This is a genomic window from Streptomyces macrolidinus (assembly GCF_023887685.1).
Taxonomy (GTDB): domain Bacteria; phylum Actinomycetota; class Actinomycetes; order Streptomycetales; family Streptomycetaceae; genus Streptomyces; species Streptomyces macrolidinus.
Map to the genome: position 1 here is coordinate 57494 of NZ_JAMWMR010000020.1, position 56441 is coordinate 113934.

Sequence of the window (56441 nt, forward strand, 5' to 3'; positions counted from 1 at the left end):
GCGGCTGTTGCCGCTGTCGGCGAGGAGCTTGTCGAGCGCGACGGCCTGCTCCCTGGCCGGGTCGGCGGACGGGGACGGGGACGCCTCCTCCGAGGGCTCCTCGACGGGGCCGGTCGCCGCGACGGTCTTGTTGTCGTCGGTGTTGCTGTCGCTGCCGCCCCCCGCGCCGAGCAGGGCGCCCGCGCCGATGCCGACGACGGCGATGCCCACGCCGACGGCCGCGATGAGCGGCACGCGCGACGGGGGACGGCCGCCACCGGCGCGCCGTCCGGCCGCCCGGCCCACGGGGGCGCTCGGCGGCGGGGCCGCGGCGTCGAGCTGCGGCATCTGCTGGGTGGAATCGGCGCCGCCCGCGTCGTTGCGGAAGAGGTTGTCGAACTCGGACGGCGGGTGCCGGTCGCCGCCGGGTGCGCCCGACGGCATGCCGTACGGGTCCGGGCCGGGGCCGCCGGGGACGGGCGGGATGTACTGCGTGGCCTGTTCGTCGGGATGCGCCGCGGGCCTCTCGGCGGGCAGCGCCCCCGGAGCCCCGGAGGTCACCGGCGGTATGTACTGGGTCGCCCCCTCGTCGGCGGCGACGGGCGGTATGTACTGCGTGGCGCCCTCGTCGTCGGCGGTGTGCGGCATCGCGTGTGCGCCCTGGGACGCGTGCTGCCCGTACGGGGACGGCGGTGCGGCCTCGGGCGGCAGCGGTCCGGCGCCGACGCCCGGCGGCGTCTGCGGCGGCAACGGCTGGGCGTGCGCGCCCTGCGCCTGCGCGGCCGGGGCCCCGCCCCAGCTCGCGTGCGGGTCGGAGGTCCCCCAGGACTGCTGCGCTTCCGGCGCGCCCCAGGTCTGCCCCGTGTCGAGGCCCCAGGTCTGGGTGGGCGGCGACTGCGCCGGTTGCTGCGGCCCCCACGCTCCGCCCCAGGCCTGGCCGCCCGCCTGGGCGGCATGACCGTCGGAGGGCAGCGCGATGCCTTCGCGCGCGGGCTGCGCCGAGGGCTCCTCGCCCTGTCCACTCTGCGTCACCGGGACTCCTACGAATGGGGGACTGGCGGAATCGTCGGCTCACGCTACCGGGTCCCCGGAGCCCCATGCCACGCCGGACGGGACGTACTCCTCCCTCGTTCCCAGGGCGTAACAATTCCGCCGCGCGGAACGCTGTTTATGCCCCCTCTCGTCCCTGAACAGCCGGGGCGCGCCCCGGAGCCGGGGCGAAGTCCATGACCGGGCCCCGGCCCCGGGGGTGCCCTCACGCCGCCGCCGTCAGCTCAAGCCGCGCCCCGAACTCCCGTACCACCGCCTCGTCCCGGTACGGCTCCAGCCGCTGCTGGAAGTCCTCCAGATACTCGGCGCCGCGGTTGGAGCGCAGGGAGCCGAGCAGGCCCACCGCCTTCAGGCCCGTGGCGCAGGCCTGTTCCACCTCGCGCTGCTGCACCTGCGCGGTGGCCAGCAGGACGAAGCCGATCGCCCGGCGCCGGGCCCGCGACTCGGGATGCCCGGCCAGGGCCTCCTCCGCGCACCGCGCCGCCGCCTCCGCCTGCCCCAGATCCCGGTGACAGTGCGCCAACTCGTCGGCCAGATAGGCGTGATCGAAGTGGGCGATCCACGCCGGGTCGTCCCCGGAGGCCGCGTCGGCCGCCTCCAGCGCCGTGACCGCGCGCCCGGACGCGAGCTGGGCCGAGCGCACATCGCCCAGCAGCGCGTGCCCGCGTGCCTCGGCGGCGTGGAACATCGCCTCCGCACGCGGAGTCACCCGCCCCCGCGCCCCCTCCTGCGCCGCACGCGCCAACTGCGCGATCTCACGCGGGTTTCCGAGCTGCGCCGCGAGATGGCTCATGGAGGCCGCGAGCACATAGCCGCCGTAGCCCCGGTCCCCCGCCGCCTGCGCGAGCCGCAGCGACTGGATGTAGTACCGCTGCGCGAGCCCGGGTTGCCCGGTGTCGACGGCCATGTACCCGGCGAGTTCCGTCAACCGCGCGACGACGGCGAAGAGTTCGCGTCCCACCGCCTCCCGGTACGAGCCCGCCAGCAGCCCCGAGACGACGCTGTTGAGGTAGTGCACGACGACCGGGCGCACATGCCCGCTGCCGAACTGGTGGTCCAGCTCGACCAGGGCCTGCGTCATCGCCCGCACCGCCGCCACGTCCGACGGCCCCACGCGTGGCCCGCCGGAGCGCGCGACCTGGGCGTCCGGCAGGGAGATCAGCCAGTCGCGGCTCGGCTCGACGAGCGCCGAGGCGGCCACCGACGAGCCGGACAGGAAGTCGCGGCGCCCGACGTCGCTGCGCCACAACTCGCAGACCTGCTCGATGGCGCCGAGCACCGTCGGCGAGAACTGCAGGCCCACGCCCGAGGCGAGGTTCTTGCCGTTGGCCATGCCGATCTCGTCGATCGTGACCGTGCGTCCCAGCTTGCGACCAAGCGCCTCCGCGATGATCGCCGGGGCCCGGCCCCGCGGTTGCTGCCCCCGCAGCCAACGGGCCACGGACGTCTTGTCGTAGCGCAGATCGAGACCGTGTTCCGCGCCGCACATGTTGACCCGGCGGGCGAGCCCCGCGTTGGAGCAGCCCGCTTCCTGGATGAGCGCCTGCAGCCGTTCGTTCGGCTGCCGCGCGACGAGAGGCCTTGCGGCCATGGCGTACCCCCATGTTCATGGCTCGGTTCGCCTCCGGGGCGCGCCCCTTCGGCTCACTCGCCGGATGGCTGCGGTGCCTGCCCGTGCACCGAGTTGATGTGTCGTCCTCGGCCGGAATCTCGGACTCGTCCTCATATGCACCGAAAGGTCCGGCCGTGCAGATCAATGCCCCGGGGACATACGAGTAATGCGAGACATACGGGGATTGCGAGGTAAAGGCTGATGCACTACCCCACTCGTGGCTACCCAGCCGCTGTCCCCGATCCTCTTGCGCGCCCCCGTGCGTGCATCCATGCGCCCCGGCCGAGGGCACGGTGCCCCTCCCCCGCGCATGTGAGATAAAAGGGACATGCCCACCATCCGTTTCCGGGGCGGGTGACGACGGCTGAGAGGGCGGGCGTAACCCCCGGTGACAGCAGGAGTTGAGTTCATCGTGGAAGAGACCATCGCGGGGCCTCAGGCTGCCCACATCCCGAAGCGGCGCGGCGATTCGATCGCGGAAGCCGCCGTACGGTACGTCGAAGAGCGTCACTGGGACGTGTTCCCCGGGACCTGGCTGGAGGCCCGTGACGGGACGCTGCGCTGCTCCTGCGGCGAGTCGGCCTGCCCCGCGCCCGGCGCGCATCCGGCGCGCGAGGACTGGGCGACGCAGGCGACCGGCAGCGCGACCGTCGCGCGCGGTCTGTGGTCCGAGCACCCCACCGCGTCGATCCTGCTGCCCGTCGGGCGCACGTTCGACGCGATCGACGTGCCGGAGACCGCGGGTCTGCTCGCCCTGGCCCGGATGGAGCGCATGGAGCTGCGGCTCGGGCCGGTGACCCACGCGCCGGACGGACGCATGCAGTTCTTCGTGCTGCCCGGCGCGGCGGCCAAAGTGCCCGATCTGCTGCGGGGATTGGGCTGGTCCCCGGCCACCCTCGACCTGGTCGCCCTGGGCGAGGGCACGTATGTGGCCGCGCCGCCCACGCGCTACGGGTTGCGGGGGCCCGTGCAGTGGGCGTGCCGCCCCACGTCCGAGAACCGATGGCTGCCGGACGCGGAGGAGTTGATCTCGACCCTGGCCTACGCCTGCGGGCGGGACCGGTAGGCATCGGTCCCGCCCGTCCGGCGGGATGCGGGAACTTCCCACCGGGCACGCGAGTTGTCCGTGACGGGGGTCGTTCCCGCCCGCGGCGGGCCCCTTGGAGCGTTACGACTCTGTGTCCGTTACGGGTACCCCTGCCCCGTAAGGTGATCGTATGAACGAGGTTGGGGCAGGTACGGCCGCCGTACGGGTGCAAGGGCTCTGGAAGCGGTTCGGTGAGCAGATCGCCGTCTCCGGGATCGATCTGGAGCTTCCCGCGGGGCGGTTCATCGGGCTCGTCGGACCGAACGGCGCGGGGAAGACGACCACCCTGTCCATGGTCACGGGGCTGCTCCGCCCCGACCAGGGAACCGTCGAGATCGCCGGTCACGACGTCTGGCGCGACCCGGTCGCGGTGAAGGCCCGTATCGGTGTCCTGCCCGAGGGGCTGCGGCTCTTCGAGCGCCTCTCCGGGCGCGAACTCCTCGCGTACACCGGCCGGTTGCGCGGGCTGCCCGGTGACGAGGTCGACAAGCGGGCCACGCAGTTGCTCGACGTCCTCGATCTGGCCGGGTCCCAGCACAAGCTGGTCGTCGACTACTCGACCGGTATGCGCAAGAAGATCGGGCTGGCCGCCGCCCTGCTCCACAACCCCGAAGTCCTCTTCCTCGACGAGCCGTTCGAGGGCGTCGACCCGGTCTCCGCGCAGACCATCCGCGGCGTCCTGGAGCGGTACACCGCCTCCGGTGCCACGGTCGTCTTCTCCTCGCACGTCATGGAGCTGGTCGAGTCGCTGTGCGACTGGGTGGCGGTGATGGTCGCGGGGCGGATCCGCGCGCACGGCCCGCTCGCCGAGGTCCGCGGTGACGCGCCGACCCTGCAGCAGGCGTTCCTGGAACTGGTGGGCGCGGGCAGCCGTACGGCCGGTGCCGACCTCGACTGGCTCGGCGGCGGCGCCCGATGAGCACCGCGCCGACCACCGGCCTCACCGCCACGTTCGTCCGGCTGAAGCTGTCGCTGCTGCGCAACGGGCTGCGGCAGTCCACCGGACGGCGGGCCGCCTACGTCACGTCCATCGTCTTCTCGCTGCTGTTCGCCGCGCTGCAGATGCTCGGTCTCGTCCTGCTGCGCGGCAACGACCACGCGGGCACGGTCGCGGTGCTCGGCACGGCGGTCGTGGCTCTCGGCTGGGCGGTGTTGCCGCTGTTCTTCCCGAGCGGCGACGAGACGCTCGACCCCACGCGCCTGGTGATGCTGCCGTTGCGCCCACAGCCCATGGTCCGCGCGCTGCTGACGGCGTCCCTGGTCGGCATCGGCCCGCTGTTCACGCTGTGTCTGCTGGTGGGTTCGGTGATCTCCGTGGCGCACGGCGCTGCGGCCTTCGGCACCGCTGTGGTCGCCACCGTCCTCGCGCTGCTGATCTGCATGGCGCTCGCGCGGGCCGTCGCCGCCGCCAACATCCGGCTGCTGTCCAGCCGCAAGGGCCGCGATCTGGCCGTCCTGAGCGGTCTGGTCATCGCGATCGGCGCGCAGGTGGTCAACTTCGGCGCACAGCGGCTCGGTTCGGGCGGACTTGCCCAACTGGAGCCGGTGTGGAACATCGTGCGCTGGGTGCCGCCCGCCTCCGCGATCGGCGCGGTGGAGTCGGTCAGCCAGGGGTCGTACGGCGTCGGTGTCGCCCAACTGCTCCTGAGCGCGGCGGCGTTGGCGGGCCTGCTGGCACAGTGGTCACGCAGCCTGACGAAGCTGATGACCTCGCCCGACGAGTCCACGCTCCAGGCCGCCGAACCGGGGCCCGCGGAGCGCTCCTCGGCGAACCTGTCCCGGCTGCTGCCCACGGGCCGCACCGGCACGGTCATGGAGCGCACCCTGCGCTACATGTGGCGTGACCCCAAGACCAAGACGGCCTGGGTGACCGCGCTCGCGATCGGGATGATCGTGCCGGTCTTCAACGCCCTCCAGGGCACCGGCTCGGTCTACTTCGCCTGCTTCGCAGCCGGGATGCTCGGCATCCAGATGTACAACCAGTTCGGGCAGGACACCTCCGCGTTCTGGATGGTCGCGATGACGATCTCCTCGCCCCGCGACGCGTACGCGGAGCTGCGTGGCCGGGCGCTGGCGCTGCTGCTGGTCACGCTGCCGTACACCGCCCTGGTCGGCGTCGTGACGGCCGCGCTCCTCGGCGCCTGGGCGAAGCTGCCCGAGACGCTCGGGCTCTCCTTCGCGCTGCTGGGCGCGATGCTGGCCACGGGCACGTGGAGCTCGGTCCGCTTCCCGTACTCGATACCGCAGGAGGGCTACAAGAACGTGGTCCCCGGGCAGGCCGGGATCGCCTGGGCCTCCATCGTCGGCGGCATGGTCTCGGCGGCCCTGCTCGCGGCGCCCGTGATCGCGGCGACGATCTGGCTGAACGCCAGCGCGGACGGCGCCGACTGGGCCTGGCTCCTGCTGCCCGTGGGCTGCGTCTACGGGGTGCTGATCCTGCGCCTCAGCCTCCGTCTCGCGGCCCCGCGCGCGGCGCGCCGCCTGCCGGAGATCCTGGCGGCGGTCAGCAAGGGCTAGTTCGGCCACTGCCCCCGGTCCCGGCCGGGACCGGGGGCAGTGGCCGGGGTCAGGGTGTGAGCAGCGAGTCCAGGAACGGTTCGATCGCCGCGCGCCAGGCCTCCGGCTGGTCGTAGTGGACGAGGTGGCCGGCGTCGGCCACCTCCGCGTACCGGCCGTGCGGCAGGACGCGCACCATCTCCTGCGCCTCCGCCCGGCCGAGCTGGCCGTCCAGACCGCGCAGGACGAGGGCCGGGCACCGCACCTGCGCCAGCTCCTCCCAGTGCGCGTCGTACACCCAGGTCTCGCGGGAGCGCAGCATCTGCTCCGGTTCGAAGACCGGCCGCCAGCCGTCCTCGGACTCGGCCATCACCTCGGCGTAGAACGCGCCGCGGGCCGGGTTCGGGCGCTCCACCCAGGGGTCGTCCTCGCCGAACCACTTGCGTACGTCGGCGAGCGTGGCGAAGGGGAGCGGCCAGGTGGTGAACCAGTTCTCCCACTCGCGCTGCGAGGCCGCGCCGAGCGCGGAGGCCCGCATGTCGCAGATGATCAGACCGCGCACCAGATCGGGGCGCTGGGCGGCGAGCTGCCAGGCGGTCAGGGCGCCCATGGCATGGCCGATGAGGACGGCCGGGGCGAGGCCGAGCTGGTCGAGGGCCGCCGCGACGTCGTCGGTGTAGGCCTCGCGGGTGTAGCGGCCCAGGGGCGGCTTGTCGCTCTGGCCGTGACCGCGCAGGTCGAGCGCGACCGCGCGGTGGCGACCGGAGAGCCAGCGGGCGGTGGACGCCCAGTGCGAGGCACGGCCCATCAGCCCGTGCAGTAACAGCACCCCCGGCGCGCGGTCGTCCTCCCCCGCCTTGGGGGGATCGGCGAACTCCCACGCGGCGAGGCGGACGCCTCCCGCTCCCCTCACGTCGATGCGCCGCACCATCGTCCTGGAACCCCCCTGGCTCCGCTCAGTACTTCTGCAGTCGCTCAGTACTTCTGCGCTTCTGTACTTCTGCGTGTTCCGCGCGTTCTGCGTTACTACGTCACGTTATCGAAAGGTCTTTCGAAATCACCGCTTCCGGCGGTAACACCCCACCTTCGAGTGACCTTTCCCGAGGATTGACCGCCGTCTCCGTGGGGAGATCTTCAGCGGGAGGCGGACCGCTCGGGGAAATCCGGTCCGAGGGGGATGACCCTGGGAGCTCGGGGCTCCGGGTCAGCACAGGGGAGGACAGGCCCCGGCGCCCCAGGGCGCCGGGGCCCTCCGCGTATCGGCGCCAGCTCCATCCGCCGCCCCCTTCCCGGCCAGGTGACATCACGGTCACCGTCCGGCCAAGAGCCCTCCGGTCATATGCCTCGCGCACCAGCCTCGCACGGGAACGGCCCGGCCGCTGCGGTCGGACCGGCTGAATCTTGGTTGCGGTAAGATCGCGAAATCATCACAACTCGCCCTGAAAGCACGGGTGTTGAAGACATCGCAGGTGCGGGGCGTCGGGGTGGTCGCTCAGCGCGTGGCCGTGCGGGCGCTTCAGCGCTCGGCCGCGCGGGCGCTCAGCGCTTGGCCACGAAGACATGGGAGGCGATGTCCGCCTCCAGCTCGGCCGCCTCGCCGCCGCTGCCCACCAGGACACCGCCCGCGCCCTGCGTCACGCTGACCACCGAACCGGGCTGCACGCCCGCCCGGCGCAGCATGTGCATGAGCTGCGCGTCCGTCTGGATGGGCTCGCCGATGCGCCGTACGACGACCGTCTTGCCGTCCGCGCCCGGGTCCAGCTCCGCGAGCGAGACCATGCCCTCGCCCAGGAACGGGGCCGCGTCGTCCCGCTCGCCCAGCTCCTCCAGGCCCGGGATCGGGTTGCCGTACGGCGACTCCGTGGGGTGGCGCAGCAGCTCCAGGACGCGGCGCTCGACGGCCTCGCTCATGACATGCTCCCAGCGGCACGCCTCGGCGTGCACCTGCTCCCACTCCAGGCCGATCACATCGACCAGCAGGCACTCGGCCAGACGGTGCTTGCGCATCACACGCGTGGCGAGGCGGCGGCCCTCGTCCGTCAGCTCCAGATGGCGGTCGGCGGCGACCGCGACCAGGCCGTCGCGTTCCATCCGCGCCACGGTCTGGCTGACCGTCGGGCCGCTCTGGTCGAGCCGCTCGGCGATCCGGGCGCGCATGGGGACCACGCCTTCCTCCTCGAGTTCGAGGATGGTGCGGAGATACATCTCCGTGGTGTCGATCAGTCCGGACATACGTGCCCCTCGATGAGATTGCCGGAGGCTCGACGGCTCACCGGCGCGTGCGCTGGCCCTGCCCCAATTCTGACGCATGGGACCGACAACCGGGGCGTGGGCAACGGAGTCGGGCGGTGCGGACAAGGGTTCCCCCACGGCGTCCGCACGGGAGCGGCGGCGGTACGGCACGGGCCCTGCGGCGGTATTGACAGCGCACTGGTCCGGACCGCACCGTGATCCGCGACCGGGGCCGCCCACGGCTCCGGTACGACCGATACATCGGGTACATCGAGTACATCAAGGGGGAGTGGCCGATGCGCGAGGAGCCGACGGACGCGAGCGAGCCGGCCGGGAGGTTCTTCGACGCGGCGATCGGGCTGCTGGCCCGCGTCCGCGACGAGGAGGCGAAGTCGATCGCGGCGGCCGGTGCCCTGGTCGCGGACACCGTCGCCGCCGGTGGCCGGTTGTTCGCGTTCGGTGCCGGGCACTCGTCGCTGGCCGCGCAGGACCTCGTCTACCGCGCGGGCGGCCTCGCCCTGATGAACCTGCTCGCGGTGCCCGGCGTCGTCGGCGTGGACGTCGTACCGGCGACCCTGGGCTCGGCGCTGGAGCGGGTCGAGGGCCTGGCCGGAGCGGTCCTCGACACCAGCCCGCTGCGCTCGGGCGACCTCCTCGTGGTCATCTCCCTGTCCGGCCGCAACGCGCTCCCCGTCGAGATGGCGATGACCGCCCGCGCGCGCGGCGTCAGGATCATCGGGGTGACCTCGGTGGCGTACGCCTCCGAGACGACCTCGCGGCACGCCTCCGGCACGTATCTCAAGGACCACTGCGACCTCGTGCTCGACTCGAAGATCGCGGTGGGCGACGCGGAACTCGCTCTCGACGGCGTCCCCGCCCCCTTCGCCCCCGCCTCCACCGTCGTCACCACGGCCCTGCTCCAGGCGGTCATGGCCACGGCCGCGGGCACCCTCGCCGAGCGCGGCATCGACCCGCCGCTGCTGAGGTCGGGGAACGTCGACGGCGGCCTGGAGTGGAACGACCGGATCATGCGGGAGTACGGCGACCGGATCTTCTACCGGCACGCGTAGCCCGTGCACTGCGGGGCCGCCTACGCTCCCGTCTCCTCCCACCGCTCGGCCAGGTCCAGCGCGGCGGCGATCCGTACCGCCACGTCCTCCGCGTAGACCGCGTCGGCCCGTTCGAAGCCGCCGCGTCCGGCGCCGCGCAGGAACGTCACGACGCCGAGCGTCCGGCCGCGGCTGCGCAGCACCGCGCACAGCGCGTGCACCGCGTCGGGGGGCCACTGCCGGGCCAGCGCCCACGCGCGGGCCCGCTCGGGGTCGAGGGCGCCCGCCGCGGCCCGGACGGAGGCCGCGCGCTCCGCGCACTGCACGGCCGGATGCCCGTCGCCGTACGGGACGGGCAGTCCCGCCTTGCCGGTGAGCGCGCTCGGTCCCGGCCCGCCCGCCGGGGTCTCCGCCGTCCGCACCAGGCGTACGGGCCCGGGGCCGTCCGCTGCCACGCCGCCCACCGTCCGGTCGATCAGCGCGTGGTCGGCGAACCCGGCGAGCGCGAAGTCGAGATGGACCGTGGCCGCCTCGCGCGGGTCCTCGCACTCGGCGGCGGCCCGCGCGGCACGGTGCGACTGCTGGGAGCGGAAGCGCAGCAGCGCCGCCTCCCGCTCCTGCCGCCTGACCTCGGTGACGTCCTGGAACAGCCACCCCACGCCGAGCGGGGCCGGTTCCTCCGCGAGCGGCGAGGCCAGTCGCAGGAAGCCGCTGTGCCAGCACCGCCGCTGGTCGCCCTCTTCGCCGCGCACGCTGACCCATACGTCGGCGGGGGCGGGCGGGGCGCCCTCGGCGAGCACATGGGTCAGCGCGCTCTCCAGCTCCTCGACGCCTTGGGAGAGCAGCTCCCCGAGGGGCCGTCCGAGCACGGCCGTACGCCCGGTACCGAGCGCGCGGGCCGCGTGGACGTTGACGAGGGCGGGCCGCAGATCGGCGTCCACGAGCACCACGCCCCAGCTCGCGTTCTCGAACAGGGCCTCGCTCAGCGCGATGGACCGCTCCAGGTCGATCTGTGTGTGGACCTCGCTGAAGGCGCAGTAGACCCCGGCGGGCCGCCCCGCAGCATCCCGCACGGCCGCCGACTGGATGCGTACGAGTACCCGCCCGCCGCTCTTGGTGAGCAGCGCGGACTCGTGCACCTGACGCCCGGTGGACGCCATCACGGACATCAGCCGCGCCTCGACCTCGGCGGCGTCGGCGGTGCGCACGGCCCATCCGGCCAGCCCACGCCGTCCCACGGCCTCGGCGGCCGTCCAGCCGAGGATCCGCTCGGCCTCCCGGTTCCAGTGAGTCACCACGCCGTCGGCGTCGAAGGCGCACAGCGCCGCGTCCATCCCGTCGAGAAGCGTGGCCAGCAGATCCGGACCGCCCCGCGCGGGCTCGCCCGGCCCCAGCTCGTCCGTGGTCCCGCTACGCCGGGAAGCATTCACCCGAACCCCCATGCAGCCTGCCGCGTCCGCGCGTACGGCGCGTGCGCTCACCGGCCCTCATTCAACTCGACCGTGACGCAGCACACATCCGCTTCGCGAAAGATGTGTCGTGGTCGTGCTCTCGGAAATTCGGTTGAGCGCCCACCGAGTGGTTCCTAGGGTGTGGAGCACAGCGAAAGGAGGTGGTTCGGCGAATGTATGACAACCGGACGGCTGAGGTGACTGCGGGCTGACGGCCCGTCGTCGTACTCGGTTTCGGCGCCGGACCCGCGCGTGAGCACACGCGCAGCCGGCCAATTCCACGCAGTCACCCGACCCGCGAGCTCGCCGGCACGTCCGGCCGGCTTCTCCGCCGCCAGGCGGAGGACCCGAGCTCGCGGGTCGTTCGCGTCCACCGACGACCCAGGACGCCCCCCTTCAGGGGCTGAGGCGCTCCACCCGCCACGCCCCGTCCGCCGCCGCGACATAGCGCAGACGGTCATGGAGGCGGTTCTCGCGGCCCTGCCAGAACTCGACCGTCCTCGGGGCGATACGGAACCCGCCCCAGTGCGGCGGGACCGGGACCTGGCCACCGCCCTCCGGATAGCGGGTGCTCAACTCCTCGTAGGCGGCGTCGAGTTCGGTACGGGACTCGATGACCGAGGACTGGGCGCTGGCCCAGGCGCCCAACTGGGAGCCGTGCGGGCGGGTACGGAAGTAGGCGGCCGTCTCGTCGCGGCCGGTGCGGCGGGCCGTGCCGGTGACGATCACCTGGCGGGCGATCGGATGCCAGGGGAAGAGCAGCGCGACATGGGGGTTGGCCGCCAACTCGCGCGCCTTGCGGGACTCGTAGTTGGTGTAGAAGACGAAGCCCTGGGTGTCGTACTGCTTCATCAGCACCGTGCGCGAGCTGGGACGGCCCGCCGCGTCCACCGTGGAGACGATCATCGCGTTCGGCTCGTAGATCATCCCCCGCACGGCGGCCTGGGCGGCCTGGTGGAACCAGCGGGCGAACTGGTCCATGGGGTGGGCGGCGAGCGAGGACGCGTCGAGCCCCTCGGTGCGGTAGTGCAACCGCATCTCGGCGGGATCGGAGACCGGGTCCTCGACGGGTCCCTCGGCCGCGCGCTCGACGATGGGTTCCAGTGGCTTGTCCGGGAAGCGGTCGGTCACACCGTCATCTTGCCGTATGCACGGGACCACTCGGTGGGTGTGGTTCATCACTGCGCGGCACTGAGTGCCGCAGACCCTCCCCAAAGGTGGCACTCAGGGATATCGTGCTCATGCCGTTCGGGTCAGGTCGGCACGTTGCGATGACCGGCCACCGAGCGGGGCAACTCCCGCAATACTCCGCCTTCGCAGTACTCCGCCGCCGTCACGAGGAGCCGCCTGATGTCCGACTTCGTACCCGGACTCGAGGGAGTCGTCGCATTCGAGACGGAGATCGCCGAACCGGACAAGGAAGGCGGCGCCCTGCGCTATCGGGGCGTCGACATCGAGGAACTGGTCGGCCAGGTCTCGTTCGGCAACGTCTGGGGGCTGCTGGTCGACGGCTCCTTCGACCCCGGGCTGCCGCCCGCCGAACCCTTCCCGATCCCGGTGCACTCCGGTGACATCCGCGTGGACGTGCAGTCGGCGCTCGCCATGCTCGCCCCGGTGTGGGGGCTGAAGCCCCTCCTCGACATCGACACCGAGCAGGCCCGCGACGACCTGGCCCGCGCCGCCGTGATGGCGCTGTCCTACGTCGCCCAGTCGGCGCGCGGCCAGGGGCGGCCGATGGTGCCGCAGCGCGAGATCGACAAGGCGCACTCCGTCGTGGAGCGGTTCATGATCCGCTGGCGCGGCGAGCCGGACCCCCGGCATGTCGCGGCGGTGGACGCCTACTGGACCTCGGCCGCCGAACACGGCATGAACGCCTCCACGTTCACGGCCCGGGTCATCGCGTCCACGGGCGCCGACGTGGCCGCCGCGCTGTCCGGTGCCGTCGGCGCGATGTCCGGGCCGCTGCACGGCGGCGCGCCCTCCCGGGTCCTCGGCATGATCGAGGAGATCGAGCGCACCGGGGACGCCGAGGGCTATGTGAAGCGGGCCCTGGACCAGGGCGAGCGGCTGATGGGCTTCGGCCACCGGGTGTACCGGGCGGAGGACCCGCGGGCGCGCGTGCTGCGCCGCACCGCCCGTGAGTTGGGCGCGCCCCGCTTCGAGGTCGCCGAGGCGCTGGAGAAGGCGGCCCTGGAGGAGCTGCACAACCGCCGCCCCGACCGGGTCCTCGCCACGAACGTGGAGTTCTGGGCGGCGATCATGCTCGACTTCGCCGAGGTCCCGGCGCACATGTTCACGTCGATGTTCACCTGCGCCCGTACGGCAGGCTGGTCCGCGCACATCCTGGAGCAGAAGCGCACGGGCCGGCTGGTGCGCCCGTCCGCGCGGTACGTGGGTCCCGGTCCGCGCAGCCCCCAGGAGATCGAGGGCTACGCGGACCTCGCGCACCGCTAGTACTCAGGGCTCAGTCCAGTGCCTGCTCCAGCAGCTCGGCCCACTGTGCCACCACGCGTCGGCGGCGGGCCGCGTCGTCGGTGAGGAGGGTGGCCAGGCCCAGGCCGCGGGCCATGTCCAGCAGGCCCTGGACGGTCTCGCGTACGCCCGGCCGGGACTCGTCGGCGCCGAGGAGGTCGACGGCGATGCGATGGGTCTCGCGGCCGACGCGGGCCTCCAACTCCGTCACGCGCGGGCGCAGTTGCTCCTCGTCGCAGGCGGCGACCCATAGCTGCAGGGCCGCGCGGAACAGCGGCCCGGTGTACAGGTCGACGAGGGCCGCGACCACCGCCCGGCGGTCGGCGGTGCCCTGCGGGAACAGTGCCCGCAGGGCCATGGAGCGCTCCTCGGCGACGTACTCGACGGCGGCGGTGAACAGGTCCTCGCGGGTGGGGAAGTGGTGCTGGGCGGCGCCTCGGGAGACCCCGGCGTGCTCGGCGACGACGGTGACCGTGGAGCCCGCCCAGCCGTGCGCGGCGAGGCAGGCCACGGCGGCCTCCAGGAGCCGCTGCCGGGTGGCCCGGCCGCGGTCCTGCTTGGGCGTCCGGTCGGCCGTGGTCACCCCACCACCCAGGCGGGGTCGCGCCGTTCGAGGAAGGCGGTCATCCCCTCGCGGGCCTGCGGGGAGGCGAACAGCCGGGCCGACAGCGCGGCCAGCTCGACCGCGTCCCGGTCGAAGGCCTCCAGCACGGGCGCGGTGAGCAGGCGTTTGGTCTCGGCCAGCGCCTGCGGTGCGGCCCGGCGCAGCCCGTCGAGCACGGGCGCGAGCACCGTGTCCACGTCCGCGCCCGCGGCCGTGAGCAGCCCGGTGCGTACGGCCTCGGCGGCGTCGAGGCGTTCGCCGGTGAGGCAGTAGCGGGCGAGGGCGCGCGGGTCGGTGCGCGGCAGCAGGGGCAGGGAGATGACTGCGGGGGCGACACCGATGCGTACTTCCGTGAACGCGAAGGTGGCCTCGGTGCTCGCGGCGGCGATGTCGCAGGCGCCGAGCAGGCCCAGGCCGCCCGCCCGTACGTGCCCCGTCACCCGGGCGACGACGGGCCGGGGCAGCGCGACGATCTGCCGGAACAGCCCGACCAGCGCCTCCGGCGGCGGAGGGTCGCGCAGGTCGGCGCCCGCGCAGAAGGTGGTCCCGGTATGGGTGAGGACGACGGCGCGGGTGGCGGGATCCGTGCCGCAGCGGGTCAGCGCGGCGGTGAGGTCGCCGACGAGCGCGGCGGACAGGGCGTTGCGGTTGCCGGGCGCGTCGAGGGTGAGGGTGGTGATGCCGCGGTCGTGCGCGGCGAGGACGAGGCCGGTCATGCCCGTGCCCTCAGCTCGCGACGGAGGATCTTCCCGGAGGCGGCCCGTGGCACGGCGTCGATGAAGGTGACGCCGCGCACGCGCTTGTAGGGGGCGACGCGTTCGGCGACGTAGCTCATGACCTCCTCCGCCGAGAGGTCGTCCGCGTGTTGCCCCCGGACCACGAAGGCGTGCGGAATCTCGTTGTGGTCGTCGTCGAGGACGCCGATGACGGCGGCGTCCGCGATGCGCGGGTGGGTCAGCAGGAGGGCCTCCAGCTCGGCGGGGGCCACCTGGTAGCCCTTGTACTTGATGAGTTCCTTGACGCGGTCCACGACGAACAGCCAGCCGTCGGCGTCGACATGACCGACGTCCCCGGTGCGCAGCCAGCCCTCCGGGTCGATCAGCGCGTCGGTGGCCTCGGGCCGCCCGAGGTAGCCCTTCATCACCTGAGGACCCCGGATGGCGATCTCGCCGACCTCGCCGACGCCCAGGTCCTTGCCGGGGTCGTCCAGGGAGAGGATGCGCATCTCGGTGCCCGCGGCGAGCTTGCCGACCGTCCCGGGCGGCGGGTTCAGGGCACCCAGGGGCACGGCGTGCGAGGCGGGCGACAGTTCGGTCATGCCGTAGCCCTGGCCGATCGGGGGCAGTCCGAGCCGCCGTGAGCAGGACGTGGCGAGAGCGGCGTCCAGGGGCGCGGCGGCACAGAGGATGTGCTCCAGGGACGACAGGTCGTAGCCGTCGACGACGGGCTGCTTGGCGAGCGCGAGCACGATCGGCGGGGCGACGCACAGCCTGGTGATGCGGTGCTTCTCGATGGCGGCGAGGAACGTCTCCAGGTCGAAGCGCGGCAGCACGACGACCGTGGCGCCCTTCCTGAGCGGCCCGTTCATCAGGGTGGTCAGTCCGTAGATGTGGAAGAACGGCAGGACGGCGAGGAGACGGTCGCCGGGGTTGGCCGGGACCAGGGGTTCGAGCTGGGCGAGGTTGGTGGCGATCGAGCGGTGGGTGAGCATCACGCCCTTGGGGGTGCCCGTGGTCCCGGAGGAGTACGGGAGGACGGCGATGTCCCGTACGGGGTCGATGGCGACCTCGGGTTCGGGCGCGGTCGTGGACAGCATGTCGATCTGGGAGCGGTGGCCGGGCGCGCGGTCGCACACGATGATCTCCCGTATGCCGCCCGCGCGTTCGGCCGCCGCGCGTGCCGTCTCCAGCAGCGGGGACAGGGTGACGATCCAGCGGGCGTCGGCGTCGCGCAGTTGCCGCGCGAACTCGTCCACCGTGGCGAGCGGGTGCACGGTCGTGACCGTCGCGCCCGCGCGCGTGGCCCCGTAGAAGGCGATCGGGAACGTGATCGTGTTGGGGCTGTGCAGGGCGAGTACGTCGCCCTTGCGCACCCCCGCCTCGGCGAAGCCTGCGGCCCAGCGCCGGTGGAAGCGGTCGAGTTGGGCGTAGGTGAGGGTGGTGCCGTCCACGCCGTCGACCAGGGCGGGCAGTTCACCGTACTCGGCGGCCCGGCCCAGGACCGCCTCGTGGATGGGGAGTTCGAGGGCCGGGACGTCTGCGTACTGGCTGCGGAACACGGTTCCTCCTCGTACGACGGTGTACGGCGCTGGACGACTCTGTACGGCTGTGGTCGCGGGCTGCGGCTAGTAGGACTTGGGCAGGCCCAGGGTCTGATGGGAGACGTAGTTGAGGATCATCTCCCGGCTCACCGGGGCGATACGGGCCACGCGCGAGGCCGTGACGAGGGAGGCGAGCCCGAACTCCCGGGTGAGGCCGTTGCCGCCGAGGGTGTGCACGGCCTGGTCCACGGCCTTCACACAGGCCTCCGCGGCGGCGTACTTGGCCATGTTGGCGGCTTCCCCGGCGGCGACGTCGTCCCCGGAGTCGTACAGGTAGGCGGCCTTCTGCGTCATCAGGCGGGCCAGTTCGAGGTCGATATGGGCCTGGGCGAGCGGGTGCGCGATCGCCTGGTGGGCGCCGATGGGCTGCTTGAAGACGGTACGGTCGCAGGCGTACGCGACGGCCCGGGACAGCGCGAAGCGGCCCATGCCGATCGCGAAGGCGGCGGTCATCACGCGCTCGGGGTTGAGGCCGGCGAAGAGTTGGAGCAGCCCCGCGTCCTCGTCGCCCACGAGCGCGTCGGCGGGCAGCCGCACCTCGTCCAGGGTCAGCTCGAACTGCTTCTCGGCGGCGGACAGTTCCATGTCGATGGGGCACCGCCCGAAGCCGGGGGTGTCGCGGGGGACGATGAACAGGCAGGGCTTGAGCCTGCCGGTGCGCGCGTCCTCGGTGCGGCCGACGATCAGGGTCGCGTCGGCGATGTCGACACCGGAGACGAACACCTTGCGGCCGGTGAGGACCCACTCCTCGCCGTCGCGACGGGCGGTGGTGGTGATGCGGTGGGAGTTGGACCCGGCGTCGGGTTCCGTGATGCCGAACGCCATGGTGCGGGTGCCGTCCGCGAGGCCCGGCAGCCAGCGCCGCTTCTGCGCGGGGGTGCCGAAGCGGGCGATGACCGTGCCGCAGATCGCCGGTGACACGACGAGCATGAGCAGCGGGCAGCCCGCCGCCCCCAACTCCTCGAGGACGATGGCGAGTTCGGCGATACCGCCGCCGCCACCGCCGTACTCCTCGGGGAGGTTGACCCCGAGGTAGCCCAACTTGGCTGCCTCGTACCAGAGTTCGGTGGGGTGGCGCTGCTCGGCGACGACCTTGGCGAGGTAGTCGCGGCCGTAGTGCGCGCCGAGGGCGGCCACGGCCGAGCGGAGGGCCTGGTGTTCGTCGGTCTCGATGACGGGGCTCATGACGTCTCCCAAGTTCGCAAGTACGCAGGTTCGCGTGGACCGGGCTGCTCGCGTTCGCTCGACGACGGGGGTACGTGCGCTGTCTCTACTCGGGGCTCTGCACCACGGCCAGCAGCGCCCCGACCTCGACCTGACGGCCGGGGACGGCGTGCAGGGCCGTGAGGGTCCCGGCGGCGGGCGCCGTGATCGTGTGCTCCATCTTCATCGCCTCCAGCCACAGCAGCGGCTCCCCGGCCCGTACGGCGGCTCCGACGGCCAGGCCCTCGGCCACGCGGACGACCGTTCCCGGCATCGGCGCGAGCAAGGAGCCCGGCGCGTGGTCGGCGGCGGGTTCGGGGAAGCGGGGCAGGACGGTGAGGGCGGTCGGCCCGACATGGACCTGGTCGCCGTACCGCGCGACCGCGCACTTCCGCCGCACGCCGTCGACTTCGAGGACGACGAGGCGGGAGTCGGCGTGCACGACCCGCACCCCGTCCGCCGCCAGGCCCGTACGGGTGTGCCGATAGCGGACCTCGTGCTCCTCGCCCGCCATGCGGTACCGCTTGGTCTGCGGCTGGGACGGCAGGTTGCGCCAGCCGCCGAACCGCGACCGGCCGCAGGCGTCCGCGAGGGCGGCGGCCAGCGGGGCGTACGGGTCGGGGGCGGGCTCGGTCAGCGCGGGCAGATGGCGTTCGTAGAAGCCCGTGTCCATCCGGGCCGCCCCGAACTCCTCGTGGCGCAGGGACCGTACGAGCAACTCCCGGTTGGTCACCGGGCCGTGGATCTCGGCCCGCTCCAGCGCGGCGGCCAGCCTGCGGATCGCCTCGGCGCGGGTGGGGGCGTGGGCGACGGCCTTGGCGAGCAGCGGGTCGTAGTGCACGCCGATCGTGTCGCCGTCCGCGTACCCGGTGTCCAGCCGCACGTCCGGTACGGCCAGGCGGTGCAGGGTGCCGGTCTGCGGGGCCCAGTCGCGCGCCGGGTCCTCGGCGTACAGGCGGGCCTCGATCGCGTGGCCCCGCGCGCGAGGAGGCTCGGCGTCCAGGGCCGCGCCCTCCGCCACCCGGAGCTGGAGCGCCACCAGGTCGATCCCGAACACCGCCTCGGTGACCGGGTGTTCGACCTGGAGCCGGGTGTTCATCTCCAGGAAGTGGGCGCGGCCGTCCGCGACCAGGAACTCCACCGTGCCCGCGCCCACGTAGTCGACGGCACGGGCCGCCTGCCGGGCCATCTCCCCGAGGGACGCGGTGAGTTCGGCCGTCAGGCCCGGCGCGGGTGCCTCCTCGATCACCTTCTGGTGGCGGCGCTGGAGGGAGCAGTCGCGGGTGCCCAGCGCCCACACCGTGCCGTGGGTGTCGGCGAGGATCTGCACCTCGACATGTCGGCCGTCCTCCAGATACGGCTCGACGAAGACCTCGTCGTCACCGAAGGCGCTCAGCGCCTCGGCGCGCGCGGCCGTCAACGCGGCGTCCAGGTCGGCGAGTTCCCTGACGATCCGCATCCCGCGTCCGCCGCCGCCCGCCGCCGCCTTGACCAGCACGGGCAGGTCGTCGGCCGTGACGGCGGTCAGCGGCTCGAGGCCCATCAGCTTCTTCGCTCGGGTCTTGGAGGCCATCGCCTCGATCGCCTCCGGTGGCGGCCCGATCCACGTCGGGCCCGCCTCGCGCACTGCCCGCGCGAACCCGGCGTTCTCCGACAGGAAGCCGTAGCCGGGGTGCACGGCGTCGGCGCCCGCCGCGAGGGCCGCCTGCACGATCAGGTCGCCGCGCAGATAGGTGGCGGCGGGGGCCTCCCCCGGCAGTCGTACCGCCGCGTCGGCCATGCGCGTGTGCAGCGCGTCCGCGTCGGCGTCGGAGTGGACGGCGACGGTACGGATGCCCAGCTCGCGGCAGGTACGGACGATGCGGCAGGCGATCTCGCCGCGGTTCGCCACCAGAACGGTCGTGATCATGGGCCTCACATCCGGAAGACGCCGAACCCACCCCGCGCGCCCTCGTAGGGCGCGGTGTGGATCGCGGACAGGCACAGGCCGAGGACGGTGCGGGTGTCGCGCGGGTCGATGACCCCGTCGTCGTACAGCCGCCCGGACAGGAACATCGGCAGGGACTCGGACTCGATCTGCTGCTCCACCATGGCGCGCAGGGCCGCGTCCGCGTCCTCGTCGTACGGCGCTCCCTTGGCCGCCGCCGACTGGCGGGCGACGATCGAGAGGACACCGGCGAGCTGCTGCGGGCCCATGACGGCCGACTTGGCGCTGGGCCAGGCGAACAGGAAGCGCGGGTCGTACGCCCGCCCGCACATGCCGTAGTGCCCGGCCCCGTACGAGGCCCCCATGAGCACGGACAGATGCGGGACCCGGCTGTTGCTGACCGCGTTGATCATCATCGCGCCGTGCTTGATGATGCCGCCCTGTTCGTACTCCCGGCCGACCATGTAGCCGGTGGTGTTGTGCAGGAACAGCAGCGGGATGTCGCGCTGGTTGGCCAACTGGATGAACTGGGCGGCCTTCTGGGACTCCTCGCTGAAGATCACGCCCCGCGCGTTCGCGAGGACCCCGATCGGATAGCCGTGCAGGGTGGCCCATCCGGTGCACAGGCTCGTCCCGTACAGCGGCTTGAACTCGTCGAAGTCGGAGGCGTCCACGATGCGGGCGATGACCTCGCGCGGGTCGAAGGGCACCTTCAGATCGCCGGGGACGATGCCGAGGAGTTCCTCCGCGTCGTACAGGGGAGGGGCCGCCGGGCCCGGATCGGCGTACGCCTTACGGTGGTTGAGGCGCGCGACCACGCGTCGCGCCTGGCGCAGGGCGTCGTGCTCGTCGGCGGCGAAGTAGTCGGCGAGACCCGACACGCGCGCGTGCATCGCGGCGCCGCCGAGGGACTCGTCGTCGCTCTCCTCGCCGGTGGCCATCTTCACCAGCGGCGGTCCGCCGAGGAAGACCTTGGCGCGCTCCTTGACCATGATCACGTGGTCGGACATACCGGGGATGTACGCGCCGCCGGCCGTCGAGTTGCCGAAGACGACCGCGACGGTGGGGATTCCGGCGGCGGACAGCCGGGTGAGGTCGCGGAAGACGGCGCCGCCCGGGACGAAGATCTCCTTCTGGGACGGCAGATCGGCGCCGCCCGACTCGACCAGGCTGATGCACGGCAGCCGGTTGGCGAGCGCGATGTCGTTGGCGCGCAGGGCCTTCTTCAGGCTCCACGGGTTGCTGGCGCCGCCCCGCACGGTGGGGTCGTTGGCGGTGATCAGGCACTCGGTGCCCTCGACCACGCCGATGCCGGTGACGAGGGAGGCGCCGACCGTGTGGTCACTGCCCCAGGCGGCGAGCGGCGACAGCTCCAGGAAGGGCGTGTCGGGGTCGAGGAGGAGTTCGACGCGCTCACGGGCGAGCAGCTTGCCGCGCGCGCGGTGCCGGGCGACGTACTTCTCGCCGCCGCCCGCCAGCGCCTTGGCGTGCTCGGCGCGGAGTTCCGAGAGCTTGGCGAGCATGGTGTCGCGGTTCGCCCGGTGGTCGGGGTCGTCGGCGTGCGCGGCCGTGGGGAGGACCGTCATGGGCGAGCCTCCTGGGGAGTGGGCAACAGGGCCTCCGGTATCTCCAGGTGCCGGGTGCGCAGCCATTCGCCGAGGCCCTTGGCCTGCGGGTCGAAGCGGTGACGGGCGGCGACGCCCTCGCCGAGCAGGCCATCCACGACGAAGTTCAGGGCGCGCAGATTCGGCAGGAGGTGGCGTACGACGGTCAGTTCGGCCGTCTCCGGGAGGAGCGCGCGGAAGCGGTCGACGGTGAGGGTGTGGGCGAGCCACCGCCAGGCCGCGTCGGTACGCACCCAGACGCCGACGTTCGCGCTGCCGCCCTTGTCCCCGCTGCGGGCCCCCGCGACGAGACCGAGGGGCGCGCGGCGCGTGGGTCCCGGGGGCAGCGGGTCGGGCAGGGGCGGTTCCGGCACATCGGCGAGTACGCGGGTGCCGTGGCCCGGTGGCACGGGGACGCGGCGTCCGTCGTGGAGAACGGCCGTGTGCGTCACGGCACCGCGGTCGACGTGGAGCGCCTCGAAGACCCCGTACGGTTCGCCCTTGCCCGGTGGGGCCATGAGCTGGAAGCCGGGGTAGCTCGCGAGCGCCAGCTCCACGGCGGCGCCGCTGAGCGAACGGCCCACGACCGCTTGGTCCTTGTCGCGGGCGACGAGCCGCAGCAGGGCGCTCGCGGTCTCCTCGGTGGACGCGTCCGGGTGGTCGGTGCGGGCCAGCTCCCAGCGCACCTCGGCGGGGCGGGACGGGGCCGCGTCCAACGCCGCCTCCATCTGGGCCCGGACGAGCGCGGCCTTGGCCTCGATGTCCAGCCCGGTCAGCACGAAGGCGACCTCGTTGCGGAAGCCGCCGAGGCGGCCGAGGCCCACCTTGAGGGTGGCGGGCGGCGCCTCGCCCCGTACGCCCTCGATCCGCACCCGGTCCGGCCCCTCCTGCGCGAGGCGGACCGTGTCCAGACGGGCGGTGACATCGGGGCCCGCGTACCGGGCACCGGCCGTCTCGTACAGGAGCTGCGCGGTGACCGTGCCGAGGTCCACGATCCCGCCCGTGCCGTCGTGCTTGGTGATCACGCTGCTGCCGTCCTCGTGGAGTTCGGCGAGCGGGAAGCCGGGGTGGATGAGCAGGCCGGGCGGGTGCTCGGTGAAGAACGCGTAGTTGCCGCCGGTCGCCTGCGCCCCGCACTCCAGGACGTGCCCGGCGACCACCGCGCCCGCCAGCCGGTCGTACTCCGTCGGGCCCCAGCCGAAGTGCGCGGCGGCGGGCCCGGTGACGAGGGCCGCGTCCGTCACCCGCCCGGTGACCACGATGTCGGCGCCCTCGCGCAGACAGACGGCGATGCCGTGGCCGCCGAGGTAGGCGTGGGCGGTGAGGGTGCCCGCGGGGGCCCGGGCGGCGAGGTCGTCGCCCTCCACATGGGCGACGCGGACGGGGATGCCCAGGCGGTCGGCCAACTCCCGTACGGCGTCGGCGAGTCCGGCTGGATCGAGACCACCCGCGTTGGTCACCACCCGCACGCCCCGCTCGTGGGCGAGACCGAGGCACTCCTCCAGTTGGGCCAGGAAGGTACGGGCGTATCCCCCGGCGGGGTGCTTGAGCCGGTCGCGGCCGAGGATGAGCATCGTCAGTTCGGCGAGGTAGTCACCGGTGAGGACGTCGAGGGGACCACCGGTGAGCATCTCCCGCAGAGCGTCGAAACGGTCGCCGTAGAAGCCGGAGGCGTTGCCGATGCGGAGGGGGGTGGGGGGTGCGTGAGGGGGCACCGGGCGGCGTCCTCGCGAGGCTCGCGGGGTCACCGTGTGGCTCCTCGCGGATCCCTCCCCGCTCCCGGTGGGCCCGCGAAGGCCTGGGCGATGTCCAGCCAGCGGTCCGCGTCCGGCCCCTCGGCCCGCAGCGCGAGGTCGGCCCGGTGGGCGCGCCGGGTGACCAGGAGACAGAAGTCGAGGGCGGGGCCGGTCACCCGCTGGGCGGCCTCCGGTGGCCCGTACGTCCAGATCTCGTGCCCCGAGGGCGCGACCAGCTCGACCCGGAACTCCTCCCCGGGCGCCTCCCAGCCCCGTATCCCGAAGGCGAAGTCACGCGCCCGTACACCGATGCGGGCCACATGCCGCAGCCGGTCGGTGGGGGTGCGCACCACACCGAGCGTGTCGGCGACGTCCAGCCCGTGCGCCCAGGTCTCCATCAGCCGCCCGGTGGCCATGGACGCGGCGGCCATGGGCGGCCCGAACCAGGGGAAGCGGCTACCCGAGGGCGCGGCGCGCAGGGCGCGGTCGAGGGCGGCACGCCCCTCCCGCCACTGCGCGAGCAGCCGGTCGGGGGGCAGCACGGCCCCCGCCTGCGCGGCCTCGTCGACCCAGGTCCCGAAGGACGCGAGCGCCTTCTCCAGCTCGGCCGCGAAGGCCTCCGGGTCGGTGACGGCCGAGACAGCGCATCGGTCCGTCCAGGCCAGGTGGGCGATCTGGTGGGCGATGGTCCAGCCCGGCGCGGGGGTGGCGCGCGCCCACCCGTTCGCGTCCAACTCAGCCACCAGGCCGTCGAGTTCCTCGCTCTCCCGGGCCAGATCGTCGATCACCAACGACACGTCGGACACGATGCGCTCCCCTCGGGGCACGGCGGTGTGCGGGGAGCATGGCAGCGGACGCGGAAACAAGCAAGCGTGCTTGCATGGACTTTCGGCCGTCGTCGGACGGGCGGTACGGGAGGGGCGGTCGCGGGCGAGGTGTCCGGAAGGCCCCCGCCCCCGGCGGCGTACGCACTCGGCCCGCACGGGCGCATCATGGGTGAGCACGCCCATCGCGTTCCGAGCGCTCTCCGAGCACACTCCGAACGCACTCCGAGCCCACTGGAAGGCCCCGTGAACACCCCCAGCACCACCCCGTCGACCCCGGCCCAGGTCGCGCCCTCCACGGCTCCCTCGCCCAGCGCAGGCGGCGGGCCGAGCCGCCTGGGTTCTCTCGGGCCCGTGGGGCTGGTGCTCGCGGGGGGCATCTCCGTGCAGTTCGGCGGGGCGCTCGCGGTGACCCTGATACCGCGGGCCGGTGCGCTCGGCGTGGTGACGCTGCGGCTCGTCGCGGCGGCCGTCGTCCTGCTCGTGGTCTGCCGCCCCCGGCTGCGCGGGCACTCGCGCGCCGACTGGGGCACGGTCGTCGCCTTCGGTATCGCCATGGGCGCGATGAACGGCCTCTTCTACGAGGCGGTGGCCCGCATCCCGCTCGGCCCCGCCGTCACCCTGGAGGTCCTCGGCCCGTTGGCCCTCTCCGTCCTCGCCTCCCGCCGCGCGGTGAACCTCCTGTGGGCGGGTCTCGCCCTGGCCGGGGTCTTCCTGCTGGGCGGCGGGGGCTTCGGCGACCTGGACCCGGTGGGCGTCGCCTGCGCGCTCGGCGCGGGCGCGATGTGGGCGACGTACATCGTCTTCAGCGCCCGTACGGGACGACGCTTCCCGCAGGCCGACGGGCTCGCGCTCGCGATGGCGGTCGCGGCCGTGCTGTCCGTACCGCTCGGCATCGCCGAATCGGGCACGAAGCTGCTCGTCCCGGCGACGATCGGCCTGGGCGCGGGGGTGGCCATGCTCTCCTCGGTCCTGCCCTACACCCTGGAACTCCTGGCCCTGCGCCGCCTCCCCGCCTCGACCTTCGCGGTCCTGATGAGCCTGGAACCCGCGATCGCCTCCACCGCGGGCTTCCTGGTCCTCGGCCAGTCCCTGACCGCACTCCAGACGCTGGCGATCGCCCTGGTCATCGCGGCGAGCATGGGGGCGGTACGGACACAGGTGGGCCGGGGGCGGGCGGGGAAGACGGCGTAACCGTCAGCAGGTCTCCTCCCCGACCCCCTCCAAGCCCTCCGCCAGGACCTCCGCCACATGCCGTGCGCGGCGGCCCGACAGTTCCTCCACCTGCGTGCGGCAGGAGAAGCCGTCCGCCAGGACCACCGCGTCTCGCGACGCCCCGCGCACGGCCGGGAGCAGGCGTTCCTCCGCGCAGGCCGTCGAGACCTCGTAGTGGCCCTTCTCGAAGCCGAAGTCGCCCGCGAGGCCGCAGCAGCCGCCGGACAGTTCGCCGGACAGGCCCGCCGCCGCGCGCAGTCGGCGGTCGGCGGCGTCATCGAGGACCGCGTGCTGGTGGCAGTGGGTCTGGCCGACCGCCGGGCGGTCCACCCGCGGGGGCGTCCAGTGCGGGGCGTGCCGTTCGAGCGCCTCGGCGAACGTCACCACCGCGGACGCCAGCCGGGCCGCGCGCGGGTCGTCGTGCAGCAGCTCCGGCAGGTCCGTACGGAGCGCGGCGGCACAGCTCGGTTCGAGGACGACCACCGGCAGCCCGGCCGCCAGCACCGGTTCCATCAGGTCGAGCGTGCGCCGCTGGACGGCTCGGGCGCGGTCGAGCTGCCCCGTGGAGATGTACGTCAGACCGCAGCAGACCCGGCCGCGACGGGCGGGCCCCCCGCCGCCGCCCGGCCGCGCCGCCCTCGGTGGCAGGACCACCCCGAGCCCCGCCGCCTCCAGCACCCGTACGGCCGCACGGCCCACGGACGGCGACAGATGCTCCGTGAAGGTGTCCGGCCACAGCACGACCCGCGAGGCGGTGTTCCCCCGCTCACGGCTGCCGGACGTCCGCCGCCACCATCGGGTGAACGTCTCCTCCGCCAGTCGCGGAAGGTCTCGTTCGGATGCGATCCCGCCCAGCCGCTTGCCGAGCGCCGCCACCGGTCCCACGGACGCGAGCGCGTTGATCACCGGCGCCGTACGCGTCCGCGCGACCGCCGCCAGCCATACCGGCAGCCACCCCATCGTGTAGTGCGCGGCCGGTCGTGGCCGCCCCGCGTAGTGGTGGTGCAGGAACTCCGCCTTGTAGGTGGCCATGTCGACGCCGACCGGGCAGTCCGTACGGCAGCCCTTGCAGGACAGGCACAGGTCGAGCGCGTCCCTGACCTCCGTCGACCGCCAGCCGTCGGTGATCACCTCGCCCGCCAGCATCTCGTGCAGCAGCCGGGCGCGCCCGCGCGTGGAGTGCTCCTCCTCGCCGGTCGCCCGGTACGAGGGGCACATCACGCCCGCGCCGGACACCGTCGTCGTACGGCACTTGGCGACGCCCACGCAGCGCCGTACCGCCGCCGAGAAGTCGCCGCCGTCCGCCGGGTAGCCGAAGGCGACGTCCACGGGTTCGCGCGGCAGCACCGCGAACCGCAGGTTCTCGTCCAGCCGGGCCGGGCGTACCAGCATCCCCGGGTTGAGCAGGCCGTCCGGGTCCCAGACGTCCTTGGCGCGCCCGAAGAGGTCGACCAGGTCCGGCCCGTACATCCGCGGCAGCAGCTCGGCCCGCGCCTGCCCGTCGCCGTGCTCCCCGGACAGCGAGCCGCCGTGGGAGACGACCAGGTCCGCGAGGTCCCGCGAGAAGCGGCGGAAGCGGGCGATGCCCGGCTCGGTCAGCAGGTCGAAGTCGATACGGACGTGGACGCAGCCGTCCCCGAAGTGCCCGTACGGCGTGCCGCGCAGCCCGTGCTCGGCGAGCAGCCCCCGGAAGTCCCGTAGGTACGCGCCCAGTCGGGCCGGGGGCACCGCGCAGTCCTCCCAGCCGGGCCACGCCTCCGTACCGTCCCGCATCCGCGTCGCCGTACCGCTCGCGTCCTCGCGCACCCGCCACAGCGCGCGCTGCCCCGCCGGGTCGGTGACCACCGCGGCGTCCGTCACGTCCGCCGCCCGGAGGATCGCCTCCGCGTGCGCGCATGCCTCCGCCGCGCTCGCGCCGCCCGCCTCCACGAACAGCCACGCCCCGCCGCGCGGCAGCCCGGCCGACGGCGGTACGAGGTCGGCGGCCATGCCCTCCACGGTCAACGGCCGGTACGGCAGCAGCCCGGCCGCCGCCTCGGCCGCGGCGCTCTCGTCGGCGTACGCCAGCACGGCGAGCGCACGGGCGCGGGGCGCCTCCACGAGGCTGACGACCGCCTCCGTGAGAACGCCCAGCGTGCCCTCCGAACCGCAGAAGGAGCGGGCCACGTCCGCGCCGTGCTCGGGCAGCAGCGCGTCCAGCGCGTACCCGGAGATACGGCGCGGGAGGGCGGGATACCCCGTACGCAGCAGCGCCAACTCTCCTTCCACCAAGGCCCGTAGCCCTTGAGGAGCCCCCTGCCAGCGGCGGCCCAGCGTCCTTGCCTCGCCCCGCGCGGTGAGCACGGACACCTCGCGCACACTGTCCGCCGTGGTCCCCCAGGCCACCGAGTGGGAGCCGCAGGCGTTGTTGCCGATCATCCCGCCCAGCGTGCAGCGGGCGTGCGTGGAGGGATCGGGGCCGAACCGCAGGCCGTACGGAGCGGCGGCCTCCTGAAGCCGGTCGAGGACCAGACCCGGCTGCACCACCGCCGTGCGCGCCTCGGGATCCAGGGCCAGGACCCGGTTCATGTACCGGGTGAAGTCGAGCACCACGCCCGTGCCCGTCGCCTGCCCGGCGATCGAGGTACCGCCGCCGCGCGCGACGACCGGCACGCCGTACGCGCGACACGCCTCCAGCGTGGCCGCCACGTCCTCCGCGTCCCGGGGGGCCACCACGCCGAGCGGCACCCGCCGGTAGTTGGACGCGTCCATGGTGTGCAACGCGCGGGCCGTGACACCGAAGTCCACGTCACCCCGCACGGCCCGGCGCAGCCGCGCCGCGAGCCCAGCCTGATCGGTCATGGCTCCAGCATGGCGGCTGACGACGAGGCAACGGCCGCGCAACCCTCGTACGTCCCCACAGTTCCACGGGGCGACGCGCGTCGTCTCATCGGACGGACACGTTCCCGTACGGTTTCGCCGAGGGGATACGCTCCGACTCGTGGCTGATATCCAGATTCCTGCTGACATCAAGCCCGCGGATGGTCGTTTCGGCGCGGGTCCCTCCAAGGTGCGGACAGAGGCGCTGAACGCCCTCGCCGCCACGGGCAGTTCCCTGCTCGGCACGTCCCACCGCCAGGCCCCGGTCAAGAACCTGGTCGGCTCGGTCCGCGAGGGTATCCGCGAGCTGTTCCAGCTCCCCGACGGCTACGAGGTCGTCCTCGGCAACGGCGGCTCCACCGCGTTCTGGGACATCGCGACCCACGGCCTGATCGAGAACAAGTCGCAGCACCTCACCTTCGGCGAGTTCTCCTCCAAGTTCGCCAAGGCCGCGAAGCTCGCCCCGTGGCTGGCCGAGCCCACCGTCATCGCCGCCGACCCCGGCACGCACCCCGAGGCCACGGCCGAGGCGGGCGCCGACGTCTACGCCTTCACGCACAATGAGACGTCGACGGGCGTGGCCATGCCCATCAAGCGGGTGCCGGGCGCCGACGAGGGCTCGCTCGTTCTGGTGGACGCCACGTCGGGCGCCGGCGGCCTGCCGGTCGACATCGCCGAGACGGACGTCTACTACTTCGCCCCGCAGAAGTCGCTCGCCTCCGACGGCGGCCTGTGGATCGGCGTGTTCTCCCCCGCCGCGATCGAGCGCGCGGAGCGCGTCCACGCGTCGGGCCGTCACATCCCGGAGTTCTTCAGCCTGCCCACGGCGATCGACAACTCCCGCAAGAACCAGACGTACAACACCCCGGCGCTCGCCACGCTGTTCCTGCTCGACGAGCAGTTGAAGTGGCTGAACGGCCAGGGCGGCCTCGCCTGGTCCGCGGCCCGCACGAAGGACTCGTCGACGCGCCTGTACACCTGGGCGGAGGAGTCCAAGTACGCGACCCCGTTCGTGACGGACCCGGCCAAGCGCTCCCAGGTCATCGGCACGATCGACTTCACGGACGAGATCGACGCCGCCGCGATCGCCAAGGCCCTGCGCGCCAACGGCATCGTGGACACGGAGCCGTACCGCAAGCTCGGCCGCAACCAGCTCCGCATCGCGATGTTCCCGGCGATCGACCCGGCGGACGTCGAGGCGCTGACGAAGTGCGTCGACTACGTGATCGAGAAGCTCTAGGGCTTCAGCTACGACGAACGAGGGGCGCCCGACGACGAATCCGCCGGGCGCCCCTCGTTGCCCTGTGGCCTACGAGAACTGGCGGAGGAATGCCTGCCAGGTCTCGCGGGAGACGGTGAGGAGGGGGCCGTTGTGCTGCTTGCTGTCGCGGACGGCTCGGCCACCGGGGGCAGTGTCGGCGACCTCGACGCAAGCGTTCTCCTGCCCCGAGTACGACGACTTCCAGAAGGGGCTTACGACCTCGACCATGGCGTGTCTTCCTTCAAGCTCCGCAGTATGCTCCGGATGAGCTTCGCACTCGCGTCCGGAGCCAACGCCGACGATCGTAGTAGGTCGTATGCATTGGCGTAAGCGGCGAGGTCCTTGGCCCCTTCAAGGACCGACGTGCCTCGAAGATTGTCCATAGCGACCGCTTGGACCGTCGGCTCCTCATCGAAGCTGAAGGAGTAGAAGCCAGAGGAGTAGCCAGCCAGGACACCCGCACTGAACGGCAGCACCTGCACAGTGACGTTCTTCCGCTGTCCGATCTCAAGGATCGCGGACAACTGCTCCTGATGAATCTCAACGTTGACCAACGGGTGTGCGACGACGGCTTCCCAGAGAATGACCGTGTACGACGCTCCACCCTCTTCGATCTTCGTCTGCCGCCCCACGCGCACCTTCACCAGCTGGTCGACCCGTTCCGGATCGATGCAGTGGGGACCACCGGCGATAACTGCCTCCGCATAGGCTGGGGTTTGCAGGAGCCCTGGCACCATGACCGGCTGCCATTCGCGGATATAGGTCGCGTCGTCCTCCAACGCGATGTGGTCGACGTAATCCGGTCGCAGGTGTTCCGCATGTTCGAGCCACCAACCCCGGTTCTTGGAGTTCTTGGCCAACTCCTCGAGCTTGGCGCGTACTTCCGGATCCGTGATGCCGTATGCATCCAACAGCAGCCGTACCTCGATGACACGTGGCGTGGCGTGTCCGCTCTCAACGCGACTGATCCTCGCTTGACTTGACGCAATCACTTCGGCGGCCTGCGGCTGGTCCAGCTTCGCGGCATGCCGATACTGCCTGAGCGCCGTACCCAGACGCCTACTGCGCACTGTCGGCCGTCCACCTGCGGGCATGTGACCTCCCCTTCTCCTTCGGCCACCTTGGCACACCAGCCGGAACTCCGGGCGTACATCACACGATTGAGTGACACCTGCGCATACATTCATCGGTTTGAGTTGTCCTGGTGTCGAATACGTCAGCAGCTTCACGGCGCCGCGGAACCGGCGCCGACCTTGACGTCCCGTCAGGAGGTACGGCACCCCCATGCCCGCAACCGAAACCTTCCGCATCCCCAAGCGCAGAGAGCACGCGCCAACGGCCCGGCAACGCATCCGCAAGGCCTTGGCAAACTGGGGAATCACCGGCGAACTCGCCGACAGCGTCGTCCTGTTGGCCAACGAACTCGTCACCAACGCCGTGACCCACTGCCGGGTCTCCTACGCCCAGGTCGAGGTCAGACTCACGCTCCAGGAGCCGGAGTTGGTCCTGGAGGTCTTGGACCCGGACCGGGACAGGCTCCCCCGAATTCACGATTCCGGCCCCGACGCGGAGAACGGTCGCGGACTGGCGCTCGTGGAGGTGCTGGCCGACGCCTGGGGCCACCGGCAGGAGCCGTACGCGAAGTGCGTATGGGCCCGGCTCACGCTCGCGGAGGGGATGGCCCGTGTTCCGGCTGGTTCATGAGGCCGTCACGCGTCTGCTCACCCGGCCGCGCACAGGCGAATCCGCAGTGAACGCCTGGGACCTCGCAGGCGAGGTACGAACGCCGGACCCGTATGTGTGGCAGCCACCCCCCGGCCGACAACTCCGTGGATACGACGCATCGTCCAGATCCGTCAGACGCCAGCATTGAACTTCACTCGCCAGGGACGACCCTCACCTCATGGCAAGCGACGAGAATGCAGGCATGACGAGCCTCGAGGTTGCTCCGGAGATCGTGAGGTACTACAGCGAAGCCACCGACGAAGCGAGCCGGTTGGTCACCACGGCGGACGGTCGCCTGGAGATGGTGCGCACGCAGGAGTTGCTGCGCCGCCACCTCCCGGCACCGCCCGCCAGGGTCCTCGATGTCGGTGGCGGCCCGGGGGTGCACGCCCGGTGGCTCACGGAGGACGGTTACCACGTCCACCTCATCGACCCCGTACCCCGTCACCTCGAACAGGCCAAGGACACCTGCGCCACGACCGAGCTGGGTGACGCCCGGCAACTGACAGCCGAAGACGCCTCGTACGACGTCGTCCTCATGCTGGGGCCGCTCTACCACCTGATCGAACGGTCCGACCGTGACCGCGCCCTCGCCGAGGCCTACCGCGTCCTCAAACCGGGCGGCTTGGTCGCGGCGGCCGGTATCAACCGGTATGCATCACTGTTCGAGCACACCGCGTACGCACACCTGCACAAGGAGCCGATGCAAAGGAGCATCGGCTCCATTCTGAGCACCCAGACCCACGACGGCAGGAAGGCGTTCACCGCCGCCTACTTCCACAGCGGGGACCAACTGCGCACCGAGGTCGCCGCGGCGGGGTTCGACGGTGCAGAGGTCTTCGGGATCGAGGGACCGGCCTGGTCGCTGCTCGCCGCTACCGAACGGCACACAGGCCAGTCACTGATCGACTCGCCGATGTTCGAGTCGGCACTGACCGCCGCACGCCTGGCCGAGCCGTACCCGGAACTGCTGGCGGCCAGCTCACACCTGCTGGCAGTCGGACACCGCCCGTTCACGCTCGCGGATCGCTGATCATCACTTCGTCCACCCACCATTGAGCCTCCACGAGGTTCCGAGCCATGCCCGCAGGCTCGTACGAAAGTCCGCTCCACTCCTCCAGCGCCCGCGGGTCGTCAGGGCGAAGGTGGCCGCCACCACCGTGGAGCGGGCGGTGACGGCGGTGAATGTCCAACGGCGGGCGGCGCCGCTTCGCATACGGCGCGAGCGGATTGTCCGGGTCGGCACGCGAAATCGCTCGGGACGGCTGGTTCGGCGGTCCGGGTCGGGAATGCTTGCCCATGGCTCGACAGGCTAAAGCCGCAACCGGCGTCGGGCGCGCCCGGGTCGGTGTGGCGGGTTTCATGGGGTGCGGGGCAGCGCTCGAACCGCCAGGCGGACGCATACCGCTGCGAGCGGAAGTTCTGCGAACAACGCCATGACCAGCGCCGTGCGCAGTTCGCTCCCGCTGGCCGCGGTCATCGTGTCGAACCAGGCGTCGACGGCGAGCAGGGCGGCCGTCGCGGCGGCGGCCGGTGCCAGTCGTCGATCCCCGCGGGTGGCCAGCAGCCCTGTGGTGATCAGACCGACCGCCTCCAGCGCGTCCAGACCCACCCAGGCGGCGGACCAGTGCGAGGCACGGAAGGTGGTCGGCAGGCTGGTGGCCAACACGACGAGCCACGGCAGCAGCGCCACCCCGCAGCCGGCCAGGACGAGACCCCGCCGTCGGCCTGGAAGGCGGTCCGGAGGTCGGCGCTGCGGGCTGGGCAGCGATCCCGTGCGCGGGCCGTGCGGCCTGCGTATGCCGCGCTCGGCGTCCGGCTCCGGGAACAGTTCGGTGATTTCCTGCATGCCCTTCAGCCTGAGCCGCACAGCGATCACAGTCAGTAATGCCGGGTGCCGTTCTCAGGGTGGCGCCAGCTTCACCATCGATCCGGATGCACGGTGCATGGCATAGCCCTCACCTGGCGTTTTACCGTCGAGCCATGACGATTCCCCGGGCGCTGCGGCGCAGAGTTGTTCGGGTCCGGCGGGACACCGGTTTCTTGGCGGCCGGGATTCCGCTGCACCTTGCGCTGGTGCCGTGGTGGAGCTGGATGTCGATCGTCGCGAAGTCGAGGGCGTGGCAGTGGCTCCCGCTCCTGTTTGTGCTGATCTTGCTCGGTGCGCTTGCGCTCACCGCTGTGCAGCGACGCCGTTACCGGGTGCTGCTGGGAGTGGAGATCCTCCGGCTGCCGGCCGCGCGCGAGCAAGGGTGGCTGAGGCGCGCTCTGCGGTGGCTGTTCGTGGCCCAGACCTGGCGGCAGGCCGGATACCACCTGCTTGTCGGTCTGCTCCTGGCTGTGGTGGAGCTGGGGGTGCTCGCTGCGTGGGTCGCGGGCCTTGCCGGCGTCACCGTCATCGGGTGGGCCTGGATGTTGCCGGTCGAGGTTCGCCTGGACTATGTCGACTACGCGACCCAAGCGGTGTACTACACCGCGGCCGGCCTGCTGCTGCTGTGCGCCGCACTCTGGCTGACCGGGCCGGTGACCCGCGCCGAGACCCGGATCGCGCTCGCGCTGCTCGGGACCAGCCGCTCCCAGCAGCTTCAGCAGCGTGTCGAGCACCTGTCCGAGAGCCGCACCGACCTGATCGACGCCGTCGACACCGAACGCCGCCGCATCGAACGCGACCTGCACGACGGCACCCAGCAGCGCCTGGTCTCCCTCGCGGTCAACCTGGGCCTGGCCAAGGCCACCCTCACCAACCTGCCGGACGAGGCCCGCACCGTGATCGACGAGGCGCACCGCGAGGCGAAGGAGGCCATCGCCGAACTCAACGACCTGGTGCGCGGCCTGCACCCGGCCGTCCTCGAAGACCGCGGGCTGGACGCGGCGCTGTCCGGCCTGGCCGCCCGGGTACCGATCCCGGTACGGCTGCGAGTCGACCTCGAGGAGCGCGCGGCGCCCACCGTGGAGTCGGTCGCCTACTTCGTGGTCTCCGAGGCGCTCGCCAACGTCACCAAGCACGCCCGCGCCACCCGCGTGGACGTCACTGTCAAACAGATCGGGAGAATGCTGCGCGTGAACATCACCGACGACGGGATCGGCGGCGCCGACACCTCCACCGGCAGCGGACTGAGCGGGCTGGCCAAACGGGTCGGTTCCGTCGACGGCACCTTCCACATCAGCAGCCCGGTCGGGGGCCCGACCACCATCGCCGTGGAGCTGCCATGCGAGCCGTGATCGCCGAGGACTCACTGCTGCTGCGCGTCGGGCTCGTCAAGGTCCTGGAAATGGCCGGCTTCGAGATCGCCGCCGAAGTCGGCGACGCCGAAGCCCTGCTTGCGGCCGTCGAGGAACACCGGCCCGGGCTGGCCCTGGTCGATGTCCGCATGCCACCCGGCTTCACCGACGAAGGCGTGCGCGCCGCGCTGGTGATCCGTGAGCAATGGCCGCAGACCGCGGTGGTACTGCTCTCGCAGTACGTCGAGGAGCGGTATGCGGCCGACCTGCTGACGGCCAACACCAGCGGCGTCGGCTACCTGCTCAAGCAACGCGTCGCAGACGTGGAGGAGTTCGTGGCTTCCGTTCGGCGGGTTGCAGCCGGGGGCACGGCACTGGATCCACAGGTGGTCGCCCAGTTGCTCGTGCGCCGCCGCAGTGACCCGCTCGATCGGCTGACGCCACGCGAACGGGAGGTACTCGCCCTGATGGCCGAGGGACGCTCCAACACCGGGATCGCCGAGGCCCTGGTCGTCAGCGACAGCGCAGTGGCCAAGCACATCAACAACATCCTCGCCAAACTCGACCTGCGCGCAGCCGACGCCGACCACCGGCGCGTTCTCGCCGTCCTGAGATTCCTCGGCGCTTCCCCGACCTGACCGACCCGCCGCCCGCACCCCTACCGCCGTTCGGCATGACGATCGGCAGCTCGGGCGAACACCGCGCACGCGTCTCACGGGCTGGGGCAAGGGCGGCTGTCTACGCGTGATCCGAGCGTGGCGTGGCGGTGCCGTCCTGATTCGTTTCCGTTCTGCTGTAGAGGACTTCGCGGCCCTGTTCCGCCGCGCGGATGAGGCCTTCGCTGACGAAGTCCAGGAAGCGGGCGGCGTTCTCCAGGCGGGTGGCTGCCGGGGTGCCGCGGCCGAGGACGGCGACGCCTTGCCGTGCGGTCTCGATGAACTGGTCGTTGGCTCGGGCGCTGCGGATCATCGCTTGGTACCAGAGGTCGTCGTCGACGACGTAGCGCTCGCGGCGGCGTTGGTCGCGTTCTCGGCGGACGAGGTCCTGGCTCTCGAGGAACGTGATCGCTTTGGAGATGGACGCCGGGCTGACCTGGAGACGCTCGGCGAGTTCGGAGGCGGTGAGGCTGCCGCTGTCGGTGGTGTAGAGGCAACCCAGCACCCGGGCCATCATCTGATTCCTTTCGTGGATACCCCCGCCTTCAGGTGGGGGAGGAAACGAAACTCCTGCGGAGCAGGGCAAGGGCGGGGTTTCGCCGTCAAGGCGAAAGACTGTGCTCTGGCCCGCAGTTGACTCTCACAAGCGGCTTCACTAGCTTGTGAGCCGTGACCATGACGCAGGTGAAGCGGGCGTTCAAGTACCGCTTCTATCCCACGGACGCGCAGGCAGCGGAGCTGTCCCGCACGTTCGGCTGTGTGCGCAAGGTCTACAACATGGCGCTCGCCGCCCGGACCGAAGCATGGGCCAGGCGGGAACGGGTCAACTACAACCAGACGTCGGCGATGCTGACGGCGTGGAAGAAGACCGAGGAACTGGCGTTCCTGAACGAGGTCTCCTCCGTGCCGCTGCAGCAGTGCCTGCGGCACCTGCAGACAGCGTTCACCAACTTCTTCGGCAAGCGGGCGAAGTACCCGCGTTTCAAGTCGAAGAAGAAGTCGCGCAGGAGCGCCGAGTACACGACCAGCGGGTTCCGCTTCCGCGACGGCAGGCTGACCCTGGCGAAGACGACCGACCCGCTGGCGATCGTGTGGTCCAGGCCCTTGCCGGAGGGTGCACAGCCCTCGACGGTGACCGTGTCGCAGGACGCGGCCGGCCGCTGGTTCGTGTCGATGCTGGTCGAGGACCAGGCTGTCAGGCCGCTCCCGGCCGTGGATACGGCGGTCGGTATCGACGTCGGGCTGGATCATCTGCTGACCTTGTCGACCGGTGAGAAGATCGCCAATCCCCGGCACGAACGCAAGGACCGTGCCCGGCTGGCGAGAGCACAGCGTGTCCTTGCCCGTAAGGAGAAGGGCAGCCGGAACCGGGCGAAAGCCCGGCGCAAGGTCGCCAGGATCCACGCCCGGATCGCCGACCGCAGGCGGGACTTCCTGCACAAGCTGACCACTCGACTCGTGCGTGAGAACCAAACGCTCGTGATCGAGGACCTGACCGTGCGCAACATGGTTCGGAACCACACCCTGGCCCGCGCGATCAGTGATGCCGCGTGGTCGGACTTCCGGAGCATGCTGGAGTACAAGGCGAGCTGGTACGGGCGCAACGTGGTCGCGGTCGACCGCTTCTTCCCGTCCTCCAGACTGTGCTCGGACTGCGGCGCCTTGCAGAACAAGATGCCCTTGAACGTCCGTACCTGGACGTGCGACTGCGGCACGACCCATGACCGGGATGTGAACGCGGCGAAGAACTTGCTGGCCGTCGGACTGACGGTGTCGGCCTGTGGAGCTGGTGTAAGACCTCAACGGAGCACTCCGGGCGGGCAGTCGGCGGTGAAGCAGGAAACCCCACGGCGCGAGCCGTAGGAATCCCCCTCCTTCAGGAGGGGGAGGAAGTCAACTTGGGCAGTCCCGAGATCATGTAGACGGTGGTGAGCGCCTCCTGATAGTCGTGCACGGCCTGGGCGTCGCGGCCGTAGGGCTGCGGGGATGCCTGTGCCCCTCGGGGTGCGGCCTGTCTGCGTCCGTGGGTGCGCTGTTGGGTGGCGCGGTGGGCCAGGTCGGCGCGGTAGGCGGTGGGGCCGCCGTTGCGTGTCACCTCGCGCGTGATCGTGGAGGTCGGACGGTCGAGACGGCGGGCGATCTCGGCGTAGGCCAGGCCGTCGGCCAGCCCCGTCGCGATCTGCCGGCGCTCGGACTGGGTGAGCCTGCCTCCCATGTGCCCGCCGACAAGATCGACCGACTGCCGCCGTGCTACACGCCGAACCCTGAGACCGGGGAGTTCACCGTGTGGGACGAGGCGGTGGGCGGGCAGTACAGCACGCCTCCGGCGTTCCCGTCGGGCGGTGGTGGTCTTGTCTCCACCGTCGACGACTACCACGCCTACTTCCGGATGCTGCTGAACCACGGGACGCACGACGGCGAACGCATCCTGTCCCGGCCGGCCGTGGAGCTGATGACCACCAACTGCCTCACCCCCGCGCAGCAGGCCGCCCGCAGCGACCTGGCCCGCAACAACGTCCACATCTCCTTCGGCCAGGGACAGCACGGCGGCTGGGGCTACGGCATGGCCGTACGCACCTACCGCGGCGACTACGCGCCGGTCGGCCAGTTCGGCTGGGACGGCGGTACCGGCACCACCGCCTACGCCGACCCGCACAACGGAGTCGTCGGCGTCCTGCTGACCCAGGTGGGGCTGTCCCTCCCGGCACCGGCACAGCTCATCCACGACTTCTGGACCACGCTCTACCAGGCGCTCGACGACTGACCCGAACCCTGAACTGCCCCTTTCCCTGCCCGCACGCGCGCGTGGCGGACCTCACGCCCCACGCGCGCGTGTGATCGACCATCATTGAGCGGTGCTCAGGTTCATGCCCGTAGGCGACTCCATGACGATCGGCAGCGCGGGCGAACACACCTGGCGCTACCGGCTGTGGCAGCACCTGTGCGCAACGTACAACGGGCCCTGCAAGCTCGTCGGCCCGCGTGAGACGTTGTACGACAAGGTCGCGGACGCGCCGACGTCGTACGCCTACGCCGAGCCGGACTTCCCGCGCACGCATCTCGCGGGCTGGGGCGAGGGCTGGCTGCACATGGCGCCGTTGATAGCCGAGGCCGTACGGACCTCGCGGGCGGACGTGCTGCTCGTCTCCCTCGGCCTGATCGACCTGGGCTTCTACACGAACGCGGAGCAGACCGCCGAGAACGTACGGGCCTTCGTGACGCAGGCGCGCACGGCGAACCCGCGGCTGCGCATGGTCGTACTGCCGGTGATCCCGAACATACGGGCCGAGGCGGACGAGTCGTTCGCCGCGCAGGTGGCCCTCTTCAACGACCTCCTCGCGAAGGCCGTCGCCGACCTGGACGAGCCCCGCTCCCCGCTGCTCCTGGCCACTCCCCCGGCGGACTACGACTTCCACCGCGACACCTACGACGGCACGCACCCGAACGCGAGCGGCGAGCACAAGATCGCGGCGGCGTTCGCGGAGGCCATGCACCAGGCATGGGACTTCGGTCAGCCGTATGCGGCGGCCGGAACGAGCTGACCGATTCCCGGCGTGACCCGGTCACCATGCGTATCGTTGTACTGCGCGGCTGCACCTGTTCACGGGTAGCCGGGGAGGAGCGCGACCGTGACCGTCCTTGACGACAGGATCGAGATGGCCGACGCCGACGCCAGCACCGAGCGTCTGGACGAGTGGTTCGAGCGTCTTGAGCACATGCCCGTCCCCGAAGGATTCAGGGTCGAGATCGTCGGGGGCAATGTCTTCATGACGCCGCAGCGAAACACGCATTGGCAGATCATCCGCCGGATCCTCTGGGCCCTTGAGGACAGATTCGGGAGAGAGGTCATGGCGTTCACGGACGTTCGAATCGACTTCCCGGGCGACGAGAACGGCTTCTGCCCGGATGTCGCCATGCTCAAGGACTCGGCGCGGGAGGACGACAAGGGCCACTGGCAGTACCAGGACGTCGAGTTCGTCGCCGAGGTCATCTCCAAGAGCACGGCCGCCAACGACTACGGCCCGAAGAAGACCGCCTACGCCACCGCCGAGGTACCCGTCTACCTTATCGCCGACCCCTACCAGGGCCGCTGTCACCTCTTCACCCAGCCCAAGAACGGCGACTATCTCACCGAACTGCTGGTGGCCTTCGGTGCGGATGTCGACATGACCACCACTCCGCTGGGCCTCGTCCTCAAGACCGATGACTTCCCTCGCGACTAGGACACCCTAGGAGCAGACCGTGCCGGTCGCCGGGACCGCCCCGTCCAGCAGGTAGCGGTTCACCGTGTCCCGTACGCATGTGTTCTTGCTGTAGTACGCGCCGTGTCCCTGGCCCCTGTACGTCAGCTCGACGCCGACTCCCTTGCCCAGCGCGTTCACCATCCTCCGTGTGCCGTCGTACGGAGTGGCGGGGTCACCTGTGTTGCCGATCAGGAGGATCGGACCGGCGCCGGGTGCGTGTACGTCCGGGTGGTAGACGGCTCCCCTCATCGGCCAGCCGGCACAACTGATCAGGTTCCAGGCCAGGAAGTCGCCGAACAGCGGGGAGGCGGCCCGGAATCGCGGCAGCTTCGCCTCCACGTCGGCGGTGGTGTAACGCGGCTTGTCGTCCGCGCAGTTGATGGCGACCTCCGCGGCGGAGTCGTTGCTGTAACGGCCCTTCTCGTCACGCTCGTTCATCGAGTCCCCCAGCAGCATCAGCGGCCTGCCGTCGCCCGCGTACGCCCGTCGCAGCGCCTCGGTGAGGGAGGGCCAGGAGTTCTTGGAGTACAGGGCCTCCAGGACGCCGTCGAGCGCGGCGCTTCGGGTCAACCGGCGGGGGGATACGCCGGGGAGGGGCTTGCGGTCCAGATCATTCAGCAGTCCGGTGAGGCGGTTCTCGACGTCCTTCGGGGTGCTGCCGACCGGGCATCCCGCGCTCTTCGCGACGCAGTCCCGAGCGTAGTTGCCGAACGCCAGTTGAAAGCCCCCGGCCTGTGCGAGCGCGGCCTGTTCCGGGGTCAGCGTCGGGTCCACCACCGCGTCGAGCACGGCCCGTCCGACGTTCCGCGGGAACAAGTGCGCGTAGACACCGCCGAGTTCGGTGCCGTACGAGACACCGAAGTAGTGCAGCTTCCGGTCGCCCAGGAGTTGGCGCATCAGGTCCAAGTCGCGGGCCGTGTCGGTCGTCCGCAGATACGGCAGCACCCTGCCGGAGTGCAGTCGGCAGGCCTGGTTGAATCGCTTGGTGCTGTCCAGGAACACGCGCTGCGTTTCGGCTGTCCTCGGCATCGCGTCCAGTTGGAAGAACGCGTCCAACTGCTGATCGTTCAGACACTTCACGCCCGCGCTGCGGCCGACCCCGCGCGGGTCGAAGCTCACCAGGTCGTAACGGGTGCGCAGGGCCGCGTAGTCCTGGCCGAAGGAGGGCAGCGCCGTGACGCCGGATTCGCCGGGGCCACCGTAGTTGAAGACGAGCGAGCCGATGCGGCGGCTCGGGTCACCGCTGGCCTTCGCCCGGATCAGCGCGATGTCGATCGTGCCGCTCCTGGGGTCGTCCCAGTTCAGGGGCGCCTTCATGGTCGCGCACTGCCACCGGGTGCCGTCCGGCAGCGGTGAGGGGGCGCCGCCGTCGCCCTGTGCCACCGACGGCACGGGACAGTCCTTCCAGCCCAGCCGCTGCCCCAGCGGACCCCCGTGCGCGAGGCCCGGGTCACGGGCGCAGCCGGTGAGGAGTACGGGCAGAAGGGCGGCGATGGTCAGAGCTGTGGCGCGGATCCGGTGGGGGTGCGGCATGCACCCAGCGTGTCGCCCCACGTGGCGGGACGCTCGGGACGCGGGCCCGTGCGAGTGAAGTCCCGTGACCCGGGGCGCGCGCACGCCCGTACGCGTGAGGGGCGCGCCTTGCTTGGAGCGCACTCCACGCCGTTTGCTGGACGACCATGACGACCATGAAGTACACGCAGCTCGGACGCACAGGACTCAAGGTCAGCCGACTCGTCCTCGGGACCATGAACTTCGGCCCGCAGACCGACGAGTCCGACAGCCACGCGATCATGGACACGGCGCTGGACGCGGGCATCAACTTCTTCGACACCGCCAACGTGTACGGCTGGGGCGAGAACAAGGGCCGTACCGAGAGCATCATCGGCAACTGGTTCGCCCAGGGCGGCGATCGCCGCGAGAAGGTGGTCCTCGCCACGAAGGTGTACGCCGATATGAGCCCGGACGGCGAGGCCTGGCCGAACCACGACAAGCTCTCCGCGGTCAACATCCGCCGCGCGGTCGACGCCAGCCTCCGGCGGCTGCGCACCGACCACATCGACCTGTACCAGTTCCACCACATCGACCGCAGCACCCCCTTCGAGGAGATCTGGCAGGCCATCGACGTACTGGTCCAGCAGGGGAAGATCCTCTACGCGGGCTCCAGCAACTTCCCCGGCTACAAGATCGCCCAGGCCAACGAGACCGCCGCGCGGCGCGGCTCCTACGGGCTCGTCAGCGAGCAGTGCCTCTACAACCTCTTCGAGCGCCGCGCCGAGATGGAGGTCATCCCGGCCGCGCGGGACTACGGGCTCGGGGTGATCCCGTGGTCGCCGCTGCACGGCGGGCTGCTCGGCGGCGTCATCGAGAAGCAGGCCACGGGCGGGCGCCGGGCCGGCGGCCGGGCCGCCGACGTCCTCAAGGACCCCGCCGTGCGCACACAGATCCAGGCCTACGAGGACCTGCTCGCGGGGCACGGCCTGGAACCCGGCGAGACCGCTCTCGCCTGGCTGCTGACCCGCCCCGGCGTCACCGGGCCGATCGTCGGCCCGCGTACGGCGGAGCAACTGGAGTCGGCGCTGCGCGCGGTCCGGCTGGAGCTGTCGGAGGAGGTTCTGGACGGTCTTGACGAGATCTTCCCGGGGCCGGGGCCCTCGCCCGAGGCCTTCGCCTGGTAGCCCGGGCCGGGGCTGCCTGGGAGTGGCGGGCCGCTCGGTCATCGACCGGGGTGCGAGAGGGCCCTGGGGTGCCGAGCGGTCGTCCGCCGACCGGTGTGTTCGCTACCTGCCGACGGCCGCCGACATCGCCACCACCACGAACATCAGCACAAGCACACCGGCCATGATCCGGTTACGGGTCTTCGGGTCCACACATCGAGACTAACCGGCTCTTGTCACTCGCCTGCTCGGAGCCCCCGCCGCAAGCCCTCGCCGCTCCACCTCGTCCGCCCGCCGCGAGCCCCCCGCCGCTCAGCCTCATCCACCGGCCCCGAGCGCCCACCGCTCCACCGTCTCGTACCGGGGCTGCTCCCCCGGAACCCCCGCCTCCGGCAGTCGGCTGCGGATCAGGCACAGCTCCCCGACCGTCCACTCGCGCCCGGCGAACCCGTCCAGCGCGGCGACGTACGGCCGCAGATCCTCGGAGTGCCGTCGGCTGCGGGCCAGGGTCAGATGCGGGCGGTAGGGGCGGTACTCCCCCGTCTCCACGCCCGCCTTGCGCGCCGCGGCCTCCGCGCGGTCGGCCAGCAGCCCCATCACGCCCGTGTCCCCGCTCGCGCCCACCCACAGCGTGCGGCCCCCGAAGTGCCCGCCACCGCCGAGAGCCAGCCGGAACGGCTCCGTACGCCGGGCCGCCCGCGCCAGCCGCTCCGACAGCTCGGGGACGACCTCCTCGGCCACCTCGCCGTAGAAGGCGAGCGTGAAGTGCCAGCCCGGCCGCCCCGTCCAGCGCAGCCGCTCGGCTCCGGGCATCCCCTCAAGGCCACGTGCGACCGGCTCCAGTTCACCGATCACGGAACTCGGGGGAACCACCGCGGCGAAGAGTCTCATACCCCCATGATGGACGGCATGGCGATCACACGGATACGCGAAGGGTCCACCGCCGACGTTCCCGTCGTCCTCGGTCTGCTCGACGGCGCCGTCGAATGGCTCGTCTCACAGGGGCGCACCCGGCAGTGGGGCACCCAGCCCTGGTCGGCGCGGCCACGCGCCGTGGAGGCGGTGCACCGCCATGTGGCGGCGGGCACTCCCTGGATCGCGGAGATCGACGGCGTCCCCGCGGGCACGCTCACCCTCTCCCCAGCGCCCGGTGACTACATCGCCGCCGTGGACGAGCCCGAGCGCTATATCCATCTGTTCGCCGCCGACCACCGCTTCACGGGCCGTGGCGTCGGCGCCGCGCTGCTCGCCCATGCCGCCGAGGAGACCCGACGCGCGGGCGTCTCGCTGCTGCGCGTGGACTGCTACGCGGGCGACGACGGCAAACTCGTCGCCTACTACGAGCGCCACGGCTTCACCCGGACCGAGACCTTCACCTTCGGGGACGACCAGTGGCCGGGGCAGGTGCTGGCGCGGCGCGTATGACCGCGTATGACACGGGACCAAGGCACCGAACCGAGGGGGCGGCCACCCGCGGCGCCCCCTCGGTCGGCGCGTCCGGCCTGGTCACGCCGGTACGGCCACCCGCTCCCGCGGCACGAACCGCACCCGCGGATGCCCCTGATGCCAGCCCACCGCCAGGCGCAGGCCGCCCGAGCGGGCCAGGACCAGGCCGATGGTCACGGCCGCGGCGGCCGAGATCAGACCGCCGAGGGCGAAGCCGACCCGGGCGCCGTACGCGTCCGTGACCCAGCCGACCACGGGCGCCCCGAGCGGCGTACCGCCCACGAAGACCATCATGAACAGGGCCATGACCCGGCCGCGCATCGCCGGATCCGTGCCCATCTGGACCGCGGTGTTCGCGGTGACGTTCACCGTCAGGCCGAAGACGCCGATCGGGATCATCAGCAGCGAGAACAGCCACAGCTCCGGGGCCACGGCGGCCACGACCTCCAGCACACCGAAGGCGATCGCGGCCACGATCAGGACGCGCAGCCGGGCCGTGCCACGGCGGGCGGCGAGCAGCGCACCGGCCACGGAGCCGATCGCCATCAGGGTGTTGAAGAGGCTGTAGGCACCGGCGCCGGAGTGGAAGACGTCGTCCGCGTAGGCCGAGAGCCACACCGGGAAGTTGAAGCCGAACGTGCCGATGAAGCCGACGAGGACGATCGGCCAGATCAGCTCCGGGCGCCCGGCGACATAGCGCAGGCCCTCGCGGAGCTGGCCCTTGCCGCGCGGGGCGCGCTCCACGACATGCAGCTCACGGGCGCGCATGAGCAGCAGGCCGACGATGGGCGCGAGGAAGGACAGGCCGTTCAGCAGGAAGGCCCAGCCCGTGCCGACGCCGGTGATCAGGAGGCCCGCGACGGCGGGGCCGACCAGGCGGGCGGACTGGAAGTTCGCCGAGTTCAGGCTGACCGCGTTCTGCAACTGACCGGGGCCGACCATCTCGGAGACGAAGGACTGGCGGGCGGGGTTGTCGACCACCGTGGCGAGTCCGACGGCGAACGCGGCGACGTAGACGTGCCAGACCTGGACATGGCCGGTGAGGGTCAGGACGGCGAGGAACAGGCCCGTGGCACCCATCGCGGACTGGGTGACCAGCAGGGCGGGACGCTTGGGCAGCCGGTCGACGAGCACGCCGCCGTACAGCCCGAAGAGCAGCATCGGCAGGAACTGGAGCGCCGTGGTGACACCGACGGCGGTGGAGGAGCCGGTCAGGCTCAGCACCAGCCAGTCCTGGGCGATGCGCTGCATCCAGGTGCCGGTGTTGGAGACGGCCTGGCCGAGGAAGAAGAGCCGGTAGTTCCGGATGCGCAGCGAGCTGAACATCGAGGACTTACGGGGCTCGGGGGCGGACGGGGAGTTGTGGGCGGCAGGTGCGGGCACGGAAGTTGGTCCGATTCCCGTACTCAAAGGGGTTCGCCTCCTCTTTCAGCTCGAACGGTCGAAACGGTTGACGGGGTACGTACTACGTACGCGGGCGGGGACCGCGTACGCCGGGGCGGGGGCGGAGCACGGCCGCGGCATCCGGCGCCGATGCGCCGCTGCCGCGGCCGTGCGTGCGATCACAGGTGCGCGAGCTTCTCGAGGACGGGGGCGGCGGCGCGGAGCGTCTCCCACTCGTCGTCGTCCAGACGCTCGACCAGTCCGGCCAGCCATGCGTTCCGTTTGCGGCGGCTCTCCTCGAGCATCGCCTCGGCCCGCTCGGTCTGCGTGACCACCTTCTGGCGCCGGTCCTCGGGGTGCGACTCCAGGCTGACCAGCTCCTTGCTCTCCAGCAGCGCCACGATGCGGGTCATCGACGGCGGCTGGACATGCTCCCTGCGGGCGAGTTCGCCCGGCGTGGCGGAGCCGCAGCGGGCGAGGGTGGCGAGCACCGACATCTCCGTCGGGCTCAGCGACTCGTCGACCCGCTGGTGCTTGATGCGGCGCGACAGGCGCATCACCGCGGAATGCAGGGCATTCACGGCGGCGGCGTCATCGCCATGGGTAAGGTCAGCCATGCTCTTTAGCGTAACTCATTACTTTTGCTAAAGACCACCGCTCAACGGGTGACTCCCGCCACTTACGCGTGTGCGCCCGCGCACAGACGCGCACGGCCGCGCGCCCACGCACGCCCACGCGCGTCCACAGCAGAATCTCCGCGCGGCATCAGATCACCCGTACGAGTGATCCCGGACCGGAACGCGCCGCACCGCCCGCCCGGATCGGGCGACCCTCGTACCCATGGAGAGCGAAGTGCTCAGTGTGCGGGTGGACCGGGAACTGCTCGACCGGCTCCGGTTCCATGCCGCCAAAAGAGGAATGAGCGTCCAGGACTATGTCGTCCGGACGCTCGTTCGCCATGACTTCGACGAGCGGTTCCAGGCCGCCGTCGAGGAGACGGAGAGGTTCTACGGGGCGCCCGACCCGGGGGACAGCTCGGGCGGGCGCCCACCGGCGGATCAGGTCAGACCGAGCGCCGGCATCAGGTAGTAGAAGGCGAAGACCCCCGACACCACGTACATCGCGGCCGGGACCTCCCGGCCGCGGCCCGCGGCCAGGCGCAGCACCACGAAGGTGATGAAGCCCATGCCGATGCCGTTGGTGATCGAGTAGGTGAACGGCATCATCAGCATCGTCACGAACGCCGGGATCGCGATCGTGTAGTCCGCCCAGTCGATCTCCTTGATGGAGGTCGACAGGATCAGGAAGCCGACCGCCAGCAGCGCCGGGGTGGCCGCCTGCGACGGGACCATGGTGGCGACCGGGGTGAGGAAGAGCGCCACCGTGAAGAGCGCGCCCGTGACGATGTTCGCGAAGCCGGTGCGCGCGCCCTCGCCGACGCCCGCCGTGGACTCCACGAAGCAGGTGGTGGCCGAGGAGGAGCTGGCACCGCCGAGCGAGACCGCGAGGCCGTCCACGAGCAGGACCTTGTTCATGCCGGGCATCTCGCCCTCGGCGTTGGTCAGCTTGGCCTCGTCGCTGACGGCCATGATCGTGCCCATCGCGTCGAAGAAGCACGACAGCAGGACCGTGAAGACGAAGAGGATGCCGGTGAGCGCGCCGACCTTCTCGAAGCCGCCGAACAGGCTGACCTTGCCGAGCAGGCCGAAGTCCGGGGTGGCGACCGGGTTGCCGGGCCACTTCGGGACGGTCAGACCCCAGGACGGGACCTTGGCGACGGCGTTGACGATCACCGCGAGGACGGTCATGCCGACGATGGAGATCAGGATCGCGCCCGGCACCTTGCGGACGATCAGCGCGAGGGTCAGCAGGACACCGAGGACGAAGACCAGGACCGGCCAGCCGTTGAGGTGGCCGTCGCCGCCGAGCTGGAGCGGGACCGTGGTGTGCGCGGCGTCCGGGATACGGCTGACGAAGCCGGAGTCCACGAGACCGATCAGCATGATGAACAGGCCGATACCGATCGAGATGCCCTTGCGCAGGCCGAGCGGCACGGCGTTCATCACGCGCTCCCGCAGACCCGTGGCGACCAGCAGCATCACCACGATGCCCGCGAGGACGACCATGCCCATCGCGTCCGGCCAGGACATGCGCGGGGCGAGCTGCAGCGCGACGACCGTGTTCACACCGAGGCCGGCCGCGAGGGCGATCGGAACGTTGCCGATCACACCCATGAGCAGCGTGGTGAAGGCGGCGGTCACGGCGGTCGCGGTGACGAGCTGACCGTGGTCGAGCTGGTGCCCGTACATGTCCTTCGCGCTGCCGAGGATGATCGGGTTCAGCACGATGATGTAGGCCATCGCGAAGAAGGTGGCGAAACCACCCCGGATCTCACGGGGCAGGGTGCTGCCCCGCTCGGAGATCTTGAAGAAGCGGTCGAGGGCACCCGAGGGGGACGGGGTGCCCGGCGGCTGGTCCTGGACGGGGACCGAGGCGGGGGCCGGGGTGGGCATGCGTGACCTCAATACTGCGGGGATCTTCAGGGGACCTGACAACGCGCTCGAGTCTCGCCAGTCCGTACACCACCGGAGGACTCCCCCTTGCCTCTTTTGGTGTTTCCTACGAACATACCTGGCCAGACTCAAACCGTTTCAGTATGAACATATAAGGCCGAGATCGCCATCTCCGCGCGTAGACCCTTGGAATCAGCGGCCGAACGCGGGGTCGGCCCCACACCCGTACGCCCTCCTCGTAAGCTGAGCGCATGGCGAAGTGGACCCCCAGGCACCCGGCGCCGGAGCCCCTCGAGGGCCCCGTGGTCGCCACCATCACCGGCGGCACGATCCTCTGGTTCGTCCTCTTCCTGGTGCAGCTCCCGTTCTATGGCTGGTTCGACTCCCATGGACACACCTGGTGGCTGTGGACCTGCCTCACGGGCGCCGGCCTCGGCTGTCTCGGCATCTGGTACGTCCGCGCCCGCGACGCGGCGCTCAAGCGCGCGGCCTCCGAGCAGTAGCCGGGCAGCAGCCGAGCGGGTACCCCCATCGCGCGAGAGCACTCCGGCCGGGGCCGAACTTCGGGACCCTCGACGGGTGAACGCTCATATCGCCACGTACCGTCGAATGCATGACGCACATCGACGCGGACGCCGAGCTCGATCCCGTGCACCCCGCTCCCCTGCCGGGACCGACCCGGGGACTGTCCGCGGCCGAGGTGGCCGAACGGGTCGCCCGCGGCCAGATCAACGACGTACCCGTCCGCAGCAGCCGCTCCCTCGGCGAGATCGTCCGGGCCAACGTCTTCACCCGCTTCAACGCGATCATCGGTGTGCTCTGGCTGATCATGCTGTTCGTGGCGCCGTTCCAGGACAGCCTGTTCGGCTACGTGATCATCGCCAACACCGGGATCGGCATCATCCAGGAGTGGCGCGCCAAGCAGACCCTGGACTCGCTCGCCGTGATCGGCGAGGCGCGGCCGACGGTGCGCCGTGACGGGGTGGCGGCCGAGATCGGCACGTCCGAGATCGTGCTGGACGACATCATCGAGATCGGGCCCGGCGACAAGGTCGTGGTCGACGGCGTCTGTGTCGAGGCCGACGGGCTGGAGATCGACGAGTCGCTGCTGACCGGCGAGGCCGATCCCGTCGTCAAGCGCTCCGGCGACCACGTCATGTCGGGCAGCTTCGTGGTCGCGGGGGGCGGCGCGTTCCGGGCCACCAAGGTCGGCCGACAGGCCTACGCCGCCCAGCTCGCCGAGGAGGCGAGCCGCTTCACGCTCGTCGACTCCGAACTGCGCACCGGTATCTCCACGATCCTCAAGTACGTGACGTGGATGATGATCCCGACCGCGCTGGGCCTGGTCATCAGCCAACTGGTCGTCCAGCGGCACGGCTTGAAGGACTCCGTGGCCCGGACGGTCGGCGGCATCGTGCCGATGGTCCCCGAGGGGCTCGTCCTGCTGACCTCCGTGGCCTTCGCGATCGGCGTCATACGCCTGGGCCGCAAGCAGGTCCTCGTCCAGGAGCTGCCCGCGATCGAGGGGCTCGCCCGCGTCGACACCGTCTGTCTGGACAAGACGGGCACGCTCACCGAGGGCGGCATGGACGTCAGCGAGCTGCGCCCGCTCCAGGGCGCCGACGAGACGTACGTACGCAAGGTGCTCGGCGCGCTCGGCGAGGCCGATCCGCGCCCCAACGCCTCCCTCCAGGCGATCATCGACGCCTACCCGGACAGCGAGGACTGGCGCTGCACCGAAGCGCTGCCCTTCTCCTCCGCCCGCAAGTACAGCGGCGCCTCCTTCAGCGAGGGCGACGGCGAGTCCAGCACGTGGCTGCTCGGCGCCCCGGACGTCCTGCTGGGCCCCGACGACCCGGCGCTGGAGGAGACCGCGCGGCTCAACGAACAGGGCCTGCGCGTGCTGCTGCTGGCCCGCGCCACCCGCGAGCTGGACGACCCCCTGGTCAAGGAGGGCGCCCGGCCCACCGCCCTCGTCGTCCTGGAGCAGCGGTTGCGCCCGGACGCCGCCGAGACGCTGCGCTACTTCGCCGAGCAGAACGTGCGCACCAAGGTGATCTCCGGCGACAACGCGGTGTCGGTGGGCGCGGTGGCCGGGAAGCTCGGTCTGTCCGGCGAGGTCCTGGACGCCCGCCGGTTGCCCGAGAACCAGGTGGAGATGGCGAAGTCGCTGGACAAGGGCACCGTGTTCGGGCGGGTCACGCCGCAGCAGAAGCGGGACATGGTGGGCGCGCTCCAGTCGCGCGGGCACACGGTCGCGATGACCGGTGACGGCGTGAACGACGTCCTCGCGCTCAAGGACGCCGACATCGGTGTCTCGATGGGGTCGGGCTCGGAGGCGACACGTGCCGTGGCCCAGATCGTGCTGCTGAACAACAGCTTCGCCACGCTGCCGTCGGTGGTCGGCGAGGGCCGGCGGGTGATCGGGAACATCACCCGGGTCGCCTCGCTCTTCCTGGTGAAGACCGTGTACTCGGTGCTGCTGGCGCTGCTGGTGGTGATCTCGCAGGTGGAGTATCCGTTCCTGCCCCGGCACCTGACGCTGCTGTCGACCCTGACGATCGGCATCCCGGCGTTCTTCCTGGCGCTGGCCCCCAACCGGGAACGCGCCAAGCCCCACTTCGTACGGCGGGTGATGCGGTACGCGATCCCGGGCGGGGTCGTGGCGGGGGCCGCCACCTTCGTCATGTATCTGGTCGCCCGCCGCCACTACGCGGGCCCGGGTGCGCTGGAGGCGCAGACCAGCGCGGCGACGCTGACCCTGTTCCTGATCTCGCTGTGGGTGCTGGCGATCATCGCCCGGCCCTACACCTGGTGGCGGATCGGGCTCGTGGCCTCGATGGGCGCGGCGTTCCTGTGCGTCCTGGCCGTGCCCTCGCTCCAGGAGTTCTTCGCGCTGAAGCTGGTCGGGGTGACGATCCCGTGGATCGCGGTGGGTGTCGCGGTGGTGGCGGCGGCCGTCCTGGAGTTCCTGTGGAAGTGGGTCGACCGCCGCTTCCCCGCCTGAGGGTTACTTGACCTGGATGTAGTCACCCGCGGCGTTGACCGCCGGGGTGGTCGAGGTGCCCGCGAAGGAGTAGCGGTAGTAGCCGCTCGTGGACGCCTTGACCGTGGTCTTCAGGTTGCCCTTGCTGTCGCTCTTGATGGTCTTGACGGTGGTGTAGGTGTTGCTGCCCTTCTTGCGGAACTGCAGCTTCACCGGCTGGACGGTGTAGCCCGCGTACTTCTCGGTCTCCCAGTTGGCGCGGGACAGCTTGCCCGTCACCGTGATGGTCTTGCCCTTCTTCACCGGCTCCGGCGCCGCGTTCACGGTGAGCTGGGAGGCGCGCTGCACGGAGAAACTCTTGGCGTTGTCCTTCAGGACGTAGTCCTCGTCCTTGCCCTGCGCGCCCGCCCAGACCTTCCAGGTGCCCGCATGCGCGTTGAGCAGGTCGTAGTTCGCCTTGACCGTGTAGGTCAGCTTGCAGTTCGAGGTCGTGGCGTTGACCTTGGTGCAGGTGGCGCTGTCCTCGTTCGGCAGGACGCCGTTGTCGCTCTTGTCCATGGTCGAGCCGTGCCACAGGATGGCATACGCGTCCGCGATGCCGGAGTTGTCGGAGGCCGTGAAGGTGACCGTGAAGGTCTTCTTCGTGGTGGTGCCGAGGACGACCGCCTTGCCCCCGTTGACGACGACGTTGGAGATCTTGGTGTCGCCGTAGGACTCGTCGGCGGCCGACTTGCCCGCCGACGGCGAGACGCTGCGGGCGAGCGCGCCGACGCCCGGGGCGTCGGCGGCCTGCGCGGCCGGAACGGCGAGGGCTGTGAGAGCCAGAGCGCCGGTCACAACGGCGACGGAGGCACGAATGCGCATGTGTGTTCCCCACGTGGAAAGGGCACGCGGGGCTGGTCTAGGGCGTCCGCGTACCAGTCTGTTTCGGCGGAGCCGATGGGCTCCGCCGAAACAGACCGGCGACGGACGTGAAGAGTTGTATGGCGATGTGAAGTTCTTTCGAAGGGACGTTTAGACCCCCGGTCGGCCCCGGCCGAGGGACCCTCGGCAGACCGCCGGCCCGGATCTCAGTCGAACCAGCGGTCCCGGGCCAGCTCCTCCGTGCGGGAGGGGTCCTCCAGCAGGGCCGCGACCTCGAAGCGGCGCGGCCACTGGCCCGCCGCCCAGGCGAGCCCCGCGGCGACGCCCTCCAGGGTGGCGGCGTGCAGCACCCCGTCCGAGGTGAGCCGCCAGTCGATCTCCACACCGTCCACGACGAGTTCCTCGTGTTCGACGTACGACGCCGGGGTCGCCGCTCCGAGCAGCACCCGTACCGACTCCGGTACGTCGTGCTCGGTGCCCTCGGAGGTCACCACGCCCGAGACCGACTCGCTCAGCCGCCGCACCTGGAACAGCTCGGCGAGATCGGCGGCCCGCGCGGGGCGCACCAGCAGCAGCGGGACGCCCTCGGTGAAGGGCAGCAGGTCCGGTGAGTCGACCACCACGGCGTCGGCGGCGTCCACGACGGTCACCCGCCCGTCGACCACCGCGCGCAACTCGTCCGGCAGGGTCACCTGTTCCGGGTCGAGGTCGGCCAACGCGCCGTAGAGGGCGTGCAGTTGGGAGGCGGAGATGTGCCGCTCGGGGTCGGCGAGCCGGTCGAGCAACTCGGCGGCGCCGCCGGGCTCTTCGAGGAGCGCGGCGACCGAGGTCCGTACGCCGAGGGCCCGTAGCACCTGCTCGTCCTCGAACCCGGCGGCGTCCGCCTCCTCGTACAGACCGCGCAGCAGCGGGTCGCCACCGGAGGCGAGCAGTCCGGCGGGGCGACGGCCGCCGAGGACGGGGTGGCCGCGCAACCACCAGGCGGCGTACGGCCGTACGACCTCGTGGGTGCCGTCCGGCAGCAGGATCCGCACGGGCTGGGTGAGCGCGTCGCGCAGCGGCGGCCGGGAGAGCAGGGCGAGGGCCTGCGGCCAGCGGTCGTCGTCGACGAGGTCGAGGTCGCGTACGGCCACGATCTCGGTCGCCACCGGCGGGACCGGGGCCCGCCCGTCTCCCGACCACCACCCCTCATCGGCGCCGCTGCGCGGCGACAGTGACAACTGCAGCCGGTCCAGGACGTCCTCGCACCACACGTCGACGGCGTCCAGCAGCCCGATGTCGTCGGGTTCGGCGAAGTCCGTGTCGCGGGGCTCCAGTTCGTCCGGGTCGAGGACGACGTCGGTGGCGCGGACGAGCGCGAAGGTGGCGAGCACCCCGCAGGCGGTCAGCGGCTGTTCGCCCCAGCGCTCGGCCAGTTCGGCGTCCACGAAGGCGAGTTCGCCCTCGCGCATGACGCTCGCGAACGGGCTGCCGGGCAGGACGAGTTCTCCGGCGGGCGCGAGTTCGCCGTCCTCGTCGGGCAGCGCGAGGGCGCCGAGCCAGGGCTCGTCACCGGGTTCGAGGCCCGCCTCACGGACGAGGGCGAGCACGGTGTCGGCCAACTCCTCGGCGTCCAGGCCCTCCTGGTCCCAGCCGGGGCCCTCGTCCTCCAGGGAGGCGGCGACGGCGGCGCGCACCTGGGGGGTGGTGAGCACGGCGCGCGGGGTGGCCGGGAGGGCGCCGAGCTTCTCCAGGAGAGGGTGGACGGCGTCCGGGTGGGCGATCTTCAGGCCGAGCCGGACCAGGGCCTCGGGAGCCACCGGCGGCCCGTCGAAGGTCGGCAGCAGCACCTGCCGGGGCCCGATGGTCGTCCGCCCCGCGCTCATGCCGAACTCGGGCGAGGAGGTGTCCCCGGCCAGCGGCACCGGCAGCCCGGAGAGCCGGTCGGGGTCGACCCCGGCCAGGCTGTCGTACAGCCGCCACCACCAGTCGGGCTCCTTCTCCAGGCCCGCGAGGCGGTCGACCGCCTCGGTCAGCGGCAGCCGGGCGACGCCCAACGTCCGCAGTTCCACGCGGCGTTCGAGGCCCGCGGGCAGCAGGCTTGGCAGCACCTCGGCGAGGACCCGCACGGTCTCGGCACCGGCGCCCTCGACGATCTCGGCGTCGCGGGGGCGCAGCGCCTCGGGCAGCTCGTCGTCCTCGCCGGGCGCGTTCGCGGGCGGCAGGAACGCGGTGCGCGGCAGCCGTTCGAGGACGGCCCGGCGCAGGGCGCCGTCCAGCTCGCCCGCGCCCAGCGGGCCCGGGATCAGGTCGAGGACGCCCGGGGTCACCGGGCGCCAGGCGGCGAGGAGTTCAGCGTAGGCGTCGGCGGCGCGCTCCACCAGGAAGTCGGTGAGCGGGCCCGGGGCGGCGTGGCGGCGGCTGGGGTCCAGCGGGAAGGAGGCGATCAGCAGGGCGGGCACGCCGAGCCTCTCGTCGCTGGGGGTCGGCGCGTGCACGACGGGTGCGGTGCGCGGCCGGGCCGGGGTGCCGTCGGCGTCGGTGGGGACGGCCCAGGTGAGGGACCAGTGGGGGCGCAGCCGCTCCTCGACCGGGCGGTCGGCGAGCAGGTCGGGGGTGAGGGGGCCGTGGTGGGAGACGGTCCGCCAGCGGGTGGTGCCCTCGTCCGAGTCCTCGATGACGGTGTCGGCGCCGTCGACGCGGCGGCGCAGGGTGCGCGGCGCCCGGTCGCCGATCTCGAGGACGACTTCCGCCAGGCCGGGCAGGGCGAGCAGAAGGGCGTCGTCGACCGCGCCGAGGAGCCGCTCGGCGAGGTCGGCGGCGGCCGTGTCGCGCAGCGGGAGGATGACGACGGTGTCGTACGGGTCGGGGGCGGTGCCCTCGGCGGCGAACGGCAGCCGCAGCAGCGGTACGTGTCCGTCGCGGCGGCGGATCTCGTCGCCGAGGCCGGGGCTGTGGCGGGCGGTCTCGCCGGCCAGCTCGTGGGCCTCGGCCAGGGACCAGCGGACGCCTCCGTGGCGGCCGACGACGGCGGGTTCGTCGCTGACCGCGAGGACGGCGGCGAAGCCGACGCCGAAGCGGCCGACGGCCGCGTCGTGGGTGTCGCGCTTGGCGGAGGCCCGCAGCGTGGACAGCGACTCGACGCCCGCCGCGTCGAGGGGCGCCCCGGTGTTGGCGGCGATGAGCACGCCGTCGCGCAGGGTGAGCCTGAGGCGTCCGGGCACCTTCGCGCGGGCCGCCGCGTCGGCGGCGTTCTGCGCGAGTTCGACCACCAGCCGGTCGCGGTACCCGCCGAGTACGAGGTCCTCCTCGGCGTTGGCGTCCTCGCGGAACCGGGCCGGGCTGGTCGCCCAGGCGTCCAGCACCCCGCGTCGCAGGCGGGCGGTTCCGAACGGGTCCGCGCCTTCGGCGGCCGGCCGCACGAACTTGCTCACGCTTTCACTCTCCCTCTCGCGGCGCGCGTCCGCTCACCGCGGGACGAAGGTACCGTCCGGCCGTCGGAGGATGTGTCCCCTACGAGCGCCCCTGCGGGCCGCGCCCCCTGCGCGTGCTCGTACGAGCGCGTCTACGAGTGCCCCAGCTCGGCGCCCGACTCGTCCGCCGTGTCCGGGACCGAGCCCGAGTCCGGGGCGGGCCGCAGCGGGAAGGGCTCCACCTTGGTCTCGTCGACGACCGGCGGGGCGGGCCGCGGCGGCTTCGGCATGACCGCGGCCTCCGAGTGGGCCCCGCAGCCGTACGCCAAGGAGACCAGACGGCCGTCCGCCGGGGAGAACTCGTTGGCGCACACACCGAAGGCCTGCCCCAGCGAGCCGCCGACGGGCGCCAGGAAGCCGCAGCTCACGCAGGTGGCGGGGGCCGCTTGGGCCATCGGGGTCTTCGCCCCGAACGCCTCGTCCCAGCGGTCGGCCGCGGCGCGCAGCCCGTAGCGGGACAGGACCCGGGCGCGGCGCATGCCCAGCTCCTCGGCGACCGCGGCGATGGAGCCGCGCGAGGGGGCGACCTGGAGGTCCGCCGGGGCCTCGGCGGTCACCTCGGCGTCCTCCGCCTCGGCCAGCTCGGCCATCTCCGCGGAGACCGCGGAGTTCGGCGGCGGCTCGTCCGCGCCGGTGTATCCGGGCTCCAGGCGCAGGTCCTCGGCCTCCGTGGGCAGCAGGTCGCCGGGGCCCAGGTCGCCGGGGCGCAGCCGCTCGCTCCAGGGCAGCCACTCGGGCGCGAGCAGCGCGTCGGGGCCGGGCAGCAGCACCGCCTCGTCCAGCGTGACCACCTTGGCGCGCGACGCCCGCGCGACGGTCACCGCCCAGCGCCAGCCCCGGTAGCCCAGCTCCTCGCAGGCGAAGAAGTGCGTGACAACGCGGTCGCCCTCGGCCACCGCCTCGACGTGCTCGCCGACGACGCCGGGCCAGGCGACCTCCTCGGCGGCAGCGCGGGCGAGGTCGACGGCCTCGGCGCACAGGCGGTCGGGGGTGCGGCTTCGCGTTGTCGCTGCGCTCACAGGTATCGCTTCTCTCCTACGCGTCTCACGGGTGCGTCTTTCTTCGGCTTGGTGCGGACGGAGCGGACCCGGGGACCGCGTCTACGCCCGCGCCCGATCGCGCTCGGGCGCACCCACACCACCCATTCTGAGGGATGGACGAGAGGCGCGCGGCCGAGAACAACCGCCATGGCGCGCTACGCACGCTACCTTCTCCGGGCCACGGCGCCCACACCGAGTCACCACCACCGGTCCTGTCCACGCCCGCCGGTACGACACCACAGGACCCCGGACGCGCCGCCACCTCACCACGCTCGCCCTTCTCAGGGCACTATGACGGGGTGGCAGCGGCGAGGTCGTCCCATGAAGCCCCGGGGATCGACGAGGTGGAGGGGCGTGGCCGAGAAGGCGGTTCGGGCCGGTTCGGCGGGTCCGTCCGTGCGGTCGGCCGTGCCCTGCGGCTGCCTCTCGTCGCCGTGGTCCGCGGCATCCGCAAGGCGACCTTCGCGCACGGCGCGGGCGAGTCCGGCCTCGGCAAGCTGATCGAGCTGCACGCGGTGAACGGCGCGGGCGATGTCATGATCACCGTCGCGCTCGCCTCCACCGTGTTCTTCTCCGTGCCGACGGACGAGGCCCGCGGGCGCGTGGCGCTCTACCTCGCCATCACCATGGCGCCGTTCACGCTCCTCGCCCCGGTGATCGGCCCGCTCCTCGACCGGCTGCCGCACGGCCGCCGGGCGGCGATGGCGGGCGCCATGCTCGCGCGTGCGCTGCTCGCACTGGTCATCTCCGGGGCGGTCGCGAGCGGAAGCCTTGAGCTGTATCCGGCGGCGCTCGGTGTCCTGGTCGCCTCCAAGGCCTACGGCGTGATCCGCAGCGCGGTGGTGCCCCGGCTGCTGCCGCCCCGCTTCTCGCTGGTGAAGGCCAACTCCCGGGTCACGCTGGGCGGTCTCCTCGCCACCGGTCTGGCGGCTCCGCTCGGCGCCGGGCTGCACACCATCGGCCCGAGCTGGCCGCTGTTCGGCGCCTTCGCGCTGTTCGTCGCCGGAACGATCCTGTCGTTCTCGCTGCCACCGAAGGTGGACTCCGCCAAGGGCGAGGACACGGCGCTGCTCACCGCGAGCACCGGGCACGCGCACGCGCATACGCGCAAGGGCGGTACGGGACAGCCGCGGCCCGGACTGCGCACGGTCGGGCCCGCCGTCACCCACGCCCTGGCCGCCAACGCCACGGTGCGCTGTCTGACCGGCTTCCTGATCTTCTTCCTGGCGTTCCTGCTGCGGGTGCACCCGCTCGCCGGGCAGAGCGCGGCGG

Annotated in this window: 48 protein-coding genes and 2 pseudogenes (2 of these 50 running past the window's edge); 21 read left to right on the forward strand and 29 right to left on the reverse strand. The window is 71.9% G+C overall.

The features are described 5' to 3' along the window. Together NGF19_RS21190 and NGF19_RS21195 are read right to left on the reverse strand one after the other, a co-directional pair. A protein-coding gene (locus tag NGF19_RS21190; RefSeq protein WP_252426644.1) for a hypothetical protein crosses the window boundary here: on the reverse strand, positions 1-1011 show its 5' portion. Its footprint begins 390 nt before the window's first position; 1011 of the gene's 1401 nt are visible here — the first part of the coding sequence; it begins with the start codon at positions 1009-1011; its stop codon lies beyond the left edge, outside the window. Between the two features lie 223 nt (positions 1012-1234). Continuing rightward, a complete protein-coding gene (locus NGF19_RS21195; RefSeq protein WP_252426645.1) occupies positions 1235-2620 on the reverse strand; it encodes an NsdA family TPR-like regulatory protein in 1386 nt (461 codons plus the stop codon). A gap of 433 nt (positions 2621-3053) precedes the next feature. Between NGF19_RS21195 and NGF19_RS21200 the strand changes: the two genes are divergently transcribed. From NGF19_RS21200 to NGF19_RS21210, 3 genes are all read left to right on the forward strand, one after another. Next, complete coding sequence (locus tag NGF19_RS21200; protein WP_252426646.1) at positions 3054-3707, forward strand: bifunctional DNA primase/polymerase; 654 nt, start codon at positions 3054-3056, stop codon at positions 3705-3707. Positions 3708-3858: 151 nt separating this feature from the next. Continuing rightward, positions 3859-4647, forward strand: coding sequence for an ABC transporter ATP-binding protein (locus NGF19_RS21205; protein ID WP_252426647.1), 789 nt, complete (start codon positions 3859-3861; stop codon positions 4645-4647). Then, entirely contained in the window at positions 4644-6245 is a 1602-nt protein-coding gene (locus NGF19_RS21210) for a transporter (protein WP_252426648.1), read from the forward strand. Before NGF19_RS21205 ends, NGF19_RS21210 begins: the two co-directional genes overlap by 4 nt. A gap of 49 nt (positions 6246-6294) precedes the next feature. Here NGF19_RS21210 and NGF19_RS21215 read toward each other — a convergent pair whose 3' ends face one another. Then, complete coding sequence (locus tag NGF19_RS21215; protein ID WP_252426649.1) at positions 6295-7155, reverse strand: alpha/beta fold hydrolase; 861 nt, start codon at positions 7153-7155, stop codon at positions 6295-6297. A gap of 608 nt (positions 7156-7763) precedes the next feature. Continuing rightward, the gene (locus NGF19_RS21220; protein WP_252426650.1) at positions 7764-8456 is read right to left on the reverse strand and encodes an iron-dependent transcriptional repressor DtxR; all 693 of its coding nucleotides are present in this window, start codon (positions 8454-8456) and stop codon (positions 7764-7766) included. 296 nt (positions 8457-8752) lie between these two features. On the opposite strand from NGF19_RS21220, the gene NGF19_RS21225 reads away from it, so the two are divergent. Next, complete coding sequence (locus NGF19_RS21225; protein WP_252426703.1) at positions 8753-9526, forward strand: SIS domain-containing protein; 774 nt, start codon at positions 8753-8755, stop codon at positions 9524-9526. 20 nt (positions 9527-9546) lie between these two features. Here NGF19_RS21225 and NGF19_RS21230 read toward each other — a convergent pair whose 3' ends face one another. Then, complete coding sequence (locus tag NGF19_RS21230) at positions 9547-10935, reverse strand: PAS domain-containing protein (RefSeq protein WP_252426704.1); 1389 nt, start codon at positions 10933-10935, stop codon at positions 9547-9549. Between the two features lie 417 nt (positions 10936-11352). Next, positions 11353-11994 carry a pyridoxamine 5'-phosphate oxidase gene (gene pdxH, locus NGF19_RS21235; RefSeq protein ID WP_252426705.1) on the reverse strand — a complete coding sequence of 214 codons (642 nt, stop codon included), beginning with the start codon at positions 11992-11994 and terminating at the stop codon, positions 11353-11355. A 312-nt stretch (positions 11995-12306) separates the two neighbouring features. Here pdxH and NGF19_RS21240 point away from each other — a divergent pair, with 312 nt between their 5' ends. After that, complete coding sequence (locus NGF19_RS21240) at positions 12307-13410, forward strand: citrate synthase 2 (RefSeq protein WP_252426651.1); 1104 nt, start codon at positions 12307-12309, stop codon at positions 13408-13410. Positions 13411-13420: 10 nt separating this feature from the next. On the opposite strand, the gene NGF19_RS21245 is transcribed toward NGF19_RS21240, so the two are convergent. The 8 genes from NGF19_RS21245 to NGF19_RS21280 form a co-directional block, all read right to left on the reverse strand. After that, positions 13421-14011, reverse strand: coding sequence for a TetR/AcrR family transcriptional regulator (locus NGF19_RS21245; protein ID WP_252426652.1), 591 nt, complete (start codon positions 14009-14011; stop codon positions 13421-13423). After that, complete coding sequence (locus NGF19_RS21250) at positions 14008-14748, reverse strand: enoyl-CoA hydratase family protein (RefSeq protein WP_252426653.1); 741 nt, start codon at positions 14746-14748, stop codon at positions 14008-14010. The genes NGF19_RS21245 and NGF19_RS21250 overlap by 4 nt, the downstream gene beginning before the upstream one ends. Beyond that, positions 14745-16310 (reverse strand): 4-coumarate--CoA ligase family protein, encoded by a 1566-nt coding sequence (locus NGF19_RS21255; protein ID WP_252426654.1) that lies wholly within the window; start codon positions 16308-16310, stop codon positions 14745-14747. The genes NGF19_RS21250 and NGF19_RS21255 overlap by 4 nt, the downstream gene beginning before the upstream one ends. A gap of 66 nt (positions 16311-16376) precedes the next feature. Continuing rightward, a complete protein-coding gene (locus NGF19_RS21260; protein WP_252426655.1) occupies positions 16377-17537 on the reverse strand; it encodes an acyl-CoA dehydrogenase family protein in 1161 nt (386 codons plus the stop codon). Between the two features lie 85 nt (positions 17538-17622). After that, positions 17623-19464 (reverse strand): acetyl/propionyl/methylcrotonyl-CoA carboxylase subunit alpha, encoded by a 1842-nt coding sequence (locus NGF19_RS21265; protein ID WP_252426656.1) that lies wholly within the window; start codon positions 19462-19464, stop codon positions 17623-17625. A 5-nt stretch (positions 19465-19469) separates the two neighbouring features. Continuing rightward, positions 19470-21068, reverse strand: coding sequence for an acyl-CoA carboxylase subunit beta (locus NGF19_RS21270; RefSeq protein WP_252426657.1), 1599 nt, complete (start codon positions 21066-21068; stop codon positions 19470-19472). Next, positions 21065-22801 carry an acyclic terpene utilization AtuA family protein gene (locus tag NGF19_RS21275; protein ID WP_252426658.1) on the reverse strand — a complete coding sequence of 579 codons (1737 nt, stop codon included), beginning with the start codon at positions 22799-22801 and terminating at the stop codon, positions 21065-21067. Before NGF19_RS21275 ends, NGF19_RS21270 begins: the two co-directional genes overlap by 4 nt. Before the next feature lie 29 nt (positions 22802-22830). After that, positions 22831-23628 carry a TIGR03084 family metal-binding protein gene (locus tag NGF19_RS21280; RefSeq protein ID WP_252426659.1) on the reverse strand — a complete coding sequence of 266 codons (798 nt, stop codon included), beginning with the start codon at positions 23626-23628 and terminating at the stop codon, positions 22831-22833. 264 nt (positions 23629-23892) lie between these two features. On the opposite strand from NGF19_RS21280, the gene NGF19_RS21285 reads away from it, so the two are divergent. After that, positions 23893-24840 carry an EamA family transporter gene (locus tag NGF19_RS21285; protein WP_252426660.1) on the forward strand — a complete coding sequence of 316 codons (948 nt, stop codon included), beginning with the start codon at positions 23893-23895 and terminating at the stop codon, positions 24838-24840. A gap of 3 nt (positions 24841-24843) precedes the next feature. On the opposite strand, the gene NGF19_RS21290 is transcribed toward NGF19_RS21285, so the two are convergent. Beyond that, positions 24844-27702: an FAD-binding and (Fe-S)-binding domain-containing protein gene (locus NGF19_RS21290; protein ID WP_252426661.1), complete on the reverse strand. Its 2859-nt coding sequence runs from the start codon at positions 27700-27702 to the stop codon at positions 24844-24846. A gap of 139 nt (positions 27703-27841) precedes the next feature. Between NGF19_RS21290 and serC the strand changes: the two genes are divergently transcribed. Then, positions 27842-28960, forward strand: a complete 1119-nt coding sequence (gene serC / locus NGF19_RS21295) for a phosphoserine transaminase (RefSeq protein WP_252426662.1) — start codon at positions 27842-27844, stop codon at positions 28958-28960. A gap of 69 nt (positions 28961-29029) precedes the next feature. Here serC and NGF19_RS21300 read toward each other — a convergent pair whose 3' ends face one another. Beyond that, positions 29030-29209: a DUF397 domain-containing protein gene (locus NGF19_RS21300; RefSeq protein ID WP_252426663.1), complete on the reverse strand. Its 180-nt coding sequence runs from the start codon at positions 29207-29209 to the stop codon at positions 29030-29032. Continuing rightward, positions 29194-30075 carry a helix-turn-helix domain-containing protein gene (locus tag NGF19_RS21305; protein ID WP_252426664.1) on the reverse strand — a complete coding sequence of 294 codons (882 nt, stop codon included), beginning with the start codon at positions 30073-30075 and terminating at the stop codon, positions 29194-29196. Before NGF19_RS21305 ends, NGF19_RS21300 begins: the two co-directional genes overlap by 16 nt. Before the next feature lie 190 nt (positions 30076-30265). Here NGF19_RS21305 and NGF19_RS21310 point away from each other — a divergent pair, with 190 nt between their 5' ends. Both NGF19_RS21310 and NGF19_RS21315 read left to right on the forward strand, forming a co-directional pair. Further along, the gene (locus NGF19_RS21310; protein ID WP_252426665.1) at positions 30266-30685 is read left to right on the forward strand and encodes an ATP-binding protein; all 420 of its coding nucleotides are present in this window, start codon (positions 30266-30268) and stop codon (positions 30683-30685) included. Positions 30686-30908: 223 nt separating this feature from the next. Further along, positions 30909-31739: a class I SAM-dependent methyltransferase gene (locus NGF19_RS21315; protein WP_252426666.1), complete on the forward strand. Its 831-nt coding sequence runs from the start codon at positions 30909-30911 to the stop codon at positions 31737-31739. Here the strand turns inward: NGF19_RS21315 and NGF19_RS21320 are convergent. Both NGF19_RS21320 and NGF19_RS21325 read right to left on the reverse strand, forming a co-directional pair. Next, positions 31720-32109: a DUF6087 family protein gene (locus NGF19_RS21320; protein ID WP_308288506.1), complete on the reverse strand. Its 390-nt coding sequence runs from the start codon at positions 32107-32109 to the stop codon at positions 31720-31722. The two genes, NGF19_RS21315 and NGF19_RS21320, sit on opposite strands and share 20 nt — an antisense overlap. After that, positions 32067-32555, reverse strand: a complete 489-nt coding sequence (locus NGF19_RS21325) for a hypothetical protein (RefSeq protein ID WP_252426668.1) — start codon at positions 32553-32555, stop codon at positions 32067-32069. Before NGF19_RS21325 ends, NGF19_RS21320 begins: the two co-directional genes overlap by 43 nt. A gap of 134 nt (positions 32556-32689) precedes the next feature. Here NGF19_RS21325 and NGF19_RS21330 point away from each other — a divergent pair, with 134 nt between their 5' ends. Then, positions 32690-33928, forward strand: a complete 1239-nt coding sequence (locus NGF19_RS21330) for a sensor histidine kinase (RefSeq protein ID WP_252426669.1) — start codon at positions 32690-32692, stop codon at positions 33926-33928. Beyond that, positions 33916-34566, forward strand: a complete 651-nt coding sequence (locus NGF19_RS21335) for a response regulator (RefSeq protein ID WP_252426670.1) — start codon at positions 33916-33918, stop codon at positions 34564-34566. Before NGF19_RS21330 ends, NGF19_RS21335 begins: the two co-directional genes overlap by 13 nt. A gap of 100 nt (positions 34567-34666) precedes the next feature. Here NGF19_RS21335 and NGF19_RS21340 read toward each other — a convergent pair. Continuing rightward, positions 34667-35104, reverse strand: a pseudogene (locus NGF19_RS21340) (MarR family transcriptional regulator); the annotation flags it as partial. Positions 35105-35259: 155 nt separating this feature from the next. Here NGF19_RS21340 and NGF19_RS21345 point away from each other — a divergent pair. Further along, positions 35260-36447, forward strand: coding sequence for an RNA-guided endonuclease InsQ/TnpB family protein (locus tag NGF19_RS21345; RefSeq protein WP_252426706.1), 1188 nt, complete (start codon positions 35260-35262; stop codon positions 36445-36447). 13 nt (positions 36448-36460) lie between these two features. Here NGF19_RS21345 and NGF19_RS21350 read toward each other — a convergent pair whose 3' ends face one another. Continuing rightward, positions 36461-36799: a helix-turn-helix domain-containing protein gene (locus NGF19_RS21350; RefSeq protein ID WP_505016634.1), complete on the reverse strand. Its 339-nt coding sequence runs from the start codon at positions 36797-36799 to the stop codon at positions 36461-36463. On the opposite strand from NGF19_RS21350, the pseudogene NGF19_RS21355 reads away from it, so the two are divergent. The 3 genes and pseudogenes from NGF19_RS21355 to NGF19_RS21365 all read left to right on the forward strand — a co-directional run. Continuing rightward, positions 36794-37348, forward strand: a pseudogene (locus NGF19_RS21355) (serine hydrolase domain-containing protein); the annotation flags it as partial. The gene NGF19_RS21350 and the pseudogene NGF19_RS21355 overlap by 6 nt on opposite strands. A 91-nt stretch (positions 37349-37439) precedes the next feature. Then, a complete protein-coding gene (locus NGF19_RS21360; RefSeq protein WP_252426671.1) occupies positions 37440-38126 on the forward strand; it encodes an SGNH/GDSL hydrolase family protein in 687 nt (228 codons plus the stop codon). 87 nt (positions 38127-38213) lie between these two features. Beyond that, positions 38214-38807, forward strand: coding sequence for a Uma2 family endonuclease (locus tag NGF19_RS21365; protein ID WP_252426672.1), 594 nt, complete (start codon positions 38214-38216; stop codon positions 38805-38807). A 6-nt stretch (positions 38808-38813) separates the two neighbouring features. Here the strand turns inward: NGF19_RS21365 and NGF19_RS21370 are convergent, their stop codons facing one another. Beyond that, a complete protein-coding gene (locus tag NGF19_RS21370) occupies positions 38814-40361 on the reverse strand; it encodes an alpha/beta hydrolase (protein WP_252426673.1) in 1548 nt (515 codons plus the stop codon). A gap of 155 nt (positions 40362-40516) precedes the next feature. Here NGF19_RS21370 and NGF19_RS21375 point away from each other — a divergent pair, with 155 nt between their 5' ends. Then, positions 40517-41506, forward strand: coding sequence for an aldo/keto reductase (locus NGF19_RS21375; RefSeq protein ID WP_252426674.1), 990 nt, complete (start codon positions 40517-40519; stop codon positions 41504-41506). Positions 41507-41803: 297 nt separating this feature from the next. Here NGF19_RS21375 and thpR read toward each other — a convergent pair whose 3' ends face one another. Then, complete coding sequence (gene thpR, locus NGF19_RS21380; protein ID WP_252426675.1) at positions 41804-42376, reverse strand: RNA 2',3'-cyclic phosphodiesterase; 573 nt, start codon at positions 42374-42376, stop codon at positions 41804-41806. Positions 42377-42394: 18 nt separating this feature from the next. Here thpR and NGF19_RS21385 point away from each other — a divergent pair, with 18 nt between their 5' ends. Continuing rightward, entirely contained in the window at positions 42395-42910 is a 516-nt protein-coding gene (locus NGF19_RS21385) for a GNAT family N-acetyltransferase (RefSeq protein ID WP_252426676.1), read from the forward strand. 81 nt (positions 42911-42991) lie between these two features. Here NGF19_RS21385 and NGF19_RS21390 read toward each other — a convergent pair whose 3' ends face one another. Together NGF19_RS21390 and NGF19_RS21395 are read right to left on the reverse strand one after the other, a co-directional pair. Continuing rightward, positions 42992-44341 (reverse strand): MFS transporter, encoded by a 1350-nt coding sequence (locus NGF19_RS21390; protein ID WP_252426677.1) that lies wholly within the window; start codon positions 44339-44341, stop codon positions 42992-42994. 152 nt (positions 44342-44493) lie between these two features. Next, on the reverse strand, positions 44494-44931 hold the full coding sequence (locus NGF19_RS21395; protein ID WP_252426678.1) for a MarR family winged helix-turn-helix transcriptional regulator: 438 nt from the start codon (positions 44929-44931) through the stop codon (positions 44494-44496). Positions 44932-45154: 223 nt separating this feature from the next. Between NGF19_RS21395 and NGF19_RS21400 the strand changes: the two genes are divergently transcribed. Then, positions 45155-45403 (forward strand): ribbon-helix-helix protein, CopG family, encoded by a 249-nt coding sequence (locus NGF19_RS21400; protein ID WP_252426679.1) that lies wholly within the window; start codon positions 45155-45157, stop codon positions 45401-45403. On the opposite strand, the gene NGF19_RS21405 is transcribed toward NGF19_RS21400, so the two are convergent. Then, positions 45373-46827, reverse strand: a complete 1455-nt coding sequence (locus NGF19_RS21405; protein WP_252426680.1) for an NCS2 family permease — start codon at positions 46825-46827, stop codon at positions 45373-45375. The two genes, NGF19_RS21400 and NGF19_RS21405, sit on opposite strands and share 31 nt — an antisense overlap. Before the next feature lie 251 nt (positions 46828-47078). Between NGF19_RS21405 and NGF19_RS21410 the strand changes: the two genes are divergently transcribed. Next, complete coding sequence (locus NGF19_RS21410) at positions 47079-47330, forward strand: DUF2530 domain-containing protein (protein ID WP_252426681.1); 252 nt, start codon at positions 47079-47081, stop codon at positions 47328-47330. Between the two features lie 110 nt (positions 47331-47440). Further along, positions 47441-49834: a cation-translocating P-type ATPase gene (locus NGF19_RS21415; protein ID WP_252426682.1), complete on the forward strand. Its 2394-nt coding sequence runs from the start codon at positions 47441-47443 to the stop codon at positions 49832-49834. 3 nt (positions 49835-49837) lie between these two features. On the opposite strand, the gene NGF19_RS21420 is transcribed toward NGF19_RS21415, so the two are convergent. From NGF19_RS21420 to NGF19_RS21430, 3 genes are all read right to left on the reverse strand, one after another. Next, a complete protein-coding gene (locus tag NGF19_RS21420; protein ID WP_252426683.1) occupies positions 49838-50677 on the reverse strand; it encodes a DUF5707 domain-containing protein in 840 nt (279 codons plus the stop codon). A gap of 206 nt (positions 50678-50883) precedes the next feature. Next, entirely contained in the window at positions 50884-54090 is a 3207-nt protein-coding gene (locus NGF19_RS21425; protein ID WP_252426684.1) for a sacsin N-terminal ATP-binding-like domain-containing protein, read from the reverse strand. Positions 54091-54221: 131 nt separating this feature from the next. Continuing rightward, positions 54222-55148: a DUF3027 domain-containing protein gene (locus NGF19_RS21430; protein WP_252426685.1), complete on the reverse strand. Its 927-nt coding sequence runs from the start codon at positions 55146-55148 to the stop codon at positions 54222-54224. Positions 55149-55468: 320 nt separating this feature from the next. Between NGF19_RS21430 and NGF19_RS21435 the strand changes: the two genes are divergently transcribed. Further along, positions 55469-56441 carry the 5' portion of an MFS transporter gene (locus tag NGF19_RS21435; protein ID WP_252426686.1) on the forward strand. Its footprint extends 476 nt past the window's final position, so 973 of the gene's 1449 nt are visible here — the first part of the coding sequence; its start codon is at positions 55469-55471; the stop codon falls past the right edge of the window.

What these genes read in the sequence shown, in the direction of transcription:
- NGF19_RS21195 (WP_252426645.1), bottom strand. Translation starts at nt 2,620, where the DNA reads ATGGCCGCAAGGCCTCTCGTCGCGCGGCAGCCGAACGAACGGCTGCAG.
- NGF19_RS21205 (WP_252426647.1), top strand. Translation starts at nt 3,859, where the DNA reads ATGAACGAGGTTGGGGCAGGTACGGCCGCCGTACGGGTGCAAGGGCTC.
- NGF19_RS21210 (WP_252426648.1), top strand. Translation starts at nt 4,644, where the DNA reads ATGAGCACCGCGCCGACCACCGGCCTCACCGCCACGTTCGTCCGGCTG.
- NGF19_RS21215 (WP_252426649.1), bottom strand. Translation starts at nt 7,155, where the DNA reads ATGGTGCGGCGCATCGACGTGAGGGGAGCGGGAGGCGTCCGCCTCGCC.
- NGF19_RS21220 (WP_252426650.1), bottom strand. Translation starts at nt 8,456, where the DNA reads ATGTCCGGACTGATCGACACCACGGAGATGTATCTCCGCACCATCCTC.
- NGF19_RS21225 (WP_252426703.1), top strand. Translation starts at nt 8,753, where the DNA reads ATGCGCGAGGAGCCGACGGACGCGAGCGAGCCGGCCGGGAGGTTCTTC.
- pdxH (WP_252426705.1), bottom strand. Translation starts at nt 11,994, where the DNA reads ATGCGGTTGCACTACCGCACCGAGGGGCTCGACGCGTCCTCGCTCGCC.
- NGF19_RS21240 (WP_252426651.1), top strand. Translation starts at nt 12,307, where the DNA reads ATGTCCGACTTCGTACCCGGACTCGAGGGAGTCGTCGCATTCGAGACG.
- NGF19_RS21250 (WP_252426653.1), bottom strand. Translation starts at nt 14,748, where the DNA reads ATGACCGGCCTCGTCCTCGCCGCGCACGACCGCGGCATCACCACCCTC.
- NGF19_RS21260 (WP_252426655.1), bottom strand. Translation starts at nt 17,537, where the DNA reads ATGAGCCCCGTCATCGAGACCGACGAACACCAGGCCCTCCGCTCGGCC.
- NGF19_RS21265 (WP_252426656.1), bottom strand. Translation starts at nt 19,464, where the DNA reads ATGATCACGACCGTTCTGGTGGCGAACCGCGGCGAGATCGCCTGCCGC.
- NGF19_RS21270 (WP_252426657.1), bottom strand. Translation starts at nt 21,068, where the DNA reads ATGACGGTCCTCCCCACGGCCGCGCACGCCGACGACCCCGACCACCGG.
- NGF19_RS21290 (WP_252426661.1), bottom strand. Translation starts at nt 27,702, where the DNA reads ATGACCGATCAGGCTGGGCTCGCGGCGCGGCTGCGCCGGGCCGTGCGG.
- NGF19_RS21300 (WP_252426663.1), bottom strand. Translation starts at nt 29,209, where the DNA reads ATGGTCGAGGTCGTAAGCCCCTTCTGGAAGTCGTCGTACTCGGGGCAG.
- NGF19_RS21305 (WP_252426664.1), bottom strand. Translation starts at nt 30,075, where the DNA reads ATGCCCGCAGGTGGACGGCCGACAGTGCGCAGTAGGCGTCTGGGTACG.
- NGF19_RS21310 (WP_252426665.1), top strand. Translation starts at nt 30,266, where the DNA reads ATGCCCGCAACCGAAACCTTCCGCATCCCCAAGCGCAGAGAGCACGCG.
- NGF19_RS21315 (WP_252426666.1), top strand. Translation starts at nt 30,909, where the DNA reads ATGACGAGCCTCGAGGTTGCTCCGGAGATCGTGAGGTACTACAGCGAA.
- NGF19_RS21320 (WP_308288506.1), bottom strand. Translation starts at nt 32,109, where the DNA reads ATGCGTCCGCCTGGCGGTTCGAGCGCTGCCCCGCACCCCATGAAACCC.
- NGF19_RS21325 (WP_252426668.1), bottom strand. Translation starts at nt 32,555, where the DNA reads ATGCAGGAAATCACCGAACTGTTCCCGGAGCCGGACGCCGAGCGCGGC.
- NGF19_RS21330 (WP_252426669.1), top strand. Translation starts at nt 32,690, where the DNA reads ATGACGATTCCCCGGGCGCTGCGGCGCAGAGTTGTTCGGGTCCGGCGG.
- NGF19_RS21335 (WP_252426670.1), top strand. Translation starts at nt 33,916, where the DNA reads ATGCGAGCCGTGATCGCCGAGGACTCACTGCTGCTGCGCGTCGGGCTC.
- NGF19_RS21345 (WP_252426706.1), top strand. Translation starts at nt 35,260, where the DNA reads ATGACGCAGGTGAAGCGGGCGTTCAAGTACCGCTTCTATCCCACGGAC.
- NGF19_RS21350 (WP_505016634.1), bottom strand. Translation starts at nt 36,799, where the DNA reads ATGGGAGGCAGGCTCACCCAGTCCGAGCGCCGGCAGATCGCGACGGGG.
- NGF19_RS21370 (WP_252426673.1), bottom strand. Translation starts at nt 40,361, where the DNA reads ATGCCGCACCCCCACCGGATCCGCGCCACAGCTCTGACCATCGCCGCC.
- NGF19_RS21375 (WP_252426674.1), top strand. Translation starts at nt 40,517, where the DNA reads ATGAAGTACACGCAGCTCGGACGCACAGGACTCAAGGTCAGCCGACTC.
- thpR (WP_252426675.1), bottom strand. Translation starts at nt 42,376, where the DNA reads ATGAGACTCTTCGCCGCGGTGGTTCCCCCGAGTTCCGTGATCGGTGAA.
- NGF19_RS21385 (WP_252426676.1), top strand. Translation starts at nt 42,395, where the DNA reads ATGGCGATCACACGGATACGCGAAGGGTCCACCGCCGACGTTCCCGTC.
- NGF19_RS21395 (WP_252426678.1), bottom strand. Translation starts at nt 44,931, where the DNA reads ATGGCTGACCTTACCCATGGCGATGACGCCGCCGCCGTGAATGCCCTG.
- NGF19_RS21400 (WP_252426679.1), top strand. Translation starts at nt 45,155, where the DNA reads ATGGAGAGCGAAGTGCTCAGTGTGCGGGTGGACCGGGAACTGCTCGAC.
- NGF19_RS21405 (WP_252426680.1), bottom strand. Translation starts at nt 46,827, where the DNA reads ATGCCCACCCCGGCCCCCGCCTCGGTCCCCGTCCAGGACCAGCCGCCG.
- NGF19_RS21410 (WP_252426681.1), top strand. Translation starts at nt 47,079, where the DNA reads ATGGCGAAGTGGACCCCCAGGCACCCGGCGCCGGAGCCCCTCGAGGGC.
- NGF19_RS21415 (WP_252426682.1), top strand. Translation starts at nt 47,441, where the DNA reads ATGACGCACATCGACGCGGACGCCGAGCTCGATCCCGTGCACCCCGCT.
- NGF19_RS21420 (WP_252426683.1), bottom strand. Translation starts at nt 50,677, where the DNA reads ATGCGCATTCGTGCCTCCGTCGCCGTTGTGACCGGCGCTCTGGCTCTC.